Raw genomic sequence first — 56281 nt, forward strand, 5'->3', positions numbered from 1 at the left:
AACCGAGTGGGGCATGAATTCCGTGAGCGTGTTCGAGCAGGGAGGAATTGACTCGTTTGTGGGCGGGGGTCATGACAAGGCAAGCAAGAGGGGGCAGTCCCATCCAGTTCGGGACGTCTTCGCCGATAGCAAGGGACGGGCCGATCGACGACAAGCCGGTGGAGCTCCATAGGGCTCAACTCCGGCGCAGATTGGGGAGATCCGACCTGCGGGCGGTCCCTGAGGTCAGGGGCGCACTGCGCGAACTGCTCCGGACCTGGGGGAGGCCCGGAAGATCCGAGGTGGCCGAGCTGCTGACCAGCGAGCTCGTCACGAACGCACTGGTGCACACCGATCGCGACGCCATTCTGACGGCGACCGTGCGGCCCGGCAGGCTGCGCGTCGAGGTCAGGGACTTCGTGGGGCGCCGCCCCAAGCTCTGCGTGCCGGATGCCGACGACGGCACGCACGGCCGGGGCCTGATGCTCGTGCAGTCCCTCGCCGACGCGTGGGGAGTGCGTGCCCACGGGGTCGGGAAGGTGGTGTGGTTCGAGCTGGACGGCGGCCCGGCATGAGCCGGGCCGCCGGTCAACTCCCGTCCTGCGCCGCTGACATCAGCCGAACTGCTGCTCCAGATCCTTGAGCTTGCGCTCAAGGGAGTCGAGCCGCGGCAGCGCCTGGGTGTCGTCCTCGGCCGTGAGGTCGACGGTGACGGGTTCAGTGCCGTTCCTCACGGCCTGGAGAGCGGGACGGGAGCGCAGCGGCAACTGGTCCTGTTCCTGTTCCTGCGGCGCTATGGCAGGGTCCGCGCCGGCCTGCGCGGACCCGGTCGCCGACGTGACCGCCGGCAGATCGACCTGACGCCCGCCGCCGCGGCCCGGCAGGCTGCGATGGCCCCTGCTGATCGCCTTGAGCTGCGCACGTTCCAGCTTCTCCCGGTCCCGCCTGCGGGTCCGGGTGCGCTCCTTCTCGCGCCGGTCCTCGCGGACCTCCTCGACCGCCTCGTCCAGGCTGCGCACGCCTTCGAGGAGCATCAGCGACCAGGCACCGAAGGTCTCCCGCGGTGCGCGCAGCCACCGCACGATCCGGATCTGCGGCAACGGCCTCGGCACCAGGCCCTGTTCGCGCAGGGCCGCGCGGCGGGTCTGCTTCAGCGCGCGGTCGAAGAGCACCGCCGCCGACAGTGACATCCCGGCGAAGAACTGCGGGGCGCCCGCGTGGCCGAGGCCCCTGGGCGCGTGCACCCAGTTGAACCAGGCGGCCGCGCCCGCGAACGTCCACACCAGGAGTCGCGAGCCGAGCGCCGCGTCACCATGGCTGGCCTCACGCACGGCGAGCACGGAACAGAACATCGCCGCGCCGTCGAGCCCGAACGGGACCAGGTACTCCCAGCCGCCGGTGAGGTTGAGGTTCTGCCGGCCGAAGCCGACGAGGCCGTGGAAGGAGAGTGCGGCGGCGACCGCCGCACAGCAGAACAGCAGGACGTACGAGGCCGTTCCATAGATTGCTTCCTTGCGCCTGCGGCGCTCCTCGCTGCGTTCCCAGGAGTCGTCGCCGGAGGCTCCGGCTGCCGCCTTTTGGCCGGCGCGCTTGCCGCGTGCGAGTACCGCCACCGCCACCAGCATGCCCAGGAGCAGGACGCCACCCGGAAGCAGCCAGTCCAGCGATATGTCGGTCAGTCTCATCTGGGGTCCCTTGCGTCGCGGTAGGGCGTTCGGGCGCCATAGTGGCCCAATCCCGATGACCCCCAGAGGGGTTTTTGGGCAAGAAGACGCCAAGGGGGGTGCAAAGGGGTGCGGCGCGCGCCGTTTTGCTCGAACTGGGGCCCCGGCGTGGGAAGTTGAGTTCGATTAAACGAACACGAACGGGTGGTTCAAGGGGGAGGGTGCGCGGTTCCGGCTCGCAGCGAGGCTCGGATCGGGCGGTCAGGCGGTCAGGCGGGTCGGGCGGTCAGGTGCTCAAGCGGCCGGGCAGTCAGACGGTCACGCGGCCGCGGCGGCGCTGAGGCGCGTGACGCGCTCCGCGTCGCAGGTGCGCGGACAGGTCACACAGGTGTCCTCGGGGCGCAGCGTGTAGAACATGCAGCAGCTCGCGCGGTCCCGCGTCGGCAGGGACTCGCCGTTCGGCCCCCGCAGCTCACGGAACCCCGCCGTGCCCACGTACGGCTTGGTGGCGCCGGGGAGCAGCCGCTCGAGCTCGGTCGTGGCGCGCTGTTCCTCGCCGAGCAGATGGGCGATGTACCAGAGGCCCTCGACGATCTCGTCCGTGGCGACGCTCCACAGGGCGCGCGAGCGGCGCCGCATCCGGGGCCCGAAGGCGTCGAGGAGCGGTCCGAGGTGCTCGGCGACGGCGGCCCGCACCTCCGCGCGCAGGGCCTCCTCGTCCGGCACGACGCGGGCCCCCGGGAGCGAGGCGGCGGGGTCGCCGGGCAGGCAGGCGAAGTCCGCGCTGCGTACGGCGAGGCGGCCGAGCGTGCGCTGGAAGGACACGTTCTGCACGGGGTAGCGCGGCACACGGCGGTGCAGGAACCACGGCAGGGTGATGAGGAGGGTGGCGGGCCAGGCGTAGCGGTGCAGCGCGAAGCTGGCGATGACGTCGGGGCGCCCCGCCTGTCCGTAGTCCCTCAGTACCTGCGCCTCGTCCCACGCCATGAACGCGTCGAGGTCGGCCCCGCCCTCCGCGAGCCGGGCGGCGGTGACCCAGCCGTCGCCCTGTGGGGCCTGCTCGTGTTCGCCGAGCTCGGTCACGAGCAGGCCGGGGAACACCTCGGTGAGGCGGGCGTAGGCGTCCGCGAGGGCGCTCGGGGCGCGCTTCGCCAAGGCGGGTACGGACATGCGAGGACCACCGAATCACGATCGATTGCAGGTAAGCCTAACCTTACCCAGAATGATCGAGGTTTCAACTGCGGGGCTGTCCGCCTATGGTGCCTCTCGTACCTTTCGGCCGAGCGGACTTTGGGGTGGACCTCGTGGAGCAGGCCAGAGCGCATGACGCGTACCGCCTCGCCGTCCGTGTGCCGGAGCAGGTGCGGGCCGCGACGGCCCGCGACACGGCCCCGGTGATGCCCCCCGCCGCCGCCCGCGGTGAGCACACGCACGGGGAAGCGGCCGTACGGGTGCCGGTCCCCGCGCCCCGCAAGACGGTGCAGCGGAACTCGGTGCGCGGCCAGATCCTCGACGCCCTGCGGGACGCGCTCGTCGGGGGCGACCTCGCGCCCGGCGAGGTGTACTCGGCGCCCGTGCTCGGCGAGCGCTTCGGGGTCTCGGCGACTCCGGTGCGCGAGGCGATGCAGCAGCTCGCGATCGAGGGGGCGGTGGAGGTCGTGCCGAACCGCGGCTTCCGGGTCACCGAGCGGAGCGCGCGGGAGCTGGGGGAGCTGGCGGAGGTACGGGCGCTGATCGAGGTGCCGGTGATGTTGCGGCTCGCCCGTACGGTGCCTGCCGCGCGGTGGTGTGAGCTTCGGCCTCTCGCGGAGGCGAGTGCGGTGGCTGCGGCGGGGGGTGATCTTGCGCGGTACGCGGAGTCGGACCGCGCCTTTCACGGAGCGGTCCTTGCCCTTTCGGGGAACCAGCAGCTGGTGCAGGTCGCGGACGATTTGCACCGGCGGTCCCAGTGGCCCCTCGTGAGCGGCCCCGTCCACCGGCGGCGCGCGGATCTTGTCGCTGACGCGGCGGAGCATATGGCTTTGCTGGAGGCGCTGGCGGCACAGGACTTGGCGGTCGTCCAGACCCTGGTGCGGGAGCACTTCGCGGGGGCGGGCGGCTGAGGTTCGGGGTTGCCCCGGCGGGATGTTTCCCCAACCCCGCCCCTTCCCGAGAACCCGCTCGGCGCGGGGGCCCTGTGCCTCGTGCGTAACGTCATCACCGGCTCCGCCGAGTTCGTCCCCAATCGCCGGACGGGCTGAAATTTTCCAGCCCGTCCGGCGATTGGGGACATCTTGTACGGGGTCTGGGGCGGAGCCCCAGTTTCGGGAAGGGGCGGGATTGGGGAAAGCCCCGCAGGGAACGCCCGAACCTCAAGCCGCCGGCGCCGGCGGCGACAAATGCTGCGCCAGCCACGACGGCACCCCGCCCATCAGGCGGAAGAGGCGCGCCGCCTCGGCCCGGAGGCGCCCCGCCTCCGGCTCGGGCTCCGTGTCGGCCAGCGCGGCGAGCGCGGGCGCGGTGCCCACCAGATACCCCAGCTCCTCCCGGATCCGCAGCGACTCCGCGAACCCGTGCCGCGCCTCTGCCAACTCCCCCTCCCGCAGGGCGAGTCCGGCCAGGTGACGCCACGTGAAGGAGAGCAGCAGAGGATCGGAATGCGCCGTCGCCCCCGCGTGCGCCCGCCGGTAGGCGGCCCGCGCCGCCTGCGGCGAGTCCGAGATGTGCTCGGCGATCAGGCCCCGGCGGAAGTCGAGAAGAGGCCGCCCAGAAGCAGTCGGGGCGAGCAGCGCCGCCGCCCGCCCCAGCGCCGTACGCGCCTCGTCGGCCCGGTCCCGTACGGCGAGCACCGTGGAGGCGTACGCGAGCTGGCCGCGCTCGCAGGCCGCCGCCCCGCGGTCCTCGTCCTCCACGGCCAGCGCCTCGGCGGTCCGCAGCCCGTCCTCCGCCTCCGCCCAGCCCTCTCCCGTGAACAGGCACCGCTCCACCAGGAGTGAGGTTCTCTGCAGGGCGGGCCCCGGTCCCTCCCGCGAGGCGAGCAGTGCGGCCGCGTCGGTCCAACAGCCGCGCGAGCGCAGCCGCCATACCGCGGTCTGGAGTGGATCGTCCCCTGCAGTCGTTCCGGAACCAGACATGGCGGTATGCGCCACGTTGCCCTCCCCGAGCACGCCATTGAGCTGTTGAGTCGTGGGCGCATCTCAGCATGGATCGGCGCACCCGGCCAAGGGGCTGGGTGAAAGATTTCACAAAGGGCGGGCCATGAAAGGTGTTTGCCGCAGGTCGCCCGTGTCAGCTCATGCGCAGTGCCAGGAAGAAATCGAGCTTGTCCTCCAGGCGTGAGAGGTCACGACTCGTCAACTGCTCGATACGGCCCACTCGGTAGCGCAACGTGTTGACGTGCAGGTGCAGCCGCGCCGCGCACCGCGTCCAGGAACCGTCGCAGTCGAGGAACGCCTCCAGGGTCGGGATGAGCTCCGCCCGGTGGCGCCGGTCGTAGTCCCGCAGCGGGTCCAGGAGGCGGGCCGTGAACGCGCGGCGCACGTCGTCGGGGACGAAGGGCAGCAGCAGGACGTGCGAGGCCAGCTCCTGATGGCCCGCGGCACAGACCCGTCCCGGACGCGCCGCCGCGACCCGGCGGGCGTGCCGGGCCTCCTCCAGGGCGCCGCGCAGGCCCTCCGCCGAGTGGACGGAGGCGCTGACGCCGAGCGTGAGGCGGCCGTCGCCGTCGAGGCCCGCCGACAGGGGGTCACGGACGGACTCCAGGAGGGAGTCGGCGAGCAGACCTGTCTCCGAGCCGTCGTGCTCCGTGGAGACCGCGGGCAGCGGCACGAGCGCGATCGCCTCGTCACCCGTGTGGGCCACCGCGATGCGGTCGGACGGTTCGGGGCCCGCCGAAAGGGGGTCCACGAGGATCTCCTCCAGGAGGGACTGGGCCACCGGGCCGCCCTCGATCTCACCCCCGTCCCACTCCACGCGGGCCACCACGACCTGCCAGTGCGGTGCCGCGCCCAGGCCGGGAAGGAGCACGGGGGCCGCGACCCGCAGGCGGGCCGCGATCTCCGCCGGTGCCGCGCCCGTCTGGACCAGTTCGAGGACCTCCTGGGCCAGCCTGCGCCGTACGGTGCGGGCGGCGTCGCGCCGGTCCCGCTCCACCGCGATCAGCTGGGTGACGCCCTGCAGCAGGTCGAGCCGCTCCTCGGGCCAGTCGCCGGCGTCCGCCTCGACCGCGAGGAGCCAGTCCGAGAGGACCGTCTCGCGTACGTCGCGCAGCGCCGCCGTGCTCGCCGCGGTGGCCGCGGAACCCGTACCGCGCCCACTGCTCCGGATGGGGAACAGGGAGTACGTCGAGCCGTCCACCTGGACCCGGTGGGGGCCCCGGCGCCCCGTGCGGGCCGCGGCCAGGTGTTCGCCCGCCAGACGCGCGCAGACGGCCGCCGGGAGGGCGGGGCCCGCCGCGCTCGACCCCGCGATGGCGCGGCCCGCGGGGGACAGGACCCAGGCCCGCAGGTCCAGGTCGGAGCCCAGCAGGTCGAGGACGACGTCGGGGCCGCCGCCGGTGGGGCCGGAGGTCATCAGGCGGCGGTGCCGGTCGACGACGGCCGCCAGGTCACCGGCCCGCTCGCCGGACACCTGGCGTACGACGTGCTCGGTGATCGTCGCGAAGGCGACCGACTCGTTCACGGCGAACAGCGGCAGGCGGTGCCGGGCGCAGGCGTCCACGATGTCGTCCGGGACCGGGCCCAGCTCGGCCTCGCCCGCCGCGAGGGCCGCCACTCCGGCGCTCGCGAGGGTCCGTACGAAGGGTTCGGTGTCCGCGGCGTCGCGGCGCCAGGCGAGACCGGTCAGGACCAGCTCGCCGCCCGCGAGGTACCGGCTGGGGTCGCGGAGGTCGGTGGTCATCACACCGCGCACGGTGCGGTCGAGCTCGTCCTCACCGCCGAGCAGCCGCAGGCCCAGCGCGTCGGTGTCAAGGAGTGCGCGCAGCCGCATGGTCGTCGCCGCCGATCTTGTCTCGAATGGGATGTACAGACAGTCCGTGTCTGTCGACTCTGTGTGGACGGGAGCCCCCGTGTCCTGGGGTGCCTCCGGTTTCCAGGGGGAAGCCGCGAGGTTACTGAGGCCCGTTCTTCATACGAATCTACAAGACGCGCGCCTTGGCCAGCCAACTCCTTCATGGTTTCGGTGACTGACCCCATGGGACGGCGGGGCGGTGTACTTGCCCCACTCCGCGTTAACAGCACATGAACGAGCAGTCGAGGGACGAATGGCACCAGTGGCCGGAACGAAGTCCCTTGAAGCGAACGACCCACGATACGAAGAAGAGAGCCTCATGGACTTCCTTCGCCCCGCCAGCTGGGAGGAGGCGCTCGCCGCCAAGGCCGAGCACCCGACAGCTGTGCCGATTGCGGGTGGCACCGACGTGATGGTCGAGATCAACTTCGACCACCGTCGTCCCGAGTACCTGCTTGACCTCAACCGCATCGCCGAGCTGCGCGAGTGGTCGGTGGGCGAGGAGACGGTCCAGCTGGGCGCCTCGGTTCCCTACACCACGATCATGGAGGAGCTGCGCACCGAGCTCCCCGGTCTCGCCCTGGCCTCGCACACGGTCGCATCGCCGCAGATCCGCAACCGCGGTGGCGTCGGCGGCAACCTCGGCACGGCGTCCCCGGCCGGTGACGCCCACCCGGCGCTGCTCGCCGCCGACTGCGAGGTCGAGGTGGAGTCCGTACGCGGCTCGCGCCTCATCCCGATCGACGAGTTCTACACCGGCGTGAAGCGCAACGCCCTCGCCCAGGACGAGCTGATCAAGTCCGTCCACATCAAGAAGGCGGACGGCCCGCAGCAGTACTCGAAGGTCGGCACCCGCAACGCGATGGTCATCGCCGTGTGCGCCTTCGGCATCGCCCTGCACCCCGAGACCCGGACCGTACGGACCGGCATCGGCTCCGCGGCCCCGACCCCCATTCGGGCGAAGGCGGCCGAGGAATTCCTGAACGCGGCGCTCGAAGAGGGCGGCTTCTGGGACAGCAAGAAGATCATCACCCCCTCGATCGCCAAGCAGTTCGCGGAGCTCGCCTCCGGTGCCGCCAACCCGATCGACGACGTCCGCGGCACGGCGAACTACCGCCGTCACGCCGTCGGCATCATGGCCCGCCGCACGCTCGGCTGGACCTGGGAGTCGTACCGCGGCAACGGCCGCAGCACTGAGGGAGTCGCATAATGCGCGTGAACTTCACGGTCAACGGCCGTCAGCAGGAAGCCGACGACGTCTGGGAGGGCGAGTCCCTCCTCTACGTCCTGCGTGAACGCATGGGCCTTCCCGGTTCGAAGAACGCCTGCGAGCAGGGCGAGTGCGGTTCCTGCACCGTCCGCCTGGACGGCGTACCGGTGTGTTCGTGTCTGGTCGCCGCCGGACAGGTCCAGGACCGAGAGGTCGTCACCGTCGAGGGCCTGGCGGACTACGCCAAGCACCGCGACGACGCCCACCCGGGCGGCGCCTGCGGCTCAGTCTGCGGCGGCACCAGCCTCCAGGAAGCCCGCCAGTGGCAGGCGAAAGGCACCGACGGCCAGACCGGCGAGGGCGGCGAACTCTCCCAGATCCAGCAGGCGTTCATCGACGCCGGCGCCGTCCAGTGCGGCTTCTGCACCCCCGGTCTCCTCGTCGCGGCCGACGAGCTCCTTGAGCGCAACGCATCGCCGTCGGACGCCGACATCCGCGAGGCGCTCTCCGGCAACCTCTGCCGCTGCACCGGTTACGAGAAGATCCTGGACGCGGTCCGCCTGGCGGCCGCCCGTCAGGAAGAGACGGTCTGATCATGGCTGGAACCAAGACCACCACGGGCGCGCCCACCGAGGTCACCCAGAAGCACAACAAGGGTGGCATCGGCGAGTCCACACTCCGCCCTGACGGCACCCTCAAGGTCACCGGCGAGTTCGCCTACTCCTCGGACATGTGGCACGAGGACATGCTCTGGGGCCAGACGCTGCGCAGCACCGTCGCGCACGCCGAGATCGTCTCGATCGACACCGTCGAGGCGCTCAAGACGCCCGGCGTGTATGCGGTGTTGACGTACGACGACCTGCCGGCCGAGATGAAGAACTACGGCCTGGAGCTCCAGGACACCCCGGTCCTCGCCCACGGCAAGGTCCGTCACCACGGTGAGCCGGTCGCCCTCGTGGCCGCCGACCACCCGGAGACCGCACGCCGTGCCGCCGCGAAGATCGTGGTCGAGTACAAGGAACTGCCCGTCATCACCGACGAGGCGTCGGCGACCGCTCCGGACGCCGTCCTCGTCCACGAGGGCCGCACCGACGAGTACATCAAGCACGTCCCGCACCCGAACATCGTGCACAACCAGCCGATCATCCGGGGCAACGCCGAAGAGGCCGCCAAGAAGGCCGACTTCATCGTCAAGGGCGAGTACACCTTCGGCATGCAGGACCAGGCCTTCCTCGGCCCGGAGTCCGGCCTCGCCGTACCGGCCGAGGACGGCGGCGTCGACCTGTACGTCGCCACCCAGTGGCTGCACTCGGACCTCGAACAGATCGCCCCCGTCCTCGGCCTGCCCGAGGAGAAGGTGCGCATGACGCTCTCCGGCGTCGGCGGCGCGTTCGGTGGTCGCGAGGACATCTCGATGCAGATCCACGCCTGCCTCCTGGCGCTGCGCACCGGCAAGCCGGTCAAGATCGTCTACAACCGCTTCGAGTCCTTCTTCGGCCACGTGCACCGCCACCCGGCGAAGCTCTACTACGAGCACGGCGCCACCAAGGACGGCAAGCTCACGCACATGAAGTGCAAGATCGTCCTGGACGGCGGCGCCTACGCGTCGGCCTCCCCGGCGGTCGTCGGCAACGCCTCGTCCCTCTCGGTCGGTCCGTACGTGATCGAGGACGTCGACATCGAGGCCATCGCCCTCTACTCGAACAACCCGCCCTGCGGCGCGATGCGCGGCTTCGGCGCCGTCCAGGCCTGCTTCGCCTACGAGGCCCAGATGGACAAGCTCGCCGACAAGGTGGGCATGGACCGGGTCGAGTTCCGCCAGCTCAACGCCATGTCGCAGGGCACGCTCCTGCCGACCGGGCAGCCGGTCGACTCGCCGGCCCCGGTCGCCGAGATCCTGCGCCGCGTCAAGGCCCGCCCGCTGCCGCCCGAGCGCCAGTGGGAGTCCAGCGAGGGCGCGGACGTCCGCGCGCTGCCCGGCGGTCTCTCCAACACCACGCACGGCGAAGGCGTCGTACGCGGCGTCGGCTACGCGGTCGGCATCAAGAACGTCGGCTTCTCCGAGGGCTTCGACGACTACTCCACCGCCAAGGTGCGCATGGAGGTCATCAACGGCGAGCCGGTCGCGACCGTGCACACCGCGATGGCGGAGGTCGGCCAGGGCGGCATCACCGTCCACGCGCAGATCGCCCGCACCGAGCTCGGCGTCCAGCAGGTGACCATCCACCCCGCCGACACCCAGGTGGGCAGCGCCGGTTCGACGTCCGCGTCCCGTCAGACGTACGTCACCGGTGGCGCGGTCAAGAACTCCTGCGAGCTCGTCCGCGAGAAGGTCCTGGAGATCGGCCGCCGCAAGTTCGGCTCGTACCACCCGGCGTGGGCCACCGCCGAACTCCTCCTGGAGGGCGGCAAGGTCGTCACCGACGGCGGCGAGGCCCTCGCGGACCTGGCCGAGCTGCTCGAAGGCGAGAGCGTCGAGGTCGAGGCCGAGTGGCGGCACCGTCCGACCGTGGCCTTCGACAAGAAGACCGGTCAGGGCAACGGCCACGTCCAGTACTCGTTCGCCGCGCACCGCGCGGTCGTCGAGGTGGACACCGAGCTCGGCCTGGTCAAGGTCATCGAGCTGGCCACCGCCCAGGACGTCGGCAAGGCGCTCAACCCGCTCTCCGTCGTCGGCCAGATCCAGGGTGGCACCACCCAGGGCCTGGGCGTCGCGGTGATGGAGGAGATCATCGTCGACCCGAAGACCGCGAAGGTGCGCAACCCCTCCTTCACGGACTACCTCATCCCGACCATCCTCGACACGCCGACCATCCCTGTCGACGTCCTCGAACTGGCCGACCCGAACGCGCCCTACGGCCTTCGCGGCATGGGCGAGGCCCCGACCCTCTCCTCGACCCCGGCCGTCCTCGCGGCGATCCGGAACGCGACGGGTCTGGAGCTGAACAGGACGCCGGTACGCCCGGAACACCTCACGGGTACCTGACCGACACCTGATCCCACGATCTCTCCGGGCGGCGCGCGCCTCCCTCGGAACGTCACACTTCCTGCTGCTCGTGCCGCCCGGAGAACCCCAGTACCGCACCGCTCGCGGTCATCGCAGCACCTGAGCAGGACTCAGCAGTACCTGAGTAGTACCTGAGCAGCACCCACGCAGCACCCACGCTCTTCGGAGCCCAGTTCGTCTCGGGCCGTCCCCCGGGTCGTGCGCCCAACGCACCATCCCAAATCCCGCAGTCTCCACAGGCCCAACCCTCTTGTGAACCGCCTGTTGCGGGTGCCCCTTTGAACCTTGGGAGTTAGGCACCATGACCCAGCAGTCAACGGAGCCGAAGACCACCGCAGAGGACGCGGGCAACGGCTCACGCGTCCCCGCCGGCAGGTCTTGGCTGGACCGGTATTTCCACATAACGCGCAGAGGATCGACCGTCGGCCGGGAGGTGCGTGGCGGCGTCACCACCTTCATGGCGATGGCCTACATCATCCTTCTGAACCCGGTGATCCTCTCGGTTCCCGACGCCACGGGGCACCGCCTCGACGGTGATCAGCTGACCACCGCCACCGTCTTCGCGGCGGCTGCCACCACCATCGTCATGGGCATCCTCGGCAATGTGCCGCTGGCCCTGGCGGCGGGACTCGGCGTCTCCGCCGTGATGGCCTTCCAGGTCGCCCCGGAGATGACCTGGGGCAACGCGATGGCGATGTGCATCATCTACGGCGTCATCATCATCCTGCTGGTCCTCACCGGCCTGCGGACCCTGATCATGGACGCGATTCCCCTGGCGCTGAAGCACGCCATCACCATGGGCATCGGCATGTTCGTCACGCTGATCGGCCTGGTCCAGGCGGGCTTCGTCACCTCCATGCCGTCCAAGCACGGCGACATGGGCGCGAAGCCGATCCAGATGGGCATCGACGACAAGCTCATCGGCTGGCCCGTCCTCTGCTTCGCCGTCACCGTCCTGCTGATCTTCCTGCTGCAGGTCCGCAAGGTCCCCGGCGCGATCCTCATCGGCATCGTCGGCGGCACCGTGTTCGCCGCGATCGTCCACCAGCTCGCGGGCATGACCGAGAAGGACTGGGGCCTGAACGCCCCGGAGCTGAGCGGTTCGATCGTCTCGAGCCCCGACTTCGGTCTCTTCGGCGAGGTCTCCTTCAACGGCATCGGCGACATCGGCGGCATCACCGTGGGTGTCATCGTCTTCACCCTGGTCCTCGCCGGCTTCTTCGACGCCATGGGCACCATCATCGGCATCGGCCAGCAGGCCAACCTCGCCGACAAGGACGGCAAGATGCCGGGCCTGAACAAGGCACTGGCGATCGACGGTGCCGGTGGCGTCGTCGGCGGTCTCGCCGGTGCGTCCGGCCAGACGGTCTTCGTCGAGTCCACCGCCGGCGTCGGCGACGGCGCGCGCACCGGCTTCGCGAGCGTGATCACCGGCCTCGCGTTCACGCTGTGCCTCTTCTTCACCCCGCTCGCGCAGCTCATCCCGACGCAGGTCGCGGCCGCCGCCCTGGTGGTCATCGGCGCGATGATGCTGAGCAACGCCCGGCACATCGACTGGACCGACCAGGCCACCGCCATCCCGGTGTTCCTGACCACGGTCCTGATGCCGTTCACGTACTCCATCACGGTGGGTATCGCGGCCGGTGTCATCGCCCACGTCCTGATCAAGGCCGCGCAGGGCAGGGTCCGGGAGATCGGCTGGCTGATGTGGGTGCTCGCGCTCGTGTTCCTGGCCTTCTTCGCGCTTCACCCGATCGAGAACTGGATGGGCGTCAAGTAGCCCGTCCAGGACCTCACACACCCGTTAGGAGACGGACATGCTGGACATCGCCGACGAGCTGAACCGGTGGGTCGAGCAGGGACGCGACTTCGCCGTCGCCACCGTGGTGGCGGTCGGCGGCAGCGCGCCCCGGCAGCCCGGTGCCGCCCTGGCCGTCGACTCCGACGGCACGGCCATCGGCTCCGTCTCCGGCGGGTGTGTGGAAGGCGCCGTCTACGAACTGTGCCAACAGGCCCTGCAAGACGGCGAAAGCGTCCTCGAACGCTTCGGATACAGCGACGAGGACGCCTTCGCCGTGGGCCTGACCTGCGGTGGCATCATCGACATCCTCGTCACTCCGGTCCGCGCCGACTCACTCGCGCGAGTCACCGTCGCCGCCGCGCTCGCGGCGGCGGCATCGGGCGAGGCCGCGGCCGTCGCCCGCATCACTTCCGGCCCCGCGGAACTCGTGGGCCGCGCCCTTCTCGTACGGTCGGACGCCGACGCCCCTCACGAGGGCGGGCTCGGCGGACATCCCGAGCTGGACCGCACCGCGGCGGGCGAGGCCCGCGCCATGCTGGACGCGGGGCGCACGGGCACGGTGGAGATCGGCGAGGACGGCTCGCGCTGCGGGCAGCCCCTCACCCTCCTCGTGGAGTCGAGCGTCCCGCCGCCCCGCATGATCGTGTTCGGCGCGATCGACTTCGCCTCGGCGCTCGTCAGGATCGGCAAGTTCCTCGGCTACCGCGTGACCGTCTGCGACGCGCGGCCCGTCTTCGCCACGGCGGCGCGGTTCCCGGACGCGGACGAGATCGTCGTCGAGTGGCCGCACGAGTACCTGAAGCGCACGGAGACCGACGCCCGCACCGTCCTGTGCGTGCTGACGCACGACGCCAAGTTCGACGTGCCGCTGCTCGAACTGGCCCTGCGCCTTCCGGTCGCCTACGTAGGGGCGATGGGTTCGCGCCGCACGCACGAGGACCGCAACGAGCGGCTGCGCGAAGTCGGCGTGAGCGAACTGGAACTGGCCAGGCTGCGCTCGCCCATCGGCCTGGACCTCGGCGCGCGCACCCCGGAGGAGACGGCCCTCTCCATCGCCGCGGAGATCGTCGCGAACCGGCGGGGCGGCAGTGGCGTCTCGCTGACGGGCGCGCACACGCCGATCCACCACGACGGCTCCCGGCGGCCCGCCGGGCGGATCGGTTCCGTGGCCTGAGGTGCCCATGCTGCTACCTTGCGTCACGAATTGATCACTTTGTGACGCAATAGGAGCATCTGTGAAGGTCGCCTGCGTCGGTGGCGGGCCCGCCGCCCTGTACCTCTCGATTCTGCTCAAGCGGCAGGACCCGTCCCACGACATCACCGTCCACGAGCGCAATCCGGCAGGGTCGACGTACGGCTGGGGGGTCACCTACTGGGGCGGGCTGCTCGACAAGCTCCGGGCCGGCGACCCCGAGTCCGCGCGCGCCATCAGCGAGCACTCGGTCCGCTGGAGCGACGGCGTCGCGCACGTCGGCGACCGCACGACGGTCCACCACGGCGACGAGGGCCACGGCATCGGCCGCCACCGGCTCCTCGACATCCTCACGAGCCGGGCCAGGTCCCTCGGCGTACGCGTCGAGTTCGAGCGCGAGATCACCGACGCGGCCCAGCTGCCCGACGCCGATCTGGTCGTCGCGGGCGACGGCGTCCGGAGCGCCCTGCGCGAGCGCCACACGGACCACTTCGGCGCCGAGGTCACGCTCGGCCGCAACAAGTACATCTGGCTCGGCACCACCAAGGTCTTCGACTCCTTCACCTTCGCCTTCGTGGAGACCGCGCACGGCTGGATCTGGTGCTACGGCTACCGCTTCAGCGACGAGCAGAGCACCTGCGTCATCGAGTGCTCCCCGGAGACCTGGACGGGCCTTCGCCTGCACGAGACGAGCGAGGCCGAAGGGCTCGCCCTCCTGGAGCGGCTCTTCGCCGGTCCCCTGGACGGGCACTGCCTGATCGGCCGCGCGCAGGCCGACGGCAGCGCGCAGTGGCTCAACTTCCGGACGCTGACCAACCGGACGTGGCACCGCGGCAACGTGGTCCTGCTCGGCGACGCCGCGCACACCACGCACTACTCGATCGGCGCGGGCACGACGCTCGCCCTGGAGGACGCGATCGCCCTGGCGGACGCCCTGCGGGCAGGCACCGACCTCAGCGCCGCCCTCGCCGGCTACGAACGGGAGCGGCGCTCCGCCCTTCTCTCCGTCCAGAGCGCGGCCCGCTACAGCGCCCAGTGGTACGAGAACCTGCCGCGCTACATCGGCCTGGAACCGGCCCAGATGTTCGCGCTCCTCGGCCAGCGCCACTCACCGCTGCTGCCGCACATCCCACCGCAGCTCTACTACCGGATCGACCGCGCCGCAGAGCAGTTGGAGCCCCTGCGCCGGATGAAGCGGTGGCTGGGCCCGAGGGTGGCGCGGACGCTGCACGGGCGGGTGCGGGACGCGCGGGGCTGAAAGCGGGACCCGGGCGCCTTACGTGAAGGGGCGAGGCGGAGGAGCGGAGAGCAGCCCGTCCACCGCCCGCCCGAACATCCGTCGCCCGGCGGCCGTGAGCACCCTGTCGAAGGCCGCCGGCAGCCACCGCACGCGCAGTTCCTCCCGCCAGACGACCGTCGAACCGGCCGTCCCGGCCCGGGTTCCGGCCCGGGGGGACACCTCGATCTCCGCCCACCCCGTCACGAACGACCCCCGCTTCTCGAGCCGGCACAGGCCGCCGCCCCCCTCGGCCGGGCGCCACGTCACGACCTCCATCACGTCGTCGAAGCCGACGGGGCCGAGCCCGCTGCGGGCGACGAAGACCGTTCCCTCTCCGTGCGGCGGCGGTGTCCGCACGACGACCCGCGTCAGCGGGACCACGTCGGCATGCCGTTCCCAGGTGGTGAGCCTGCGCCAGACGTCGTCGGCGGGCAGGGATGATTCCCGGTCGATACGGAAGAGAGCCACACGGCGATCCTGCCAGGCCCCGGCGGCGAAACGCGCCTTCTACGGGGCCCACGGGCACGCGTCCTAGGGGCGGTAGACCTTGCCCGGCTCGGCCTTCCCCGGCGCGAGCAGCTGCGGAACCGTCACGAAGACGTAGCCGCGCTTCTTCAACTCGTCGATGATGCCCGGCACCGCGGGCACCGTCCCCTTGTAGATGTCGTGCAGCAGGATGATGCCGTCCCGCTCGGTCTGGTCGATGACGCGCTTCTCGATCAGTGCGGAGTCGTTGGTCGTGTAGTCCTTGGCGGTCACGCTCCACAGGACCTCCGCGAGGCCTTCCTCGCGCGAGATCTTGTTGACGTCCGGGTTGGTGCGGCCCTGCGGCGGGCGCATCAGCGTCGGCTTGCGGCCGATCAGCTTCTCTATCGCCTCGTTGGTCCTGCGCAGTTCCCCGTGCGCCTCGTCCGGCGTGATGTCGGTGAGGATCTTGTGCGACCAGGTGTGGCTCGCCACCTCGTGCCCTTCGGCGTCCATGCGCTTCACGAGCTCGGGGTGCTCGGCTATGTGGTTCTTGCCGAGCAGGAAGAAGGTGGCGGGCACCTTCTCCTCCTCGAGGATGTCGAGCAGCCGCGCCGAGTTCTCGCTCGGCCCCGCGTCGAACGTCAGGGCCACGCACTTGGCGCTGCGGCAGTCGACCGTCCCGACCTTCGCCCGGCCCTTCACGCCCACCGATGCCGCGTCCTTGCGCACGGAGCTGGGGGACGTGGTGTCCACCTTGGTGCAACCCGTCAGGGCGACGGCCATGACCGCGGCGGTCATGGCCGTCATGAAGGCGGCTCGACGGAACCCTGGGGCGGATCTCTTCATCTTGCTTTTCGCAGCGGACATGCGAGCACTATACACAGCGTGTATATATCGAGTGTATAGAGGGGGCCGGAGGGGCCGGTGCGCCCCGGCTGCGCTGCTCTAGCGGCCGCTCACCAGGCCGTTCATCCAGGCCTCGACCGCAGCGGAGTCGCGCGGCAGACCGGCCGACAGGTTCTCGTTGCCGTCGGCCGTGACGAGGATGTCGTCCTCGATGCGGACCCCGATGCCCCGGTACTCCTCGGGCACGGTCAGGTCGTCCGGCTGGAAGTACAGGCCCGGTTCGACGGTGAGCACCATTCCCTCCTCCAGAGCCCCGCCGACGTACTCCTCGGTGCGGGCCTGGGCGCAGTCGTGGACGTCGAGGCCGAGCATGTGGCCCGTGCCCGCCATGGTGAAGCGGCGTTGCAGCGCGAGCTCGAAGACCCGCTCCGGGTCGCCGTCGAGAAGGCCCCACTCGACGAGCTTGTACGCGAGGTGCCGCTGCGCCGCGTCATGGAAGTCGCGGTAGGCGGCGCCCGGCTTCACGGCGGCGATGCCCGCCTCCTGCGCCTCGAACACCGCGTCGTAGATCTTGCGCTGGAGCGGGGTGAAGGTGCCGTCGATCGGGAGCGTGCGGGTGACGTCGGCGGTGTAGAGGGTGTGGGTCTCCACGCCCGCGTCCAGGAGCAGGAGTTCGCCGGGGCGCACCGGACCGTCGTTGTCCTGCCAGTGCATGATCGTGGCGTGCTCGCCCGCCGCGCAGATCGAGCCGTACCCGATGTGGTTGCCCTCCAGGCGGGCGCGGCGGAAGAAGGTCCCCTCGATCCAGCGCTCCGATGTGGCGACGGCGGTCGCCAACTCCCGGACGACATCGGTGAATCCGCGGACCGTGGAGTCGACCGCCTTGCGCAGCTCGCCGACCTCCCAGTCGTCCTTGACCAGTCGCAGGCCCGAGAGCGCCTCGTCCAGTGCGGCGTCGCGCTCCTCGTCGGTCGTCACCGCCGCCTCCAGCTCCGGGTCGTGCCCGCGCACGATGCGGGTCGGCACGCCGGGCGACGCGGCCAGTTCGGCAGGGGCGTCACGGACGTCGCGGCAGGGCAGGCCGAGGAGCAGCTCGGACTCGGCGAGGCTGCGCCTGCGGCCCATCCACAGTTCGGCCGTCATCCCGGTCCAGAACTCGTCGCTGTCCCTGCCGTCGCGGGGGAGTTGGTAGAGGTGCGCGTCGTGGCCCTCGCCCCCGGCGCGGGGTTCGAGGACCAAGGCGCAGTCGCGTGCCTGGTCGCCGGTCATGTGGACGTAGCCGGAGTACGGGCGGAAGGGGTAATGGCTGTCGTTCGAACGGATCTTGAGCTTGCCCGAGGGGATCACCAGGCGCTCGCCCGGGAACAGCGCCGACAGGGCGGCTCGGCGGCGCGCCGCGTGCGGAGTCTGTTCCCTCGGGCGCAGGTCACGCTGCTCGGTGTCGGCCCAGCCCGTCCGCATCAGGGCGGAGAGCTCGTCGGAGATCTCGGGATACAGGCCGTTCTTGCGTACGTCGGACACCTTCGGCTTGGCCATGGGGTTCACCTTCTCTTCCCCGTTCCGGGGCTCGTGGCGGGAGTGCTCTGGGGCGGTTCCGCCAGCGTAGAGACCCTTGGCCCGTAAGGGAACATGTGACATAGTACTGGCGTGACAAAGCGGCTGACCTGCGATGTTGTGGTGGTCGGCGCCGGGATGGTGGGCGCCGCCTGTGCCCTGTACGCGGCGCGCGCCGGGCTCTCCGTCGTCCTGGTGGACCGCGGTCCGGTGGCCGGCGGCACGACCGGATCCGGCGAGGGCAACATCCTCGTCTCCGACAAGGAACCCGGCCCCGAGCTCGAACTCGCCCTCCTTTCGGGGCGCTTGTGGACGGAGCTTGCCGCGGAGCCGGGCGTGGGCGCGAGCATCGAGTTCGAGGCCAAGGGTGGCGTGGTCGTCGCCTCCTCCGACCAAGACATCGCTGCCCTAAGGGAGTTCGCAGCCGGGCAGCGACAAGCCGGGGTCGAGGCACGGGCGCTGGAGCCCGACGAGCTGTACGACCTGGAACCGCACCTCGCTCCCGGGACCGCGGGCGGAGTCCACTACCCACAGGACGCCCAGGTGATGCCGTCACTGGCCGCGGCCCAACTGGTGCGCCTGGCACGGAGATCGGGCGCCGAACTCCGCACGGGATGGGCGGTCACCGCCGTGCTGCGCACCGCGGGCGGCGAGGTACGCGGGGTCCGCACCGACCGGGGCGAGATCCACGCCCCGTACGTCGTGAACGCCGCGGGCACCTGGGGCGGCGAACTCGCCGCCCTCGCCGGAGTCGCCCTGCCCGTGCTGCCGCGGCGCGGGTTCGTCCTGGTCACCGAGCCGCTGCCGCGCATGGTCCGGCACAAGGTGTACGCCGCCGACTATGTGGCGGACGTGGCCAGCGGGTCCGCCGCGCTGCAGACGTCGCCGGTGGTCGAGGGCACGGCGGCGGGGCCGATCCTGATCGGCGCCAGCCGCGAGCGGGTCGGCTTCGACCGGAGCTTCTCGCTGCCGGTCATGCGGGCCCTGGCGGCGGGTGCGACGCGGCTCTTCCCGTTCCTCGCCGACATCCGGGCCATGCGCGCGTACGTCGGCTTCCGCCCCTACCTGCCGGACCACCTCCCCGCCATCGGGCCCGATGCCCGGGTGCCGGGGCTGATCCACGCCTGCGGGCACGAGGGCGCGGGGATCGGACTCGCCGCGGGCACGGGCCACTTGATCGCCCAGATGCTCCGGGGAGCGACCCCGGACCTGGACCTCACCCCGTTCCTCCCCGACCGTTTCGCCCAACGCCCGCCCGAGGAGGCGTCATGAGCAAGCGCACCCCCCTGAACCTGGTCCGCGCCCGCCCGGGCCCACCGCACACCGTCACGTTCGACGGCCGCGAGATCCCGGCCCTGCCGGGCCAGACGGTGGCCGCGGCGCTCTGGTCGGCGGGCATCAAGGCGTGGCGCACGACGCGGGGAGCGAGTGAGCCGAGGGGCGTCTTCTGCGGGATCGGCGTCTGCTTCGACTGCCTGGTGGAGATCAACGGGCGTGCGGGTCAACGGGCTTGTCTGGTACCGGCGGCGCCCGGAGATGTGATCAGGAGTGGAGATGAGGACGTTGCGTGACGGCGGTGGTGCTGCGGGACCGGTCCGCGGGGCTGTTGCGGCCCACGTCCCCTCGCGTCCGCTGCGGGGCAATCGGGCGGGTGGGCGGGAGAGCTTGTTCGTACAGGGTGGGATGCGGGGTCACGGGTGGGTGGGCGCGAGAGGTCCGTTGGGCGAGGGTCTGATGCCGGGGGCCCGGCGGTGATGCCGGAGGCGGAGCCGCCCCGCACGCTGGCGGTGGTCGGCGCGGGCCCCGCGGGCCTCGCCGCAGCGCTGGCCGCCGCGCAGCGAAACGTGCGGGTCACGGTGATCGACTCCGCCCCGCAGGCAGGCGGACAGTTCTACCGCCGGCCCGCAGCCGCGCTCGGCGCACGCCGCCCGCAGGCGTTGCATCACCAGTGGCGCACGTGGGAGCGCCTGCGGGACGGGCTCGCGCGACAGATCGCGGCGGGCCGCGTCACCCACCTGACGGAGCATCATGTCTGGTTCGTGGAGCGCGTCGAGACAGGCGGCGGCTTCGCCGTGCAGGCCCTCCTCGGGCCCGAGCAGCGGGAGTCCGTAACCCTGCGCGCCGACGCCGTGCTCCTCGCGACCGGGGGGTACGAGAAGGTTTTGCCGTTCCCCGGCTGGACCTTGCCCGGCGTGATCACCGCCGGTGGCGCGCAGGCCATGCTCAAGGGCGGGCTCGTCCTTCCGGGGCGTACCGTCGTGGTGGCCGGGACCGGACCTCTGCTCATGCCCGTCGCCGTCGGCCTGGCGGCTGCCGGCGCCGGAGTGGCCGCCCTGGTCGAGTCCGCGGGGCCCAAGGCCTTCGCGCGGCACGCGGCCACCCTCGCCGCGCACCCGGACAAGCTTGCCGAGGGTGCGCGATACGCCGCCCAACTCCTGCGCCACCGTGTCTCGTTGGCCACCGGTCACACCGTCGTCGAAGCGCATGGCAAGAACGCGCTGGAGGCGGTGACCATCGCCGCCCTCGACGCGGCGGGGCGGGTGAGGCCCGGCACCGAGCGGCGCATCGCCTGCGACACCCTCGCCGTCGGCCACGGCATGCTGCCGCACACCGACCTCGCCGAAGGGCTCGGCTGCCGTATCGACGGCGTGAGCGTCGCCGTCGACGCCGAGCAGCGCACCGATGTCCCCGGCGTCTGGGCGGCAGGCGAGGCGACGGGGATCGGCGGCGCGGCTCTCTCCCTCGCCGAGGGGCACATCGCCGGACGCTCGGCCGCCGCCCGGCTCCGGGGGAGCGTGCCCGACCCGCGCGCATGGGCAGCGGCGGACACGGCACGCACGAAGGCGCGTGCGTTCGCCACCGCGATCAACGCCGTGTACGAGCCGCCCGCGCGCTGGACGGAACGGCTCCGCGACGACACCCTCGTCTGCCGCTGCGAGGAGGTCCCCGCGTCGGCGGTCCGCGAGGCCGTCGGGGAACTCGGGGCCACCGACGCGCGGACGGTGAAACTCCTGACCCGGGCCGGCATGGGCTGGTGCCAGGGCCGCATGTGCTCGGCGGCCGTCGCCGGGCTCGCGGGCTGCGAGGAGAGTTCCGCGCGGCGGCCGTTCGCCCGCCCGGTGCCACTCGGCGTGCTGGCGCGGACGCCCGCCGAAGACGAGCGGCCCCCCTCCTCCTGACCTTCTCCTGCCCCGTCCTCCCGACCCGCACCGAAGGGACCCCGCCCATGACCACGCCCATGACCACACCCCCGGCCCGCACCCGCCCCTGGCACGGCGTTCTCGTCGCCACCGCCCTGCCCCTGAACGACGACCTCTCCGTCGACTACGGCAGCTACGCCGAACACTGCGCCTGGCTCGTCGAGAACGGCTGCGACGGCGTCGTGCCCAACGGATCGCTCGGCGAGTACCAGGTGCTCACCCCCGAGGAGCGCGCCAAGGTCGTGGAGACCGCCGTCGCGGCGGTCGGCGGCACGCGCGTGATGCCCGGCGTCGCCGCCTACGGCTCCGCCGAGGCCCGCCGCTGGGCCGACCAGGCCAAGGACGCGGGCTGCGCCTCGGTGATGCTGCTCCCGCCGAACGCCTACCGCGCCGACGAGCGCTCCGTGCTCGCCCACTACGCGGAGGTCGCGAAGGCGGGCCTCCCCGTCGTCGCGTACAACAACCCCATCGACACCAAGGTCGACCTGGAGCCCGAACTGCTCGCGAAACTGCACGGCGAGGGGTACATCCACGCCGTCAAGGAGTTCTCCGGCGACGTACGCCGCGCCTATCGCATCGCCGAACTCGCCCCGGAACTCGACCTGTTGATCGGTGCCGACGACGTCCTGCTCGAACTCGCCCTCGCGGGCGCCAAGGGCTGGGTCGCGGGCTACCCGAACGCGCTGCCCGCCGCCTGCGTCGAGCTCTACCGTGCCGCGGTGACCGGAGAGCTGACCACGGCGAAGGAGCTGTACCGGGAACTGCACCCCCTGCTGCGCTGGGACTCCAGGCCCGAGTTCGTACAAGCCATCAAGTTGTCCATGGACATCGTCGGGCGGCACGGCGGCCCCTGCCGTCCGCCGCGGGTGCCGCTGCTGCCCGAGCAGGAGAAGGCGGTACGCACCGCCACCGAGCAGGCCATCGCCGCCGGCCTCGCCTAGCGCCCCACGCCGCCCGCCCCGCCCCCGTACGAAAGGCACCGCACATGCGCAGCAAACTCGTCCTGCACGCGGTCGACTCGCACACCGAAGGCATGCCGACGCGGGTGATCACCGGCGGCATCGGCACCGTCCCCGGCGCGACGATGAACGAGCGCAGGCTCCACTTCCGCGAGTACCGCGACGACATCAAGCAGCTCCTGATGAACGAACCGCGCGGCCACGCCGCCATGAGCGGCGCGATCCTCCAGCCGCCGACCCGGCCCGACTGCGACTACGGCGTGATCTACATCGAGGTCTCGGGCTATCTGCCGATGTGCGGGCACGGCACCATCGGCGTGGCCACCGTCCTCGTGGAGACCGGCATGGTCGAGGTCGTCGAGCCGGTCACCACGATCCGCCTGGACACCCCGGCCGGTCTCGTGGTCGCCGAGGTCGCCGTCGAGGACGGCGCCGCGAAGGCCGTCACGCTCCAGAACGTGCCGTCCTTCGCCGTCGGCCTCGACCGAAAGATCACCCTGCCCGACGGCCGCTCGGTGACGTACGACCTGGCCTACGGCGGCAACTTCTACGCGATCCTGCCCCTGGACCAGTTCGGCCTGCCCTTCGAGCGCGGACGCAAGGACGAGATCCTCGCGGCGGGCCTCTCGCTGATGGAGGCGATCAACGCCGAGGACGAGCCGGTGCACCCCGAGGACCCGTCCATCCGCGGCTGCCACCACGTCCACCTCCACGCGCCCGGCGCCACCGCCCGGTACTCCCGGCACGCGATGGCCATCCACCCCGGCTGGTTCGACCGCTCGCCGTGCGGCACCGGGACCAGTGCGCGCATGGCCCAGCTGCACGCACGCGGAGAGCTCCCGCTGGAGACGGAGTTCGTCAACGAGTCCTTCATCGGGACGCGGTTCAGTGGGCGGCTCCTGGGGACCACCGAGGTCGCGGGCATCCCCGCCGTCCTGCCCAGCTTCACCGGACGCGCCTGGGTGACCGGCACCGCGCAGTATCTTCTGGACCCCGACGACCCCTTCCCCGCGGGCTTCGTGCTCTAGGACCCTCCTGCCGGCCGGGATAATGGCCGCACTCGTAGCACGTGACATTGCACCCAGGAGGAACCGTCCCCATGGCCGCCCGGCGCAACCCCGCCCCGTCCGCCGCCCCCGCCGCCCTGCCCAGCCTGGGCGGCACGCGCAGCAGCTACCGCGAACGGGTCGCGGACGCGCTGCGCGCCGCGCTCATCGCGGGGGAGCTGCGCGCGGGCGAGGTCTACTCGGCGCCCACCCTGGCCGTGCGCTTCGGCGTCTCGGCGACCCCGGTCCGCGAGGCCATGCTCGACCTCGCCAAGGAGGGGCTCGTCGACACGGTGCCGAACAAGGGCTTCCGGGTCACCGCGGTCTCCGAGAAGCAGCTCGACGAGTACAAGCACATCCGAGCGCTGATCGAGATCCCCACCACGGCGGAGCTCGCGACATCGGCGGACCCCGCCGACCTCGAGGCACTGCGGCCCACCGCGCGGGCGATCGTCACCGCGGCGGCGGACGGCGACCTCATCGCGTACGTCGAGGCCGACATCCGCTTCCACCTGGGTCTGCTCGCGCTCTGCGGCAACGACCACCTCGTCGAGGTGGTCGGCGACCTGCGCAAGCGTTCCCGCCTGTACGGACTCCAGGCGCTGGTCGACGCGGGCCGGCTCGAGGCGTCGGCCGAGGAGCACTTGGAGATCCTCGACGCGCTGCTCGCCTGCGACGAGGAAGCCGTACGCGCGGTGATGACCCGCCACCTCGGTCATGTGCGCGGAATGTGGGCGGCCCAATAGCTCAGGGGTGGTGGTTGGGGATCAGGAACAGGTGGATCGACTGGTCCTTCGCGCGGTACCGCTCGGTCGCCGCACCCTTCTTGGCCCGGTCGGACACGATCACCACGTAGTCGGCCGAGACCCAGGAGACGCCCTCCGGATTGCCGTAGACCGTCCGGCCCTTGGCGTCGGTGGGAAGGCGGTGGACCGTGCCCTCGTCGACCTCCCACTTCTTGGTGGAGAGGCGGCCCACCCACAGTGCCGACGACGCCTGCGAAAGGACGGCGATCCGCCCGTCGCGCACGGACACGCTGCTGTAGTCCTCGAAGGGCAGCGACTCGGGCAGCCGGATCGTGGCCGTGTGGATCCAGCGCTTGCCGCCCTGCCGGAAGACCTGGATGCGCCCGCCGCCCGGCGTCCTGCCCTTCTTGCCGCCCGCGCACCGGTTGCCCTCGCACAAAGCCAGCAGGTGCGCCGAACCCGAGCGCTCCACCCACTCGAGGCCCTCCATGCCCTTGTTGGCGTCCGCCACGTCGAAGTCGAGCAGCGTCGAGCCGCACGGACGCAGCTTCTCGTCGAACTCGTGGACGCGGGCGCGGAAGCCCTTGGGCTTGACCGGCTCGGCCTCGCTCAGCGTGAAGTAGCGGTCGCGCCTCTCGTCGTGGGCGAGATCCTCGTACCCCTCGTTCGCCCCGGACTTGCCGGACTTCTTCGCCTTGGCGGGCTTGAGCACACCGTTCTCCGGCGCCTTGGGCGACAGTTCGCTGCTGACCCGGATGAGGGAGGGCAGGTTGTCGCAGACGATCAGGAAGGCGCCGTCCCGGTAGATGACGCCGCTCGCCTCCAGGCGGGAGCCCGCGCCGTCCCCGATCAGATCCTGGATCTTGGCCTCCTTCACGAGCCGCAGCTCGTGCGCGGGATCGGACTTGGCCGACTTCTTCGTCGCGGTCATGAGGGCAGTACCTCCATCGCGCCGGGGAACGTCGCCCCGCTGGCGCCGTTGGGATAGGTCTTGCGCAGCTCGGCGAGCTGTTGTCGTGCGTGGTCGTAGCGCATGCGCGTGTAGTGGAAGATCCCGTACGTGAACTGCGAGCCCCGGCTCAGCTCCCACTGCCGGAATCCGGCGCGGTACACCTCGTCGTTGGTGAACTGGCGCCCGGTGAACGGCTGTCCGTGCGGGCTCGTGGACTCGCCGTACGCGGCGGACGAGATGAGCTGCCACAATCCGTCGGTCCGCCCGGATCCCTCCGCGCCCAGCAGCGCCGCGACCCGCTCGGGGCCGAACTCCGTGTCCAGGAGGTATTCGAGGTGGTCGAGGTAGTACTGGCAGAAGTCGTGGTGGCGCAGCAGGTTGGTGAACAGCGGCAGCCGTGACTCCTCGTGCGGCGCGTGCGTGATCCGGCAGTAGTCGCGGCTCATCGCCGGCCAGTCGAGCAGGTCCGTGTACTGCCACTGCGTCGAGAAGAAGTCGATGCCCGAGCTGTTGTCGTAGTCCCAGGGGATGAACGTGAAGTACGGGCGGACCATGAAGCCCGTCGGGTCGCCGAGCCGGCCCGCGTTGTAGAGGTAGTAGTTCGACGGCGTCGCGAAGTAGTTGTCCCAGCTGCCGAGCAGGACGTTGGCCCCCGCCCAGCGCAGGAAGGCCGGGACGTTCAGTATCTGCTCGACCGCGTCACGGAAGGCGTCGGTGGCGAACTTGTCCTCGCCGCCCGCGAGTTGAACGCCGTTGATGGTCCGCACGAGCGCCGCGAGGTCGTCGTAGGTGTTGGTGGAGGGGTCGTCCTCGTTGGTCTTCAGACGGTACGTGCGGTCGTCCTCCCGGCTCCCCGCGGTGAAGTACTGCCGACCGCCGTCGGCGCCGCCCGTGCCGGGACGGTGCTCCAGGGTCGCGCAGCCGACGTCGCCGCAGTACGCCTTGTAGAGGTTGCCCTCCGCGTTCTTGCCGAAGTGGTCCTTCAGGAACTTCTTGTCGACCTGCTCGATGACCGAGTACAGACCCATGTAGCGGTCGTTGAGGTGGAACGTCGCGTACGTGTGCTGCGCCGCCGGGATGCCCGCGCGCTCCAGGAGCTGCCAGGCGACGGCCTCGCGCATCTGTGACGGGTCGTTGTACATCGCCTTGAGATTGATGCGCTCCATGCCGTAGAGCCGGTCCTCGCTCTCCCCGACCTCGAAGTTGATCTTCCAGGAGCGCTTGGGGGCGTGAGCGGTCATGTTGCCGCTGTTGACCATGGAGAACGCCGGTGTCGCGAGCAGCGTGTCGTCCGGAGTGTCGCTCCTGGCCAGGGCCAGCCGGGCGCCCTGCGGAGCCTCCATCACCTCGTCGGCCGTCAGGACGCCGGGCGGCCAGCCGGTGACCTTGACCTGATACATGTCCTGAGCGAAGAACTCCGCTTTGTTCTCCGCCGAGTCGAGGAACTCGTCGACGATCCGCCCGATCGCGGTGAGCTGTCCGTCCGAGTCGAGAAGCAGCAGGCTGCCGTCGGCCGAGGCGCCGGCCAGGTCGCCCTGCTCGGCGAGCAGCAGGTCGTACAACGCGCTGAACTCGGCCTTCGTCCGCAGCGAGGCATCGGCCGGGCCCGCTGCCGCGTTGGCCCGCTCGGCGAGCCGGCGTCCGGTGCCCGCGGGCAGTGCGGAGACCGCGACGACCTGGTTCTTGAACGCGTCCCGGAACGTGCCCTTGCCGATGGTCCTGTCCACGACGGCCTCCCTGGGATCCCTGGCGTGAACCTTCCTCTCTACGCCCGGTGCCACATGACCGCCAGACCGATATCCGGCCTGGCGGTCACGTCTCCGGCCGCGTCAGTCGTCGACGGCGTCGAGCACCTTGCCGAGGTCCACGAACTTGAAGCCGGTGGAGGGCCGTTCGGCGTCGCCGGGCGTGTCATGGCCGTCCTGCACGACGAGAAGGCCGTGCGGGAACGCGGCGCCGAGCGGCTTGTTGAGGACCGCGGCTCCGTCGCATTCCTCGGAGCCGTCGAGCGCGGCGGAGGCGGCGGTGACGCGGAAACCGCCCTCGTACTCGTTGCGGTCCGACACCTCACGGTCGTAGGCGGCGAAGGTGTTGTCGCCCTGGCTGGAAGCCAGCAGATAGCCGTCGCCGTCGCCTTCGTCGAGCAGCGTCAGACCCTCGACGTCGGCCTTGAGGCGCTTGCCGCCGTAACCGGGGTCGGCGCCCGCGGTGCACTCCTCGGTCGCGGGGTCGTACGTCCCGGGGACGCCGTACTCACGCACCTTGTCGACCAGTTGGGGCTTGCCCGTCAGGTCGGCGCGCAGCCGCCAGATGCCGACATCCTCCTGGCCCGCGTAGAGCGTGCCGTCGGCCGGGTCCACGACCATGCCCTCCACCTGCGGCAGTTCGCCCGGCTCGCCGCAGGGCGTCCATGAAGTGCCGTTCGGCAGGCGGAAGTCGGCGGGCAGGTCGAGGGTGCGGACCTTGCGGTAGCCGACCGTGCCGTCGCTCTTCGGGGTCAGTTCGAGGAGCGCGAGACGGGTCCGCTCCCGCTGGCTGACCAGTGCGTACGACCGGCTCGTGGCGGGGTCGGTCCAGGTCGCCAGGCCGTACGCGGTGCGCTGCTCGTTTATCTCCTCCTGCGAGGCGGAGAAGACGGGCGGCGCCGAGGGGTCGGTGACGTCGGTGAGCGGGCCGCCGGGGCGTTCGCGGTCGATGCGGTAGACGCGCAGCCGGTCGTTGCCGCGGTCGCTCGTCACGGCGAGGTCCGCGCGGCCCGAGGGCAGGCGCAGTCCGTTCACCAGGTCGACGTTGTTGAAGCGGCCGGGCGCGTCATCGGGGCCGGGCGCCGCGGGCGCCGGAACCGACTGGACCTCGCGCGCGGAGAGGTCGTACACGCGAAGACCGCCCTGCTTGGCCGTGGCGATGACCAGGCTGCGGCCCGGGGCGGCGGGGTTGCGCCAGATCGCCGGGTCGTCTGCGTCGGCGTTGCCGCCCGCGTCGTCGTCGTGCAGGGCGGCGGTCTCGGCGCGCGGCTCGACGGCGGGCAGTGCCGTGGCCGCGCGGGCGCCCGGGCCCAGGGGCGCGGTCGCCGCCACCGCCGCGAGGGCCGCGACGAGAGCGACGCGGGTCAGGGCGGGGCGGGTGAGGGCGGGGAGTGCGAAGGAGGGGCGGGGTCTGTGGGGCTTGGCCATGAAGGGATCCCTTTCTGTCATGGGTACCGCATGACGAATCCACTCTGTGATCTTGCCGTGAAGCCTTGCCGTCAGATGGTGCGTCGCGTGCCGGTCCACGAAGTGAACGGAGTGTGTCGCCGGACACGTACGTGTTCGTAGAATGTGCGACCTCTAACGGCAGGTGGTAAACCGGCTGTTCGAGGTGACGAACGTCTCGGAGCAACGCGGGCCGGCCGAGGCATCGGTACGGCGCTGTCCACGGCCCGGTGAAGGAGTCCTGCGTGTGAGCCCCGACGCACCATCCGACTGGCCCCGCGAGAACGGGCGCTCGCGGCCGCTGCCGGCCGCCTCGTCGTTCCCGGTTGCTTCGTCTGTGCCGCCCACGGCGTCGGCGGCGCGCGGACACGTGCGGTGTGTCCTGCGCCACCGCGCGGACCGAGGCGAGGGCACGGTCCGCGATCGTGCCCTGACCGACATCCTCCTCGTGGTCTCGGAGTTGTTCACCAACGCGCTGCGGCACGGCGGCGGCGTCACCCGGTTCGAGGTGAACGTGGCGGGCGACGTGCTGCGGGTGACCGTGGGTGACCGCTCGACGGACCTGCCCCAGCAGCGGCCCACCGCCGATCCGCGGACGAGCACGGGCGGTTCGGGCGGATACGGGTGGCCTCTCATCCGCGAACTGGCCACGGAGATCACCCTTGTCCTGGAGGACTGCGGCAAACGCGTCACCGTGACGCTGCCCCTGAACTGAGCCGCTCTCAACTGATTCCCTGTTCCCGGTTTGGTCGGACGTACGCGTGGTACCCGTGCGCCCCGCGGGTCAACTGCCGCGAATCGTCGTCTATGGGGTGGAATCCCCGCGGAAGGGGGGTGGGGTTCGCATCGCGTGCCCATCGTCATGAACGCACCGGAACAGCTGGAAACGAAGCCGCGCATCGCTCCGACGGTCCTGGCCGACGCCTGGGTCACCGCGCCGCACCCCGTGGTCGTCGCCGACGGCGCGGGCCGGGTCGTGGCCATGAACGAGGCCGTGCGGCTTCTCCTGCCGACCGCCGCGAACGGTTCGGCCCTTCGCGAGGCCGCACCGCGCTGGCTTGCCGATGCGCACACCCGGCTGACCGCACAGGACCCCAAAACGGCCGACGACGGTGAGCCGGATGTCGTACGCGGCGAGATCGGCGAGCGGAGCTTCGAGGCACGCCCCGCACGGCTGGACGACGCGCACTGGGCGTGGTGGCTTGCGGAGGACACGCACCGGCGCACGGCGGAGGACGACCTGCGCGCCGAACGAAGACGCACGGCCCTTCTCGCCGACGCCTCCCACCAGTTGCTGGCGTCCCTCAACGTCGAGCGGTGCATGGAGGTGACGGCCACCCTGGCGGCGGGATATCTCTGCGACGCGGCGACGGTGATCGCGCCGGGCCGCGGCAACGTGCACCCCATGACCTGCACCGGACCGGCGGATGAGGTCACCCACTCCACCGTGGAGGTCGACCTGGCTGAGGTGCCGGGCCTCAGTGAGGCGATGCAGGGCTTCCCGCCGGTGCCCTCGCGGTGGATCGACCCCGCGATGCTTCCGGAGTGGGCCGTGCCCGCTCATTTCACCGGCCCGGTGTGCTCGGTGCTGATCACCCCGCTGCCCGGCCACGGCGTGCCGGCGGGCGTCCTGATGCTGCTGAGGTCCACCGAGCGCAGTGCGTTCAGCGAGGCCGAGGAGGTCTTCGCCCGGGTCTTCGCCGCCCGCGCCGGCGCGGCGGTCTCCGCGGCGCGGCTCTACGCCGAACAGAGCGCCATCTCCCGCACGCTCATGCGTGACCTGCTGCCGCCCGAGCTGCGTTCCGTGCACGGCGTGGAGTTCGCCGGGGGGTACATCGCCGCGGGCGCGGGAGAGCACATCGGCGGCGACTTCTACGACGTGCACCCCGGGCAGACCCCCGAGGACGAGACGCTCGTCGTCCTCGGTGACGTCTGCGGCAAGGGCCTGGAAGCGGCGGCTCTCACCGGCAAGATCCGCAACACGGTGCAGGCGCTGCGGCCCATGGGGCACGACCACCAGCAGCTGCTCGGCCTGCTCAACGAATCGCTGCTGCGGACCGAGCACACCCGGTTCGCCACGCTGGCGCTGGCCTCCGTGTCCCGCCGCGGGAACTCCGTGGACCTGCGCGTCACCAGCGCCGGCCACCCCCCGCCGCTGATCGCCCGCGCGGACGGCAGCGTCGACGAGGCCGACACCAGGGGCACCCTGATCGGCGCGCTGCCGCGGGTCACGTCCAGCACCGCGCATGTCCGGCTCAAGCCGGGGGAGGTGTGCCTCCTGTTCAGTGACGGGATCGTCGAGGCCAAGGGAGGGCCGTTGGGCACGGAGCTGTTCGGTGAGGAGCGGCTGTCGCGGGCGCTGTCGGAGTGCTTCGGCATGGTGGCCGAAGCCGTCGTGGAGCGGGTGCAGATGCTGGCCTCGCAGTGGGTGGGTCGCGGACCGCACGACGACATGGCCGTGGTCGCGATAGCCGCACCGCGCCACCAGCACCTCAGCGCCGTGGACGGACACACCCGAGGCAGGTACACCGGATGATCGCTCCCACCCCTGACCTGACCGAAGGTCTTGATCCGCACGCGGTGTCCGATCCGCACGCGGTGTCCGATCCGCACGCGACGTCCGACCCGCTCGAATCGGCCCGTGCGCAGCTGTGGGACGACGTGCGCGAGGGCGACGAGATGGGGGCCACCCGCACGGTGCGGGCCGCGGTCGAGGCGGGCAGCGGCTTCGAGAGCGTTCTGCTCGACCTCATCGCCCCCGTACAGGCGCGGGTCGGCGTCGAATGGGCGGCGAACCGCATCAGCGTGGCCCAGGAACACGCCGCGACGGCCATCAACGACCGGGTCATCACCCTCACGGCGGATGCCGGTCTGCCGGTCCCGGACACCGCGCGGCGGCGCGGACGCGTCACCGTCGCCTGTGTGGACGGTGAGTGGCACGCCCTGCCCGCCAGGCTGCTTGCCGAGGTCCTTCGTCTGCGCGGATGGCAGGTCGATTTCCTCGGCGCCCACACCCCCACCCCACACCTGGTGCGCCACCTGCATCACCACGTGCCCGACGTGGTGGCGCTCTCCTCGTCCATCCCGACGAACCTCCCGGTCGCCCATGCCGCGCTCACCGCCTGCCAGGCCGTCGGCACCCCGGTGCTCGTGGGCGGCGCGGCCTTCGGGCCGGACGGACGGTATGCCAAGGCCCTCGGCGCCGACGCCTGGGCCGCCGACGCGCGGGACGCCGCGGATATGCTCGAGAAGGGCCTGACACGCCCGCAGGTGATGCCCCATCAGGCCGTGGACGACCTGCCGCACCTCAGTGACCAGGAGTACTCGATGGTCGCCCGCAGCCGGGGTGAGCTGGTCAGGGAGGTGCTCCGCGAACTGGAGGAACTCTTCCCCCCGATGGCCCGCTACACGGTGCAGCAGCGGCAGCACACCGCGGAGGACATCGCGCACATCGTGGACTACCTGGCCACGGCGCTCTACCTGGACGACGACGGCCTGTTCACCCGGTTCCTCGACTGGACGGCGGACATACTCACCGCGCGGCACGTCCCCGCCCGCAGCCTCCTCATCGCCCTGGACGTCCTGGGCCGACGACTGGCCGATTTCCCGCGCGCCACGCGCGTTCTCGACGCTGCCCGCGATGCCCTCGGCGCTCGGCAGGCGTGCCCAAGGACCGGAGAAACCGTATGACCCGCCCGGTGTCCCGCCTCGACCTGCGCACCGAGTTCCAGCAGGACGTCGTGACCGTCCACGTCGGCGGCAGCCTGGAGTACGGGGTGACCGACAGCCTCGTCGCCACCGTCACCGAACAACTCGACCTGGCCCGCGCGGGCGGCCGCGCGGTGCGCCGACTCGACCTCGAACTGGCGGAGTTGACGTTCGTCGACTCCATGGGCCTGGCATCCCTGCTGATGGCCCGGCGCGTCACGGACGCCCGTGGTGTCACCCTCCGGCTCAACCGCCGCCCCGACTGCCTGGACCGCCTGCTGCGGCTCACCTGCACCTTCGACCACCTCACGGCTTCCGCCGCGCCCGGAAGCGCCTCGGCGCCCGACCGGGCAGCGGGCGGGTCAGGTACGCCCGACGTGCGGGGCGAGTGACGGCCCCAGCAGCCGCGTCATGGCCTCGGCGGCGCGCACGGCGGCGTCCGCACAGCAGTTGTTGAACAGCACGTGGACGTGCTCGGTCCGCTCGGCGAGCGTGCGCAACCGGGGCACCCACTCGGCGAGTTCGTCGTCGGCGTACGCGTACCGGAAGCGGTCCTCCTTGCTGCCCCGCCCCCATGCCGTGCTGCGGCCGTGGAAGCGTACGACGGACAGCCGGGACGAGGTCACCGGTGCGCCGGGAGGCAGCGAGGAAGGCAGCGTCCGGTTCATGTCGACGCCGACCGCCGCCATGCCGTGGCCGGCCAGCAGGCTCCTGGTGGCCTCGGCCTGTTCCGCACGCCACCAGTCGGGGTGCCTGAACTCGACGGCCACCGGCCACCCTTGAGCCCGCCGGGCGGTCCGGGCGAGGACCTCCGAGGCCCGATCCCCGGGCCGCAGCCACGGCGGGAACTGGAACAGCACGCTGCCCAGACGGCCTGCCTGCCGCAGCGGCTCGATCCCGGCCGCGAACCGCCTCCACACCTCGTCGAGCAGCCCCGGGTCCCGGGCATCGGCCGGCACACCCTCCCTCGGGCGCGGTCCTTCCCGCAGATCGCCGGGGAGTGCGGCAGGGCGGGTGGGGTGCCCGGTGAGCAGCGAGAAGGCCTTCACGTCGAACGTGAAACCGTCCGGCGTGCGTTCCACCCACAAACGGCTGTTGCGTTCGCCGGGCAGCGCGTAGTACGTCGAGTCCACCTCGACGACGGGAAACCGCTCGGCGTAGTACCGCAGCCGCCCTTCCGCGTCGCGCCGCCCCTTCGGATACCACCCGCTGCGCACCAGCGCCGGATCGGTCCACGAGCACGTCCCCACAAGAATGTCGCCCATGAGAGCCCGGTACCCCCGAGGGGCGCGAGCCGGGCATGGCATTTCTCACGTGACCGCCACCGCCCGCCCGAGTAGGGTCGGGGGCTGCGTGTGACCGCGCAGGACATACGTGGCTTCCCCGGCCCCACCCGGGAGACCACGGGCAGTACGGCGGGCCCCCGGGCCCGGACCCCCACACACAAAGAGTCGCGCGTGCGCGGCCGCAGATCAGGAGCAGCAGTGCAGGGCACCCCCCACATAGCCAGCACACCGCACGACGGGCGATTGCCGTCCGTGTCGCCGTACCCGCCGGGCGCCGCCGCGCCGAGCGCACGGCGTCCCCCGGCCGCCGCCCCGCAACTCCCGGTGTTCATCGACCAGTCCGGGTGGCGCAGACGCACCCTGCAGGGCCTCGGGCTGCTCGTGGGCTGCGCCTGCGTCGGCTATCTGCTGTTCGCGGGCACGCTGATCAGCGGCCTCTGGCAGCCCGTCGGCACGCACCCGCCCAGGACGGACGCACCGGCGGACTCCGGCGCGGGCACCTCGGCGGGCCTCTCCAGAACCGCCCCGCCGGCCGGAGGCCCCAAGCAGTGAGCCGGGGCGCCGCCGATGTCCGCCGCCCGCCACGCGGACACTGGCTCGTGCTCCTGCTCGTCCTCCTGGTGGTCGCCGTCGCCCTCCTCTTCGAGGGCTGGACGACGCACCAGGTCGACGCCGCGCGCACCAAACCGCCGTGCACCCGGCCGATCCCGCGCGCTGCGGACGACGGGAAACCACTGCTGCGGTTCGGCCCGCGGGGGGTCACCACCGAGGCCATGCCGCCGGGCACCGTCGCCCTCACCTTCGACGGCGGGCCCGACCCGGTGTGGACGCCGCGCCTGCTCGCCCTGCTGCGCGAACACCGTGCGCCGGCGACCTTCTTCGTCCACGGCAAGGACGCGGCCCGGCACCCCCAACTGATGCGGCGGATCCTGCGCGAGGGCCACGAGGTCGGTTCGTACACCTACAGCGGGGGCGACCTGGGTGTCGCCTCGCCGCTGCGCGCCCGCCTCGAACTGTCCCTCACCCAGACCGCTCTCGCGGGCGCGGCCGGCGTCAACACCACCCTGCTGCGGCTGCCGCACACGACGGCGGCGGACACGCTCTGCGGCCCCCAGTGGCCGGCCGCGAGGCGGGCCGCCGAACAGGGGTACCTGGTGGTCGCCTCGGACCGCAAGGACCGCGAGCCCTGGAAAGGCGTGGTGACGCAGCACAGCCAGACCGACCTCGGCTTCCGAGAGGCCGAGGAGTTGCTGCGGGACCGCCGGGTGAAGTCGTTCACCACCGTCAGCGGCGGCCTTGACCGGCCCTCCTTCGCCGAAGGGGTCCCGGTCGCGAAGGAGATCGAGGGCCAAGGTCTGATCTGGTCGCAGCGGCTCGGCAAGGCCTTCCTCACCGTGATGGTGTGGACGCTGACTCTCGCGGGCGTACTCGGCGTCCTGCGGATGCTCCTGTTCGCGCTGTTCGCCCGGCTGCACGTGCGCAGGCTGCACCGGTTCAGGCCCGGCGCGCCACGGCTGCGCGAGGTGCGGGACCCGGTGACGGTCCTGGTGCCCGCGTACAACGAGGAGGCCGGCATCGCCTCCACCGTGTACTCGCTGCTCGCCTCCACGCATCCGCACTTCCAGGTCATCGTGATCGACGACGGCTCGACCGACGCCACCGCCGACATCGCCGAGGACATCGACGACCCCAGGGTGACGGTGATCCGGCAGCCCAACGGCGGCAAGCCGAGCGCCCTCAACACCGGCCTCGCGCACGCCCGGCACGACATCGTCGTGATGGTCGACGCGGACACCATCTTCGAACCCGAGGCGCTCGCCCGGCTCGTCCAGCCGCTCGCCCACCCCGCGGTCGGCGCGGTCAGCGGCAACACCAAGGTCGGCAACAGGCGCCGCCTGCTCGGCAAATGGCAGCACCTGGAGTACGTGCTCGGCTTCAACCTCGACCGGCGGATGTTCGAGGTCCTGGAGTGCATGCCGACGGTGCCGGGGGCGATCGGGGCGTACCGCAGGGACGCGCTGATGGGCGTCGGCGGTGTCAGCGACGAGACCCTGGCCGAGGACACCGACCTGACGATGGCGCTCTGGCGGGCCGGCTGGCGCGTCGTCTACGAGCAGTCGGCCGTCGCCTGGACCGAAGTGCCAAGCAGCGTGCGGCAGTTGTGGCGTCAGCGCTACCGCTGGTGCTACGGCACCCTCCAGGCGATGTGGAAGCACCGGCACGCCGCGGTGGAGGTCGGCCCCGCCGGACGCTTCGGCCGCCGGGTCATGCTCTACGTAACGCTGTTCCAGATCGTGCTGCCGCTGTGCGCGCCGGTGGTGGACATGTTCGCCCTGTTCGGGGCGCTGTTCCGCGACCCCGTGGAGGCGGCCCTCGTCTGGTTCGGCTTCCTCGCCGTGCAGTTGGTGACCGCCGCGTACGCGCTGCGGCTCGACCGCGAACGGCTGCGCGTGCTGTGGGTGCTGCCCCTCCAGCAGTTCGTGTACCGGCAGTTGATGTACCTGGTGGTCATCCACTCCGTCAGCACGGCGCTGCTCGGCACCCGCCTGAAGTGGCACAGCATGAAGCGGACCGGCACCGCCGACCCGTACCTGGTGGAAGCGCCGCCGGAAGAGACGCGGCAGAGTCTGCAAGGGAGCGGACGATGACAGACACCCTCCGTTTCGCCGAGCGCCCCAGCTCACACTACGGACCCCGACGCGCCCACGCCCGGCAGCCGAAGAGGCGCAGGAGGCTGCGGCGTGCGGTGCTCGTCCTGCTGACCGGCGTCATCGTCGCGGCGGGCGGCACGTACGGCTGGGCCGAGACGAGCCTCAAGCGCGAGGTCGACCTCGGCGCGTACGGGAACCGCCCGGCACCCGGCGCCGGCACCAACTACCTCATCGTGGGCTCGGACAGCCGCGACGGGCTCTCGGAGGACGCCGTGCAGGACCTGCGCGCCGGCGGGGGCGGCGGGCGGCGCACCGACTCGATGATGCTGCTGCACACCGGCGCCAACGGAACCAGCATGGTCAGCCTGCCGCGCGACTCCTGGGTCACCGTGCCGGGCCGCCTCGACACGACGACGGGCAAGACGAAGCGCCCCGAGGGGGACAAGCTGAACGCCGCCTTCGCCTACGGCGGCCCCGAACTCCTCGTGCACACCGTCGAGCGGAACACCGGGCTGCGCATCGACCACTACGCGGAGATCGGCTTCGCCGGGTTCGTGAACATCGTCGACGCCATCGGCGGTGTCCGCATGTGCCTGGACCGCGACATCAAGGACAAGAAGTCGGGCGCCGACCTGCGCAAGGGCTGCCACACCCTGGACGGCGAACAGGCCCTGGCCTTCGTCCGCCAGCGCCACCAGGAGAGGGAGGGCGACCTGGGCCGGTCGAAGAACCAGCAGAAGTTCCTGTCGACCCTCGCCCACCAGGCCGCCCGGCCCGGCACCCTCTTCGACCCGACGGAGATCGGTCCGGCGATGCGGGCCGGGCTCGACACGCTCATCGTCGACGAGGACATGAGCCTGCGGGACCTCGGCGAGATGTTCCGCGCCGTGCAGAGCGTCTCCGGCGGCAAGGGCACGCGGCTCAACGTGCCCGTGTCCGGCTTCGGCGTCCCCACCTCGAAGGGCAACGTACTGAAGTGGGACGCCGAGGAATCGGCACGCCTCTTCGCCGACCTGCGGCAGGACCGGCCGCTGACCTGACTCACACCACTGCGGGACTCACACCATTTCGGGCTGCGGGTCCGCCGGCCGGAGCGCCGGTGCGGGCTTCGGCTCCCATGCCCCGGTGGTCCGTACATAGCAGTAGATCACCGAGAGCATCGACAGGATGACGAGAGGGCCGAACACCCACGGGTGGGCGGCCATCTCCATCGGCAGCCAGCGGTAGGCCACCAGGAGCGCGGCGAAGACAGCCGTGCCGTGGGCGACCAGCTGGACGCCCGACCGGTGCCAGCCGCGGTCGTACGTGCGCAGCCCCGCCTCGACGGTGAGCGCGAACACCACACCGGCGACGAGGTCCACGCCGTAGTGGTAGCCGAAGCCCAGCGTCGCGCCGAGCGTGCAGACCAGCCAGAACGTTCCCGCGTACCGCAGCAGGCGCGGGCCCTTGCGGGAGTGGATGAAAATCGCGGTGGCCCACGCCGTGTGCAGGCTCGGCATGCAGTTGCGCGGGGTGATCCCGTCGTACGTCACGGGGTGCGGGAGGCTGATCGGCGGCAGGGTGTGCGGCCACAGGTCGGCCACCGCCCACTGCACACCGCCGGTGCCGGAGGTGCCGGGGCCGTAGGCGAAGATCGGCCCGACCACCGGGAAGATCATGTAGAAGGCGGGCCCGAGGAGACCGATCAGCAGGAAGGTGCGCACGAGATGGTGGCGCGGGAAGGCGCGCTCGGTGGCCACGTTGCGCAATTGGTAGAGGGCCACGGCGACCGCCGCCACCGCGAGCTGGGCGTAGACCAGGTCGAGCACATAGGTGCTGACCGGACCGGAGGCCTCCAGCAGCCGGCCCGCGAGCCAGGACGGGTTGCCGAGCGCGTGATCGGCCATCGCCACATAGGGGTCGAGCACGGTCGGGCGGGTCTTCGAGGTGATGAGCAGCCAGGTGTCACCGGTCTTACGCCCGGCCACGAGCAGCAGCCCGAGCCCGACGCCCTTGAGCAGCAGCACACGTTCCTCGCCGGTACGGCGCGTGATCGCGAAGACAGCGCACCCCAGCATCGCCCACAACGCGCCGTTGCCGAAGAACTGCCCCTCGGGCACATCGGCGTCCACCGCCCACCGCACCGCCACGAAGACGACGTCGACGCCGACCGCGAACCCGGCGGCGATGAACCGCTGCCGCCAGGTGAGCACCACCATCATCAGCGCGAGCCCGCCGTACAGCGGCCCGGGCTTCGGCGGAAAGATCACCTCGCGCACCTGATTGGTGATCGGCCCCGGCACACCGCCGTAGCGACGCGCGGCGATCTCCAGCGCGACGAGGAACCCCAGGGCCACCGTGGCGGCGGTGGCCCACAGGATGGTTCTGCGGCTTATTCGCGGAGATGTCCGCGAAGATATAGGTATCAATTGTCCGGCCGATGTGGTCGAGGCTGTGGAGTGAGTCGAGGGCGCTGGTCGCGAGGCCGATCATGCCATTGGGCGGACCGGCGGCTACAACCAGTCCCGGCGCTTGAAGATGAAGTACAGGCTGACGCAGACCACGGCCATCAGGCCGATCGCGAAGGGGTAGCCGAACATCCAGTGCAGTTCGGGCATCTCGTCGAAGTTCATGCCGTAGATCGTTCCGACGAGCGTCGGGGCGAAGAGGATCGCGGCCCATGAGGAGATCTTCTTGATCTCCTCGTTCTGCTCGAAGCCCGCCTCCGCGAGCGCCCGCATCTCCGCGTTCTGCTGCTGTGTGACGAGCGTGGAGTTGACCGTGAGGATGTCGGTGAGGGCTTGGCGGAAGCCGTCGACGCGTTCGCTGGTGTGCGTGACGTGGTCGGCGACGTCCCGCAGATAGCGCTGCAGTTCCTCGTCGGTGCGGTACTTCGCGAAGCCCGCCATCAAGGAGTGCAGCATGGCCACCAGGGGGCGGGTCGCCCGCTGGAACTCGACCATCTCGCGGGAGAGCTCGTAGATGCGGCGCGAGACCTCCGGGTCGCCGCTGAAGACCTCGGTCTCGATCTCGTCGATGTCGTTCTGGACTCCGGCCACCACCGGGGCGTACCCGTCGACCACCGCGTCCAGGATCGCGTACAGGACCGCCTCGGGGCCGAGCTTGAGGAGGTCCGGGCTCTCCTCCATGCGGCGGCGTACGGCGGTCAGGTCCGGGGCGGCGCCGTGGCGCACCGTGATGACGAAGTCGGGGCCCACGAACACGTGCAGCTCGCCGAAGTCGACCTCCTCCGGGGCGTCCAGGTAGCGGGCCGCGCGCAGGACGACGAAGAGGGTCTCGCCGTAGCGTTCGAGCTTCGGCCGCTGGTGGGCCTCCATCGCGTCCTCGACGGCGAGCTCGTGCAGGTCGAACTCGGCGGCCAGGGAGAGGAGTTCACCCTCCGTCGGGCGCGCGAGGCCGATCCACGCCATGCCGTCCTGCTGCTCGCGCAGCTCCCGGAAGGTGTCGGCGAGGCTTGCGGGTGTCGCGACGCGGACCCCGTCACGGTAGAGCGCGGCCTGTACGACGCTTGCGGGTTCCGGTGGTGAGGGGGGCGCGGGCTCGGCCTCGGGGGTTCCGGGGCCCCCGTTGCCCGCGGCCGAGGAAGCCTTGGCCGGGCCGGTCCACCGCCAGCCGTGCCTCTTCGCGATCGGTGCGGGCCGGGGCCGGCGCTCCGCCATGCTGGCTGCCTCCGATGTCGAACGTGTGTCTAGATGGCTCCGAAGCAGGATATACGTCCCAAAAGTCGCGAGCTCGGCGCCATCTCGGCGTGCGCCCTATCCCTCATCCGGCATGCTTGCGGACAGTGGATGTCCGCAAGCCCCGCTAGCGTGCGGTGCATGACGAACACGCCGAGTACCCAGTCGAAGGCAGCCGCCGCCAAGGCCCCCGCCCCCCTTCTCGGCACGCGCGCCCTCAACCGCGCCACCCTCGACCGTCAACTCCTCCTGCGCCGCTCGGCCGGTCTCTCCGTCGAGGGCGCCGTCACGCACCTCCTCGGCCTCCAGGCGCAGAACGTGAAGCCGCCCTACTTCGCCCTCGCCGCCCGCATCGAGGGGTTCGACCCCGAGGACCTGTCCGGGCTCCTCGCCTCGCGCGATCTCGTCCGCATCGTCACCATGCGCTCCACCATCCACCTGCACACCGCCGACGACGCCCTCACCCTGCGCCCGCTGGTGCAGGGCGCGCGCGACCGCGAGCTGCACGCCTTCCGCAAGGGCCTGGTCGGCGTCGACCTGGCGGAGCTGGCCTCGCTCGCCCGTGCCGCCGTCGAGGAGGAGCCCCGGACGATGAAGCAGCTGCGGGAGATCCTGCTGCCCCGCTGGCCCGACGCCGACCCGCAGTCGCTCGCCGTCGCCGCCCGCTGCTCGCTGCCGCTGGTCCAGGTCACCCCGCGCGGGCTGTGGCGGCGCAGCGGGCAGGTCGCGCTCACCACCGCCGAGCACTGGCTCGGCCGCCCGAGCGAACCGGTTCCCACGCCCGACGCCACCGTTCTGCGCTACCTCGCCGCCTTCGGACCCGCCTCGGTCAAGGACATGCAGACCTGGGCGGGTCTGACGCGGCTGCGGGAGGCCTTCGAGCGGCTGCGGCCCCAACTGCGTACGTTCCGCGACGAGAACGGCGTCGAACTCTTCGACCTCCCGGACGCGCCGCGCCCCGACGCGGACACCCCGGCCCCGGTGCGTTTCCTGCCGGAGTTCGACAATCTCCTCCTGTCCCACGCGGACCGCGCCCGGATCGTGCCGGCCGAGTACAAGGGCCGCACCTGGAAGGGCAACTTCGCCTACAACGTCTTCCTGGTCGACGGCTTCCTGGCGGGCGTGTGGCGCGTCGAGGAGGGCGCGGGGAAGGACGCGAAAGGGGCGAAGGGCTCGGGCGTCCTCACCATCGAGCCGTTCGGTTCGCTGACCAAGACGCAACGGCACGAACTGACCGAAGAGGCCGAGCGACTGCTGAGCGGGCCGATGTACCAGGCGGCGACGACGACCACGTACGACATCCGCTTCGGCACGGTCGTCGAGCGGTGAGACGCGGCGCGGCTCGGTGAAGCGCCGTGCGGTGCGCTGAACGGCGAAGCCGTCAGTCCGCGCGGCCCGTCGCCGCGACGCTCACGCCGAGCCCGATCATCGTGACGCCGCCGGCCCCGCCGATCATCGAAAGCCGCCGCTCCGAACGCGCGAACCAGGAGCGGGCCGCGGACGCCGTGAGCCCCCACAGCGTGTCCGTGACCAGCCCGATGCAGATCGGCGCAAGACCGAGGAGCAGCATCTGCGCGGGCAGCCCGCCCGCCGAGTGGTCGACGAACTGGGGCAGCACCGCCGCGAAGAACACGATGCCCTTCGGGTTCGTCACGCCGACGAGCGCGCCGTCCAGGACCGTGCGCACATCGGTGCGCGCCTCGCCGGGGGCCGCGGCCCCCATGGACTCGGCCCGCATCTCCTTGCGGTGCCGGAAGGCCTGCACGCCGAGGAAGACCAGATAGGCGGCCCCTGCCAGCTTCACCGCCATGAACACCGCCGCCGACCGCTCGACGAGCGATCCGACGCCGAAGGCGACCGCGACGACCAGGACGTACGACCCGAGCAGGTTGCCGAGCGCCGTCGCCACGGCGGTGCGCCTGCCGTGGGCCAGGGCCCGGCCGATCACGAACAGGACGCTCGGCCCCGGGATCACGATCACCAGCAACGACATGGCCGCGAACGCGAGAAACCGATCCGTGGACACCATGCCCACCACCCCCTCCAGAGCCCATTCAACCCCGACGGCCGTGGAACCCGCCCTCGGTGTCACCCTGCGATCCGCTCACGGCAACAACCCCACCCTCCGAGCCGCCACCACCGCCTCCCACCGCGTATGCGCCCCCAACTTCCTCATGGCGGAGCGCAGATAGCCCTTGACGGTCTCCGGGCGCAGGCCCAGTCGCTCCGCCGTCGCCGCGTTCGTCGCGCCCCTGGCCACGCAGGCGAGGACGTCCACCTCGCGCGGCGCCAGACACACCGCACGTTCCCGGCCGGGCGGCACCGTCGCGGCCGAGGCCAACTGCCCGCACACCGCCAGAATGTCCGCCCGCAGGGCCACGTCGGCGATGCGCGGGGCCAGTTCCCGCAGGGCGCCGTGCGCCTCGCGGACCTGTTCCCAGGCGGCCCCGGCGCCCGCCCGCGGCTCCCGCGCCGCCGCGATGAGCGCGTGCACCTCGTCGCGTACGACAAGGGCCTGCTCCACGTCCCGCGCGGCCGCCACCGCCGCCGACAGCGTCCGGTCGCCCAGCGGCTGGGCCGAGCGCAGGGCCCCGTACAGCACGCCCCGCACCCTGCGCCGCACCACCACCGGCACCGCGAGCACCGAGCGCAGTCCCTCCGCGGCCACGGCACTGTCGTACTCATGGCTGATGTGCCGCGAGTCGTGGTAATCCGTGACCGCGCAGGGACGCGAGAGCGCGACCGCCTTGCCGCCGAGCCCGTTCCCGGAGGACACCGCGAGGCCGCACAGCGCACGCGTCCCCGTGCCCGTCAGCTCCCCGATCCGCACGTGGCGCTGCCCTTCGACCAGGCCGCCGAAGGCCACCGGAAGCCCCGTGCCGCGCCGCAGCCGCAGCAGCGCGGACCGCATCTCGACCGCCTCGCCTCCGTCAGCCGTCACGCGTCAGCCCTTTCGCTCCGGGACACCCCCGTCCGGGGGTGGTGAGACCCGCATCACGAATTACACGATGTTACGTAGCGTCCGGCAATGACCCCGGCGACGAGGAGAGCACGATGACGACGACGGACACGGCAGGCACCAGTGGGGCCAGTGGCACGGAACAGTTCCGCACGGCTCGGGACTTCCTGCTGCGGCACCGGGAGGACTACGAGGCCGCGTACGAGGGTTTCGCCTGGCCGCGGCCCGAGCGGTTCAACTGGGCGCTCGACTGGTTCGACGTCATCGCCCGGGGCAACGAGAGGACCGCTCTGCACATCGTCGAGGAGGACGGCCCGGCCACTCGCGTCTCCTTCGCGCACATGTCCGTACGCTCGGACAAGGTCGCCAACTGGCTGCGCGCACAAGGCGTCCGTGCCGGGGACCGCGTCGTCGTGATGCTCGGCAACCAGGTCGAGCTCTGGGAGATCGCCCTCGCCGCGATGAAGCTGCGCGCCGTCGTCATCCCGGCGACGCCCCTGCTCGGCCCCGTCGACCTGCGGGACCGCATCGGCCGCGGGCGGGCCAAGCACGTCGTCGTGCGTCCCGAGGACACGTCGAAGTTCGACGACGTGCCCGGCGACTACACCCGCGTCGTGGTGGGCGGCGAAGTGCCGGGCTGGATCGCGTACCAGGGTGCGGACGACGCCCCGGAGGCCTTCGAGCCGGACGGAGTCACCCGCGCCGACGACCCCCTGATGCTGTACTTCACCTCGGGCACGACAGCCCGCCCGAAGCTGGTCGAGCACACCCATGTGTCGTACCCGGTGGGCCACTTGGCGACGATGTACTGGATCGGACTCAAGCCCGGCGACGTCCACCTGAACATCTCGTCACCGGGCTGGGCCAAGCACGCCTGGTCGAACCTCTTCGCGCCCTGGAACGCGGAGGCGACGGTCTTCATCCACAACTACACGCGCTTCGACGCGGGCCGTCTGATGGCCGAGATGGACCGCGCGGGCGTCACCAGCTTCTGCGCGCCCCCCACGGTGTGGCGGATGCTCATCCAGGCCGACCTGACCCAGCTGCGGACTCCGCCGCGCGAGGTCGTCGCCGCGGGCGAGCCGCTCAACCCCGAGGTCATCGACCAGGTGCGGCGCGACTGGGGCGTCACGATCAGGGACGGCTTCGGCCAGACCGAGACCGCCGTGCAGGTCGCCAACTCGCCCGGACAGGAACTCAAGCCGGGCTCGATGGGCCGTCCCACGCCCGGCTTCGTCGTGGAACTGCTCGACCCTGTGTCGGGCGAGCCGGGAGCCGCCGAGGGCGAGATCTCCCTCGACCTCGCCACGAACCCGGTGGGCCTGATGGCCGGCTACCACGGCGACCCGGAACGCACCGCGGAGTCGATGGCAGGCGGCTACTACCGCACCGGCGACATCGGCTCCAAGGACGCCGACGGCTACATCACCTACGTGGGCCGCTCCGACGACGTCTTCAAGGCATCCGACTACAAGATCTCTCCGTTCGAGCTGGAGAGCGCCCTCCTGGAGCACGAGGCGGTGGCGGAGGCGGCAGTCGTGCCCGCCCCCGACGCGCTGCGGCTCGCGGTGCCGAAGGCGTACGTCGTCCTCGCCGCCGGACACGAACCCGGACCCGACACGGCGAAACTGCTCTTCGAGCACTCCCGCGCGGTCCTCGCCCCCTACAAGCGACTGCGCCGCATCGAGTTCGGGCCGCTTCCCAAGACGGTCTCCGGCAAGATCCGCCGGATCGAGCTGCGCGAGGCGACGGCCGCGGGCTCCGACGCCGAGTACCGCGAGGAGGACTTCCGGTGAGCGGGACGGATGCGCCGATGAGCGAGCTGTCGTATGCCCACGGGTCGTATGCCCACGGCGTCAGTTCGACGCCGCTGCTCGGTGACACCATCGGGCGGAACCTCGACCGGGCCGTCGAGGCCTGGCCGGAGCGGGACGCGCTGGTGGACGTCGCGGCGGGGACGCGTTGGACGTACGCCGAATTCGGGGCAGCCGTCGCGCAGTTGGCGCGGGGGTTCATGGGGGTCGGCGTCGCCAAGGGTGATCGCGTCGGCATCTGGGCGGTGAACTGTGCCGAGTGGGTGCTCGTGCAGTACGCCACCGCGCGGATCGGCGCGATCATGGTGAACATCAACCCCGCCTACCGGGCCCACGAGTTGGAGTACGTGCTCAAGCAGGCCGGGGTCACGGTCCTGGTCGCGTCGCAGGCGCACAAGTCGAGCGACTACCGGGCGCTCGTGGACCAGGTACGGCCCGCCTGCCCCGAACTGAGATCCGTCCACTACATCCAGGACGGCTCGTGGGACGTGCTGCTCGACGCGGCGAAGGAGGTGAGCTCCGATGAACTCGCTTCCCGCGAGGCGGAGTTGAGCTGCGACGACGCCATCAATATCCAGTACACCTCCGGCACCACCGGCTTCCCCAAGGGGGCGACCCTCTCCCATCACAACATTCTCAACAACGGTTACTGGGTGGGCCGGACCATCGGCTACACGGAGCAGGACCGGGTGTGTCTGCCCGTGCCGTTCTACCACTGCTTCGGCATGGTCATGGGAAACCTGGGGGCCACCTCCCACGGCGCCTGCGTCGTCATCCCCGCGCCGTCCTTCGACCCCGTCGCCACGCTGCACGCGGTGGAGCGCGAGCGCTGTACGTCGCTGTACGGCGTACCGACGATGTTCATCGCCGAGCTGAACCTCTCCGACTTCGCGACGTACGACCTGAGTTCGCTGCGCACCGGCATCATGGCGGGCTCGCCCTGTCCGGTCGAGGTGATGAAGCGGGTGGTCGCCGAGATGCACATGGAGGAGGTCTCCATCTGCTACGGCATGACGGAGACCTCCCCGGTCTCGACGCAGACGCGCCGCACGGACGACCTGGAACGCCGGACCGGCACGGTGGGGCGGGTGCTGCCGCACATCGAGGTGAAGGTGGTCGACCCGGTCAGCGGCGTGACGCTCCCGCGGGGCGCGTCCGGCGAGTTGTGCACACGCGGCTACAGCGTGATGCTCGGCTACTGGAACGAGCCGTCGCGGACGGCGGAGGTGATCGACGCCGGGCGCTGGATGCACACCGGTGACCTGGCCGTCCTGCGGGAGGACGGGTACGTCCAGATCGTCGGCCGCATCAAGGACATGATCATCCGGGGCGGCGAGAACATCTACCCGCGCGAGATCGAGGAGTTCCTCTACGGCCACCCGAAGATCGCGGACGTCCAGGTGGTGGGCGTCCCGGACGAGCGCTACGGCGAGGTGCCGCTGGCCTGCGTGATCCCGCGGGACGCCGATGATCCGCTGACGCTGGAGGAACTGCGGGCCTTCTGCGCGGGGCAGCTGGCGCACTACAAGATCCCGGCCGGGCTGCGCATCCTGGAGAGCTTCCCCATGACGGTGTCCGGGAAGGTGCGCAAGATCGAACTCAGGGAGCGGTACGGGGCCGGGGCCCACCCGGGCTGAGCTCTCGGCGCATGGCGACGCGGGGCCAGCGGTCGAGGCCGAGCTCGGCCTCGTGGGCACGGATCTTCCGCAGCCCCGGGGTGAGTTCGGCCTCCGCGAGCACGCGGAACCCGATGCGGGCGTAGTACGGCGCGTTCCAGGGAACGTCCGCGTAGGTGGTCAGGGTCAGGGCTTTTCTGCCTGCCGCGCGGGCGCGGTCGGCCGCGTGCTCGATCAAAGCCTCGCCGATGCGCCGACGCGCCACCCGCGGGTGCACGGAGACCTGCTCGAGGTGCTCCGCACCATCCACCGGCTCACCGAGGAGGTACGCGACGGGGGTGCCGTCCGCCTCGGCGGCCACCCACGCCCGGCCCGCCCGGCGGAACTCCTCCAGGAGCGCGATGGCCGGGGGTTCGTGGTCGGCGATCACCGCCATGCCCAGGCCGCGGAAGGATTCGCCCGCGGCACGCTCGATGTCCTGGAGGGCGGGGAGATCGGCTGTCGTGGCGGGGCGGATGTACATCTGGTGAGTATGGCGGCCTTACGGGCGGCGGCCACGGGATTTTTCGGGAGCTCCGGCCGCCCGGTCACCCCGAGGCGATCAGTTCCGCTGCCGCGCTGTTCACGGGCTGTGGTGTTCCCGTGAGGTCGATGACGAACAAGGGGACGGACAGCGCGTCAGCCCGGGTGCGGGCCCTCTCCTCGTAACCCGCGAGGGAGAAGCAGACGCACGCGACGGAGTCGGACATCGCGCTGAGCCACAGGCACTCCACGTCACGCAGGGACGTCGGCTGCACGGACGGCTCGACCAGGGCGATCACTCCCCGCGCCGACACCCGCACACCGGAGGGCGCCCGCTTGACCGCTCCCCGGATCTCCGCGTATCCGAGCCACCGCAGATACAGCCCCGCGACCGTCACCGCGTCCCGCGCCGTGCGGACCGGCACCGGCCGGAAGGCGGGCCTGGGCGCCGGGGCCGTCCGGGGGAGCGGGATGTGCGCCGGGGGTGCCGGAGCCGCCGGAGTCGGTTCCGTCGCAGTCGTCGGGGACCCCGAAGGCGCCTGCACCGACCGCACCGGAATACGCAGTACGGCCCCGCACGCGCACCCCAGCTCCGGCTGCGGCCACTGGCCGCGGCGCCCGCACGTCCGGCACCGCACGGTCACCCACTCCTCCGCCCACGTCCGGTCCGTCACCGGCAGCACCGTCGCCCCGCGCGCCACCGGCGGCACCACGGGGGCGCCGCACGCGCAGGGGTAGGACGGCGGGGCGTACACATGATCGCGCCGGCAGACCGGGCACCGTACCGGGACGCCGCTCTCCGTCATCACCCTCACCCGTCACGTCAGTGCTCGCCGTCACCGCTCGACGGTTCGTGACGTCCATCGTCCACCAAGTGGGCTTGCCACGGCAGCCAGTTGGGGCAAGAACAGGGTGCCCGCCAGGGTCAGGGCGCGGCGGCGGCTGCCCGGCAGCGGAAGACCCGCCATGCGGGCGACGGTACGTGGGGCGGGCCTTGCCGTGGGGTGCCCGGCGAGGCAGGCGGTGACCAGCGGCAGCAGCTCTTCCGGTACGCCCGCCAGGTCCGGGTCGTCGCCTCCGGCGTCGAAGGGCCCGCGCCCCGCCGCCGCGAAGGCGAGGACCGCGCCGAGCGAGAAGACGTCCGCGGGCGGCTTGAACGCGCCGTGCGCCAGGAGCTCGGGTGCCGCGTACCCCGGCCTTCCCGTGTACCCGGCCCGTGCCGCAGTCCCGGCCATGCCGAAGTCGGCGACGCGGGCGCCGTCGGCGGTCAGGAGCACGTTCGAGGGCCGCAGGCCGCCGTGCACGAGCCCCGCCCGGTGGATGTCGTCCAGCGCCCCGGCGAGGGCGTTCGCCAGTGTCCGCAGTTCCGGCGTACGGAGTGGTCCGCCGAGGTCCCGTACCCGTGTGGCGAGCGTCGGGCCCCGGACATACTCCATGGCGAGCCAGGGCACCTCGGCGTGCGGGTCGGCGTCGACGAGTGCGGCGACGCGGGGTCCCCGAACCGCGGCGAGCGCGTGCACCTCGCGCCCGAAGCGCCTGCGGAACTCCCGGTCGCGGGCGAGGGAGGCGGGCACCACCCGCAGTGCGGCCGCGCGCCCCGTCCCGTCGTGCGCGAGGAAGACGCGCCCGAGCCCGCCCTGCCCGAGCAGGGGCCCCGCCCTCCAGCGGCCGTGGCTCCGCGTGCCCGGCCCGGCAGGGGACGCGTCCGGTGAACTGGCCACGAGCGACCCCCCGGTGGTGTGGCCCGAATTCAATGCTGAATTCAACGACTGGGACGCGTCCTCCGGGCAGCCCGGTTCCCGGACAACTCTTGACGGTCTCCACCGCACCCGCCTACATTGCTTCCATATAGCAGAACTAAATTTCCACAATGCGGAAACAGAAGCTCACCGCGGGGCGCGACGGGAGCCGGATCCGCCAGCCGAACACGCCGGCCGCGAGGTCGGCGCAGCTGTCGAAGCTGTTGTCGAAGCAGGAGAACCCCATGGCTCGTATGACCGCTGTCCGCGCGGCAGTTGAGATCCTCAAGCGCGAGGGCGTCACCAACGCGTTCGGTGTCCCCGGCGCCGCGATCAACCCCTTCTACAAGGCGCTCCAGGAGGGCGGTGGCATCGACCACACGCTCGCCAGGCACGTCGAGGGTGCCTCGCACATGGCCGAGGGCTACACCCGCGCCAACCCCGGCAACATCGGCGTCTGCATCGGTACGTCGGGCCCGGCGGGCACCGACATGATCACCGGTCTGTACTCCGCGATCGGCGACTCCATCCCGATCCTCTGCATCACGGGCCAGGCGCCGACGCACCTGCTCCACAAGGAGGACTTCCAGGCCGTCGACATCGCGACGATCGCCAAGCCGGTCACCAAGATGGCCGTCACGGTCCTGGAGGCCGCGCAGGTTCCCGGCATCTTCCAGCAGGCCTTCCACCTGATGCGCTCGGGCCGTCCGGGCCCGGTCCTCATCGACCTGCCGATCGACGTCCAGCAGACGGAGATCGAGTTCGACATCGACACGTACGAGCCGCTGCCGGTCTACAAGCCGACCGCGACCCGCGCGCAGATCGAGAAGGCCATCACGTACCTGGTCGAGTCCGAGCGTCCGCTGATCGTCGCCGGCGGCGGCATCATCAACGCCGACGCCTCCGACCTCCTGGTCGAGTTCGCCGAGATCACCAACACCCCGGTCGTGCCGACCCTGATGGGCTGGGGCACCATCCCCGACGACCACGACCTGAACGCGGGCATGGTCGGCCAGCAGACCGGCCACCGCTACGGCAACGCCACGTTCCTGGAGTCGGACTTCGTCCTCGGCATCGGCAACCGCTGGGCCAACCGCCACACCGGCTACAAGCTGGACGTGTACACCCAGGGCCGCAAGTTCGTGCACGTCGACATCGAGCCGACCCAGATCGGCAAGATCTTCGCGCCGGACTACGGGATCGCCTCCGACGCCAAGGTCGCCCTGGAGCTCTTCGTCGAGGTGGCCAAGGAGCTGAAGGCCGCGGGCAAGCTCCCCGACCGTTCCGCGTGGGTCGCCTCCCACCTGGAGCGCAAGGAGACCCTCCAGCGCCGCACGCACTTCGACAACATCCCCATGAAGCCGCAGCGCGTCTACGAGGAGATGAACAAGGCCTTCGGCCCGGACACGCGCTACGTCACCACCATCGGCCTCTCGCAGATCGCGGGCGCCCAGATGCTGCACGTCTACAAGCCGCGCCACTGGATCAACTGCGGCCAGGCGGGCCCCCTCGGCTGGACGATCCCGGCCGCCCTGGGCGTCGCCACCGCGGACCGCGACACCCCGGTCGTCGCGCTCTCCGGTGACTACGACTTCCAGTTCATGATCGAGGAACTGGCGGTCGGCGCGCAGCACCGCATCCCGTACGTCCACGTCCTGGTGAACAACGCCTACCTGGGCCTGATCCGCCAGGCGCAGATCGGTCTGGACATCAACTTCCAGGTCAACCTGGAATTTGAGAACCAGAACAGCCCCGAGCTCGGCGTCTACGGCGTCGACCACGTCAAGGTCGCCGAGGGCCTGGGCTGCAAGGCCATCCGCGTCACCGACCCGAACGAACTGGGCGCGGCCTTCGAGCAGGCCAAGAAGCTGGCCCAGGAGCACCAGGTCCCGGTCGTCGTCGAGGCCATCCTGGAGCGCATCACGAACATCTCCATGAGCCCCACGGCCGACATCAGCGCGGTCAAGGAGTTCGAGGAGCTCGCCACCGAGCCGGGCCACGCGCCCACGGCGATCAGGCCGCTGAAGGTCTGACACCAAGCCTGAAGGGGCGGTCCACCCGTGGGGGGTGGGCCGCCCCTTTAGTGTGTGCGCATGGACTCACTGGAGGGGTTGCAGGTCATGACCTGCGCGGACGCCACGGACCTCGACGCCTGGCTCACCGCGCACCACGACACCGCGCAGGGCCTGTGGCTGAAGGTCGCCAAGAAGGCCTCGGGCGTGCCGTCGGTGACGGCTGGGGAGATCATCGACGTGGCGCTGTGCCACGGCTGGATCGACGGCCAGCGCAGGTCGTTCGACGACACCTACTACCTGCAGAAGATCACCCGGCGCCGGCCGCGCGGCCTCTGGTCGAAGGTGAACGTGCAGAAGGTGGAGGCGCTGACCGCCGCGGGACGCATGCGCGAGGCGGGCCTGGCGGAGGTGGCGGCGGCAAAGGCGGACGGCCGCTGGGCAGCCGCCTACGAGTCCCAGCGCAACGCCACGGTGCCGGACGACCTGGCAGCGGCTCTGGCGGCCAGCCCGGAGGCCCGCAAGACGTTCGAGGCCCTGGGCAAGTCGGATCGGTACGTCGTCCTGCACCGCCTGATGACGGCGAAGACCCCTGCCACACGTGCCGCCCGGCTCGAACGGATGGTGGCGAAGCTGGCGACGGGCGAGCGGGTGCGCTGAGGCGGGTGCGCCCCGTCAGGGGCGCGGGGAACTGCGCGCTCAGCCAAGACGCAGTCGCAGACAACAAAGAACGCCGAGCACGGGACCGTCCGTACTCGGCGTTCTGGTTGTAGCCGTCCGACCGCGCGCGACTGGCGGAACATGCATACGCGCTGCCGGACGGAGTCATGGGGGCCCCAGGGCCACAGAGCCACGGGGTCGAGGCCCAGGGGCCAGAAAGCGGCTGGGACCGCGGCGGCCGCGAATGGACCGACGGGTTCCCTTCCCTCAGGTCGAGAAGGGAGCCGCCTGACCTTCACCACCGCACTGGCTCGCAGAGCCGCCGCGGTCCTCGTCCGGCCCGTGCACCACGGGACCACCCCTCATCCGGGTCCGTGATGCAGCGGGCGCAGCACCGGGAAACTGACCTCCCGTCAATTTCCCGGCGCAGTCCGGGAGTTCTAGTCCTCGCGCAGGGCGCGGACAGCCTCCTCCACGCGCTTGCCGTACTCGGGGTCGGCAGCGTGGAAGTGGGCCAGGTTCTTCTCGATGACGTCGTCACGGGAGACCTGCGAGAGGCCACCGGCGATGTTCGCCACCAGGCGCGCCTGCTCCTCGGCCGACATCAGGCGGTAGAGCTCACCCGCCTGGAAGAAGTGGTCGTCCTTGGTGTGCAGCGGCGCCTCGTGCGTGCCCGTGTGGCCGTTGACGGCGAGCGGGGCGGAGAGCGGCTGACCGGTCTCGGCCGGGCCGTCGTACGAGTTGGGCTCGTAGTTCTTGCGGTCGCGGCCGTAGGCGTTGGCCGCCATCAGACCGTCGCGGCCGTAGTTGTTCGCGGTGGTCGCCTTCGGGGCGTTCACCGGGAGCAGCGTGTGGTTGACGCCCAGGCGGTAGCGGTGCGCGTCCGCGTAGGCGAACAGGCGGCCCTGCAGCATCTTGTCGGGGGACGGACCGATGCCCGGAACGAAGTTGTTCGGGGAGAAGGCGGCCTGCTCGACCTCGGCGAAGACGTTGTCGGGGTTGCGGTCAAGGACCAGGCGGCCCACGCGCTGCAGCGGGTAGTCGCTGTGCGGCCACACCTTCGTCAGGTCGAAGGGGTTGAAGCGGTAGTCCGCCGCGTCCGCCGCCGGCATGATCTGCACGTGCAGCGTCCAGGACGGGTTCACGCCGCGCTCGATGGCCTGGAGAAGGTCCGTCTGGTGCGAGTTGGCGTCCTTGCCCGCGAGCTCGGCGGCCTGCTCCGACGACAGGCTGCGTACGCCCTGGTTCGTCTTGAAGTGGTACTTCACGAAGAAGGCCTCGCCCGCCGCGTTCGTCCACTGGTAGGTGTGCGAGCCGTAGCCGTTCATGTGGCGGTACGACGCGGGGATGCCGCGGTCGCCCATCAGCCACGTCACCTGGTGCGTCGCCTCGGGGGAGTGCGCCCAGAAGTCCCAGACGTTGTCCGGCTCCTGCTTGCCCGTGAAGGGGTCGCGCTTCTGGGAGTGGATGAAGTCGGGGAACTTGATCGGGTCCTTGATGAAGAACACCGGGGTGTTGTTGCCGACGAGGTCGTAGTTCCCCTCCTCGGTGTAGAACTTCAGCGCGAAGCCGCGCGGGTCACGGACCGCGTCCGCGCCGCCGAGGCTGTCCGCCACCGTGGAGAAGCGCAGGAAGGTCTCGGTGCGCTTGCCGACGGTGTTCAGGAAATCGGCCGAGGTGTACGCGGTGACGTCGTCGGTCACCTCGAAGTAGCCGTACGCACCGGAGCCACGCGCGTGCACCACTCGCTCCGGGATGCGCTCGCGGTTGAAGCGGGCGAGCTTCTCGAGGAGGTGCTGGTCCTGGAGGAGGATCGGGCCACCGACGCCGGCGGTGGCTGAGTTCTGGTTGTCGGCGACAGGGGCGCCGGACTCGGTCGTGAGCACACGCTTCGACATGGTGGCGGAGTTGACCTTCCGTACGGACTGCTGAAACTGCTGAGGTGACGTGAGCGTAAGTACGCCTGAACAGCTACGTCAACAGTTTGTTGAAGTTTTGGGTGGGGCTTGTTCGCTGGTTCGTGCTGAAGCTTTGAGTTCCGGACCGCGGCGACGCCTGGGCGCGACAGGACAGGTGTCAGCGCCGCCGCGGCCCGGAAGTTGAGGGAGCTCGTGCAGCCTCCGAAGGCTGTTTAGAGCTCGGCGCCCGAGAGGCGCTCCACGCCGCGAAGGAGCGCGGAGTGGTCGAGGCCGCCGTCACCCTGCGTGCGCAGCGAGGCGACGAGCTGGGCCACCACGGCGCCGACCGGGAGCGAGGCACCGACATTGCGGGCGGCGTCGGTGACGATGCCCATGTCCTTGTGGTGCAGGTCGATCCGGAAGCCGGGCTTGAAGTCGCGCTTGAGGAAGTTGTCCTTCTTGCGGGTCAGGACGGTCGAGCCCGCAAGCCCCCCGTTCAGGACGTCGAGGGCGGCGGTCAGGTCCACCCCGGACTTCTCCAGGAAGACGACGGCCTCGGCGCAGGCCTGGATGTTCACGGCGACGATGAGCTGGTTGGCGGCCTTCACGGTCTGACCCGAGCCGTGCGGACCGCACAGCACGATGGTCTTGCCGAGGGCGTCCAGGAGCGGCTTGGCCTCGTCGAAGTCGGCCTGCTCGCCGCCGACCATGATGGAGAGCACGGCCTCGATGGCACCGGCCTCGCCACCCGACACGGGGGCGTCCAGGACGCGGATGCCCTTGTCCTTGGCGGCCTTGGCCAGGTCCACGGAGGTCTGCGGGGTGATCGACGACATGTCGACGATCAGCGCGCCGGACCTCGCGTTCTCCAGGATGCCGTCCTCGCCGTACGCGATGGCCTCGACCTGCGGAGATGCGGGCACCATCGTGACGATGACGTCGGCGTCCTTGACGGCCTCGGCGATGGACTTGGCGACGGTGCCGCCGGCCGCGGCGAGGCGGTCCAGCTTGTCCTGCTCAAGGGTGAAGCCGGTGACGGAGTAACCAGCCTTGATCAGGTTCTCGGACATGGGGGACCCCATGATGCCGAGTCCGATCCACGCGATCTTGGGAAGGTTGCTCATGGTGAGAGCCTCTCTGAAAACTTGTCTGCTTCGACGAATCGGGCTGCGGGGTGCTCGGGTGGGTGGGCGGGAAAAGATCCGCCGCGAAGCGGCGGCCTAGTCCGCAGCCGGCAGCCAGCCGAAGGCCTCGGAGCTAGGACGGTCGCCCGCCTTGTACTCCAGCCCGACGTATCCCTCGTAACCGGCCTTACGGAGCTGATCCAGCAGCTCCTCCAGCGGAAGTGACCCGGTGCCAGGGGCCCCACGGCCAGGATCGTCGGCGATCTGCACGTGCGCGGTCTGAGCCACGTACCGGTCGATGACGGCCGGCAGGTCCTCGCCGTTCATGGACAGGTGGTACAGGTCCATCAGGAACTTCGCGTTGCCGAGCCCGGTGGCGGAGTTCACCTTGTCGACCACGGCGATCGCCGCGTCCGCGCTGACGATCGGGCAGCGCGGCGACTCGGGCTTGTTCAGGGCCTCGATCAGCAGCACGGCGCCCACGCGGTCGGCCTCACGGGCCGCCAACGCCAGGTTCTCCAGGGCGAGTTCGTCCTGGACCGCGGGGTCCACGCCCTCCACCCGGTTGCCGTACAGCGCGTTGAGCGCCTTGCAGCCGAGGGACTCGGCGAAGTCCGCTGCCACCGAGAGGTTCGCGCGGAACTTCTCGCTCTCCTCGCCCGGGATCGACAGGGCGCCGCGGTCCGGCCCGGGCAGCTGCCCGGCGTAGAAGTTCAGGCCCACCAGTTGTACGCCGGCGTCCGTGATCGCGGCCCGGAGGGCGTCGAGCTCGGACTGCTCGGGGGTGGGGGCGTCGACCCAGGGCCACCACAGCTCGACCGCCGTGAAGCCCGCCGCGGCGGCGGCCGCGGGGCGCTCCAGGAGCGGGAGTTCCGTGAAGAGGATCGACAGGTTCACATTGAAGCGCTGGTCGGAGTATCCCATGGGGCTTCCGCGCTCCTTCCGTATTGCGGAAGTTAATTTCTGTCTGATGGAAGATTGCCGTCGAGGATCGGCCCTTGTCAAGAGGGGGCTGCCGGAAAATCGCCGCGCGGCAGTAGGTTGTGCGCGTGCGATTGAGAGTGGAGTTCACGACCGAACCCTTCGACCTGGACGAGGCGCCCGCCCATGCGGTGGTCGCCCGTGACGTCATCCAGGGGGCCGAGCTCGACGCCGTGGACGTCGGCCCCTTCGGCAATACCGCTGAAGGCGGCGCGGACGAGGTTCTGACCGCCGTCGACGCGCTGCTGCGCAAGGCCCTGGAGGCGGGCGCGACCCGCGTCTCACTCCAGGTGAACGTGCTCGGAGAGTCGGGGGAGGCCGTCGAATGACCGGTGCCAGAGACGACCACGGCCCCTTCGTGGCCGCCGTCAAGCCGCTCGTGGACGCCATGGGCGGCGAAATGGTGCCCCCCGACGAGGCGGGCACCGACGACGTCGTCCTCGCCTGGCGGGGCGAGGACGTGGTCGCCGTACGCCTTCCGCAGCTCGCGGACTCCCTGGACCACATCCTGCTGGCCCTGGAGCGCAAGCGCGGCGTGCCCCTTTCGGAGCTGGACCGCAAGGCCAAGCAGGAGGTCGTACGGATACTTGAGGCGCGAGGCGCCTTCGCCGTGCGGCACGGGGTGGAGACGGTCGCCGGCGCGCTCGGCGTATCGCGCTTCACCGTCTACAACTACCTCAACCGTTCCACCTGACTCGCGAACCTCCCAGGTCAGAGCGCTTTGGAAGGCCGCCGTCCGTTAACCGGACGGCGGTTTTTGTTTCCCGAAGTTTTCAACAAAGTGTTGACGTGGTGTTTCGGCTGGCGTTAGCTATCCGCAGCCCGTCCAGCACAAGGCCCTATGGCCACGGAGGCACCCGTGACTTCGAGCTCGACGCCGGGCCTTGCCCGGTTCAACGCCTTGCCGGAGACTGCGGCCACCGCCGCTCTCCACGAGGCCTGCGCCTCATCGGCCTGGGGAAGCACACTGCTCTCCCAGCGCCCTTTCCCCACCGTCGAAGCCCTCTTCGCCGCCAGCGACGCCGCCATGGCCGAACTGACCGCCGAGGATCTGGCCGAGGCGATGGCCGGGCACCCGCCGATCGGACGCCCGAAGCCCGGGGACCCCACGTCGTCGCGTGAACAGCGCGGCATGGCGGGGGCCTCCGAAGAGCTCAAGGCGGAGATGCTCGAACTGAACCTGGCCTACCAGGAGAAGTTCGGCCATGTCTTCCTGATCTGCGCCACCGGCGCGACCGGTGAACAGATGCGCGATGCGGTGAAGACCCGGATCGGCAACTCCGCCGAGCAGGAGCGCGAGATCGTGCGCACCGAACTCGGGAAGATCAACCGAATCCGGCTGACCCGTCTCGTAGAAGAGGACAAGGACTGATGAGCACTGACACCACCGCCTCGGTGTCCACGCACATCCTGGACACCAGCGTCGGACGCCCCGCCGAGGGCGTCGCCATCTCGCTCACCGCCCGCAGCGGCCGTGACGCCGAGTGGGTGGCGCTCGGCGGCTCCGCGACCGACGCGGACGGGCGCTGCAAGGACCTCCCGGCGCTGCCG

At 71.0% G+C, this 56281-nt stretch carries 52 protein-coding genes (1 of these 52 only partly in view); 31 read left to right on the plus strand and 21 right to left on the minus strand.

The genetic code is table 11. The features are described 5' to 3' along the window. Nucleotides 1-71: 71 nt before the first annotated feature. The gene (locus tag ACWD02_RS18920) at nt 72-554 is read left to right on the plus strand and encodes an ATP-binding protein (RefSeq protein WP_451211639.1); all 483 of its coding nucleotides are present in this window, start codon (nt 72-74) and stop codon (nt 552-554) included. 39 nt (nt 555-593) lie between these two features. Here the strand turns inward: ACWD02_RS18920 and ACWD02_RS18925 are convergent, their stop codons facing one another. Then, nucleotides 594-1664: a DUF2637 domain-containing protein gene (locus tag ACWD02_RS18925; RefSeq protein WP_451211642.1), complete on the minus strand. Its 1071-nt coding sequence runs from the start codon at nt 1662-1664 to the stop codon at nt 594-596. A gap of 297 nt (nt 1665-1961) precedes the next feature. After that, entirely contained in the window at nt 1962-2813 is an 852-nt protein-coding gene (locus ACWD02_RS18930; RefSeq protein WP_451211645.1) for a (2Fe-2S)-binding protein, read from the minus strand. A 134-nt stretch (nt 2814-2947) separates the two neighbouring features. Here ACWD02_RS18930 and ACWD02_RS18935 point away from each other — a divergent pair, with 134 nt between their 5' ends. Beyond that, nucleotides 2948-3745, plus strand: a complete 798-nt coding sequence (locus tag ACWD02_RS18935) for a GntR family transcriptional regulator (RefSeq protein WP_451211648.1) — start codon at nt 2948-2950, stop codon at nt 3743-3745. 249 nt (nt 3746-3994) lie between these two features. Here the strand turns inward: ACWD02_RS18935 and ACWD02_RS18940 are convergent, their stop codons facing one another. Both ACWD02_RS18940 and ACWD02_RS18945 read right to left on the minus strand, forming a co-directional pair. Then, entirely contained in the window at nt 3995-4756 is a 762-nt protein-coding gene (locus ACWD02_RS18940; protein ID WP_451211651.1) for a hypothetical protein, read from the minus strand. 154 nt (nt 4757-4910) lie between these two features. Then, the gene (locus tag ACWD02_RS18945) at nt 4911-6611 is read right to left on the minus strand and encodes a PucR family transcriptional regulator (protein ID WP_451211654.1); all 1701 of its coding nucleotides are present in this window, start codon (nt 6609-6611) and stop codon (nt 4911-4913) included. A gap of 340 nt (nt 6612-6951) precedes the next feature. Between ACWD02_RS18945 and ACWD02_RS18950 the strand changes: the two genes are divergently transcribed. The 6 genes from ACWD02_RS18950 to ACWD02_RS18975 all read left to right on the plus strand — a co-directional run bounded on the left by ACWD02_RS18950 (nt 6952) and on the right by ACWD02_RS18975 (nt 15100). Then, nucleotides 6952-7842 carry an FAD binding domain-containing protein gene (locus tag ACWD02_RS18950; protein ID WP_451211657.1) on the plus strand — a complete coding sequence of 297 codons (891 nt, stop codon included), beginning with the start codon at nt 6952-6954 and terminating at the stop codon, nt 7840-7842. Continuing rightward, nucleotides 7842-8435 carry a (2Fe-2S)-binding protein gene (locus tag ACWD02_RS18955; protein WP_451211660.1) on the plus strand — a complete coding sequence of 198 codons (594 nt, stop codon included), beginning with the start codon at nt 7842-7844 and terminating at the stop codon, nt 8433-8435. The genes ACWD02_RS18950 and ACWD02_RS18955 overlap by 1 nt, the downstream gene beginning before the upstream one ends. Nucleotides 8436-8437: 2 nt before the next feature. Beyond that, entirely contained in the window at nt 8438-10828 is a 2391-nt protein-coding gene (locus ACWD02_RS18960) for a xanthine dehydrogenase family protein molybdopterin-binding subunit (RefSeq protein ID WP_451211663.1), read from the plus strand. Between the two features lie 322 nt (nt 10829-11150). Beyond that, complete coding sequence (locus ACWD02_RS18965) at nt 11151-12629, plus strand: NCS2 family permease (RefSeq protein ID WP_451211666.1); 1479 nt, start codon at nt 11151-11153, stop codon at nt 12627-12629. Between the two features lie 37 nt (nt 12630-12666). Next, on the plus strand, nt 12667-13824 hold the full coding sequence (locus ACWD02_RS18970) for an XdhC family protein (RefSeq protein WP_451211669.1): 1158 nt from the start codon (nt 12667-12669) through the stop codon (nt 13822-13824). 61 nt (nt 13825-13885) lie between these two features. Then, entirely contained in the window at nt 13886-15100 is a 1215-nt protein-coding gene (locus tag ACWD02_RS18975; RefSeq protein WP_451211672.1) for an FAD-dependent monooxygenase, read from the plus strand. Between the two features lie 18 nt (nt 15101-15118). Here ACWD02_RS18975 and ACWD02_RS18980 read toward each other — a convergent pair whose 3' ends face one another. From ACWD02_RS18980 to ACWD02_RS18990, 3 genes are all read right to left on the minus strand, one after another. Next, entirely contained in the window at nt 15119-15589 is a 471-nt protein-coding gene (locus ACWD02_RS18980) for an SRPBCC family protein (protein ID WP_451211674.1), read from the minus strand. Between the two features lie 63 nt (nt 15590-15652). Continuing rightward, nucleotides 15653-16456: a polysaccharide deacetylase family protein gene (locus ACWD02_RS18985; RefSeq protein ID WP_451211676.1), complete on the minus strand. Its 804-nt coding sequence runs from the start codon at nt 16454-16456 to the stop codon at nt 15653-15655. A 78-nt stretch (nt 16457-16534) separates the two neighbouring features. Beyond that, nucleotides 16535-17971, minus strand: a complete 1437-nt coding sequence (locus ACWD02_RS18990; protein WP_451211678.1) for an aminopeptidase P family protein — start codon at nt 17969-17971, stop codon at nt 16535-16537. Nucleotides 17972-18082: 111 nt separating this feature from the next. On the opposite strand from ACWD02_RS18990, the gene ACWD02_RS18995 reads away from it, so the two are divergent. From ACWD02_RS18995 to ACWD02_RS19020, 6 genes are all read left to right on the plus strand, one after another. After that, nucleotides 18083-19261, plus strand: a complete 1179-nt coding sequence (locus ACWD02_RS18995) for an NAD(P)/FAD-dependent oxidoreductase (protein WP_451211681.1) — start codon at nt 18083-18085, stop codon at nt 19259-19261. Next, complete coding sequence (locus ACWD02_RS19000) at nt 19258-19560, plus strand: (2Fe-2S)-binding protein (RefSeq protein ID WP_451211683.1); 303 nt, start codon at nt 19258-19260, stop codon at nt 19558-19560. Before ACWD02_RS18995 ends, ACWD02_RS19000 begins: the two co-directional genes overlap by 4 nt. Nucleotides 19561-19743: 183 nt before the next feature. Further along, nucleotides 19744-21168 (plus strand): FAD-dependent oxidoreductase, encoded by a 1425-nt coding sequence (locus ACWD02_RS19005; RefSeq protein WP_451211686.1) that lies wholly within the window; start codon nt 19744-19746, stop codon nt 21166-21168. A gap of 59 nt (nt 21169-21227) precedes the next feature. Continuing rightward, entirely contained in the window at nt 21228-22130 is a 903-nt protein-coding gene (locus ACWD02_RS19010; RefSeq protein ID WP_451212074.1) for a dihydrodipicolinate synthase family protein, read from the plus strand. Between the two features lie 44 nt (nt 22131-22174). Next, nucleotides 22175-23176, plus strand: coding sequence for a proline racemase family protein (locus tag ACWD02_RS19015; protein WP_451211689.1), 1002 nt, complete (start codon nt 22175-22177; stop codon nt 23174-23176). A gap of 71 nt (nt 23177-23247) precedes the next feature. Beyond that, nucleotides 23248-23940, plus strand: coding sequence for a GntR family transcriptional regulator (locus ACWD02_RS19020; RefSeq protein ID WP_451211692.1), 693 nt, complete (start codon nt 23248-23250; stop codon nt 23938-23940). Nucleotide 23941: 1 nt separating this feature from the next. Here ACWD02_RS19020 and ACWD02_RS19025 read toward each other — a convergent pair whose 3' ends face one another. From ACWD02_RS19025 to ACWD02_RS19035, 3 genes are all read right to left on the minus strand, one after another. Further along, nucleotides 23942-24871, minus strand: coding sequence for a hypothetical protein (locus ACWD02_RS19025; protein WP_451211695.1), 930 nt, complete (start codon nt 24869-24871; stop codon nt 23942-23944). Then, a complete protein-coding gene (locus ACWD02_RS19030) occupies nt 24868-26619 on the minus strand; it encodes a CotH kinase family protein (RefSeq protein WP_451211698.1) in 1752 nt (583 codons plus the stop codon). Before ACWD02_RS19030 ends, ACWD02_RS19025 begins: the two co-directional genes overlap by 4 nt. A gap of 102 nt (nt 26620-26721) precedes the next feature. Further along, nucleotides 26722-28065 carry a phytase gene (locus tag ACWD02_RS19035; protein ID WP_451211700.1) on the minus strand — a complete coding sequence of 448 codons (1344 nt, stop codon included), beginning with the start codon at nt 28063-28065 and terminating at the stop codon, nt 26722-26724. 265 nt (nt 28066-28330) lie between these two features. Between ACWD02_RS19035 and ACWD02_RS19040 the strand changes: the two genes are divergently transcribed. The 4 genes from ACWD02_RS19040 (at nt 28331) to ACWD02_RS19055 (ending at nt 32183) form a co-directional block, all read left to right on the plus strand. Beyond that, entirely contained in the window at nt 28331-28798 is a 468-nt protein-coding gene (locus ACWD02_RS19040) for an ATP-binding protein (RefSeq protein WP_451211702.1), read from the plus strand. A 147-nt stretch (nt 28799-28945) separates the two neighbouring features. Next, nucleotides 28946-30619, plus strand: coding sequence for a PP2C family protein-serine/threonine phosphatase (locus tag ACWD02_RS19045; protein WP_451212077.1), 1674 nt, complete (start codon nt 28946-28948; stop codon nt 30617-30619). Then, nucleotides 30616-31773 carry a cobalamin B12-binding domain-containing protein gene (locus ACWD02_RS19050; RefSeq protein WP_451211705.1) on the plus strand — a complete coding sequence of 386 codons (1158 nt, stop codon included), beginning with the start codon at nt 30616-30618 and terminating at the stop codon, nt 31771-31773. The genes ACWD02_RS19045 and ACWD02_RS19050 overlap by 4 nt, the downstream gene beginning before the upstream one ends. Then, nucleotides 31770-32183 (plus strand): STAS domain-containing protein, encoded by a 414-nt coding sequence (locus tag ACWD02_RS19055; RefSeq protein ID WP_451211707.1) that lies wholly within the window; start codon nt 31770-31772, stop codon nt 32181-32183. Before ACWD02_RS19050 ends, ACWD02_RS19055 begins: the two co-directional genes overlap by 4 nt. Here the strand turns inward: ACWD02_RS19055 and ACWD02_RS19060 are convergent. After that, entirely contained in the window at nt 32154-33056 is a 903-nt protein-coding gene (locus ACWD02_RS19060; protein WP_451211710.1) for a DUF72 domain-containing protein, read from the minus strand. The genes ACWD02_RS19055 and ACWD02_RS19060 overlap by 30 nt on opposite strands. A 219-nt stretch (nt 33057-33275) precedes the next feature. Between ACWD02_RS19060 and ACWD02_RS19065 the strand changes: the two genes are divergently transcribed. The 3 genes from ACWD02_RS19065 to ACWD02_RS19075 are packed head-to-tail and all read left to right on the plus strand — an operon-like array spanning nt 33276 to nt 36768. Further along, nucleotides 33276-33629 (plus strand): hypothetical protein, encoded by a 354-nt coding sequence (locus tag ACWD02_RS19065; protein WP_451211712.1) that lies wholly within the window; start codon nt 33276-33278, stop codon nt 33627-33629. Continuing rightward, nucleotides 33626-35725: a bifunctional polysaccharide deacetylase/glycosyltransferase family 2 protein gene (locus ACWD02_RS19070; RefSeq protein WP_451211714.1), complete on the plus strand. Its 2100-nt coding sequence runs from the start codon at nt 33626-33628 to the stop codon at nt 35723-35725. The genes ACWD02_RS19065 and ACWD02_RS19070 overlap by 4 nt, the downstream gene beginning before the upstream one ends. Beyond that, complete coding sequence (locus tag ACWD02_RS19075) at nt 35722-36768, plus strand: LCP family protein (RefSeq protein ID WP_451211717.1); 1047 nt, start codon at nt 35722-35724, stop codon at nt 36766-36768. Before ACWD02_RS19070 ends, ACWD02_RS19075 begins: the two co-directional genes overlap by 4 nt. An 18-nt stretch (nt 36769-36786) precedes the next feature. Here the strand turns inward: ACWD02_RS19075 and ACWD02_RS19080 are convergent, their stop codons facing one another. Both ACWD02_RS19080 and ACWD02_RS19085 read right to left on the minus strand, forming a co-directional pair. Next, nucleotides 36787-38088 carry a phosphatase PAP2 family protein gene (locus ACWD02_RS19080; protein WP_451212080.1) on the minus strand — a complete coding sequence of 434 codons (1302 nt, stop codon included), beginning with the start codon at nt 38086-38088 and terminating at the stop codon, nt 36787-36789. Between the two features lie 132 nt (nt 38089-38220). Further along, nucleotides 38221-39387: a magnesium and cobalt transport protein CorA gene (locus ACWD02_RS19085; RefSeq protein WP_451211720.1), complete on the minus strand. Its 1167-nt coding sequence runs from the start codon at nt 39385-39387 to the stop codon at nt 38221-38223. 159 nt (nt 39388-39546) lie between these two features. Here ACWD02_RS19085 and ACWD02_RS19090 point away from each other — a divergent pair, with 159 nt between their 5' ends. Continuing rightward, nucleotides 39547-40734 (plus strand): winged helix DNA-binding domain-containing protein, encoded by a 1188-nt coding sequence (locus tag ACWD02_RS19090; protein WP_451211723.1) that lies wholly within the window; start codon nt 39547-39549, stop codon nt 40732-40734. Nucleotides 40735-40786: 52 nt separating this feature from the next. Here the strand turns inward: ACWD02_RS19090 and ACWD02_RS19095 are convergent, their stop codons facing one another. Together ACWD02_RS19095 and ACWD02_RS19100 are read right to left on the minus strand one after the other, a co-directional pair. Then, entirely contained in the window at nt 40787-41434 is a 648-nt protein-coding gene (locus tag ACWD02_RS19095) for a LysE family translocator (RefSeq protein WP_451211726.1), read from the minus strand. Nucleotides 41435-41509: 75 nt separating this feature from the next. Continuing rightward, nucleotides 41510-42346 (minus strand): response regulator transcription factor, encoded by an 837-nt coding sequence (locus ACWD02_RS19100; RefSeq protein ID WP_451211728.1) that lies wholly within the window; start codon nt 42344-42346, stop codon nt 41510-41512. A 113-nt stretch (nt 42347-42459) separates the two neighbouring features. On the opposite strand from ACWD02_RS19100, the gene ACWD02_RS19105 reads away from it, so the two are divergent. Next, nucleotides 42460-44160: an AMP-binding protein gene (locus tag ACWD02_RS19105; RefSeq protein WP_451211731.1), complete on the plus strand. Its 1701-nt coding sequence runs from the start codon at nt 42460-42462 to the stop codon at nt 44158-44160. A 17-nt stretch (nt 44161-44177) separates the two neighbouring features. After that, on the plus strand, nt 44178-45815 hold the full coding sequence (locus tag ACWD02_RS19110; RefSeq protein WP_451212083.1) for an AMP-binding protein: 1638 nt from the start codon (nt 44178-44180) through the stop codon (nt 45813-45815). On the opposite strand, the gene ACWD02_RS19115 is transcribed toward ACWD02_RS19110, so the two are convergent. Both ACWD02_RS19115 and ACWD02_RS19120 read right to left on the minus strand, forming a co-directional pair. Continuing rightward, nucleotides 45778-46317 (minus strand): GNAT family N-acetyltransferase, encoded by a 540-nt coding sequence (locus ACWD02_RS19115; protein WP_451211734.1) that lies wholly within the window; start codon nt 46315-46317, stop codon nt 45778-45780. The genes ACWD02_RS19110 and ACWD02_RS19115 overlap by 38 nt on opposite strands. Before the next feature lie 64 nt (nt 46318-46381). After that, a complete protein-coding gene (locus tag ACWD02_RS19120; protein ID WP_451211736.1) occupies nt 46382-46741 on the minus strand; it encodes a hypothetical protein in 360 nt (119 codons plus the stop codon). On the opposite strand from ACWD02_RS19120, the gene ACWD02_RS19125 reads away from it, so the two are divergent. Continuing rightward, a complete protein-coding gene (locus ACWD02_RS19125) occupies nt 46728-47054 on the plus strand; it encodes a hypothetical protein (RefSeq protein ID WP_451211739.1) in 327 nt (108 codons plus the stop codon). The genes ACWD02_RS19120 and ACWD02_RS19125 overlap by 14 nt on opposite strands. 98 nt (nt 47055-47152) lie before the next feature. Here ACWD02_RS19125 and ACWD02_RS19130 read toward each other — a convergent pair whose 3' ends face one another. Further along, on the minus strand, nt 47153-48037 hold the full coding sequence (locus ACWD02_RS19130) for a serine/threonine-protein kinase (protein WP_451211742.1): 885 nt from the start codon (nt 48035-48037) through the stop codon (nt 47153-47155). Between the two features lie 263 nt (nt 48038-48300). On the opposite strand from ACWD02_RS19130, the gene gcl reads away from it, so the two are divergent. Beyond that, on the plus strand, nt 48301-50088 hold the full coding sequence (gcl, locus tag ACWD02_RS19135; protein ID WP_451212085.1) for a glyoxylate carboligase: 1788 nt from the start codon (nt 48301-48303) through the stop codon (nt 50086-50088). A gap of 60 nt (nt 50089-50148) precedes the next feature. Then, nucleotides 50149-50727, plus strand: coding sequence for a YdeI/OmpD-associated family protein (locus ACWD02_RS19140; protein WP_451211745.1), 579 nt, complete (start codon nt 50149-50151; stop codon nt 50725-50727). A 440-nt stretch (nt 50728-51167) separates the two neighbouring features. Here the strand turns inward: ACWD02_RS19140 and ACWD02_RS19145 are convergent, their stop codons facing one another. The 3 genes from ACWD02_RS19145 to ACWD02_RS19155 form a co-directional block, all read right to left on the minus strand. After that, nucleotides 51168-52625 (minus strand): catalase, encoded by a 1458-nt coding sequence (locus tag ACWD02_RS19145; protein ID WP_451211748.1) that lies wholly within the window; start codon nt 52623-52625, stop codon nt 51168-51170. A gap of 233 nt (nt 52626-52858) precedes the next feature. Continuing rightward, nucleotides 52859-53749: a 2-hydroxy-3-oxopropionate reductase gene (locus ACWD02_RS19150; RefSeq protein WP_451211750.1), complete on the minus strand. Its 891-nt coding sequence runs from the start codon at nt 53747-53749 to the stop codon at nt 52859-52861. Nucleotides 53750-53845: 96 nt separating this feature from the next. After that, the gene (locus ACWD02_RS19155) at nt 53846-54673 is read right to left on the minus strand and encodes a TIM barrel protein (RefSeq protein WP_451211753.1); all 828 of its coding nucleotides are present in this window, start codon (nt 54671-54673) and stop codon (nt 53846-53848) included. Nucleotides 54674-54798: 125 nt separating this feature from the next. Here ACWD02_RS19155 and ACWD02_RS19160 point away from each other — a divergent pair, with 125 nt between their 5' ends. From ACWD02_RS19160 to uraH, 4 genes are all read left to right on the plus strand, one after another. Next, a complete protein-coding gene (locus ACWD02_RS19160) occupies nt 54799-55059 on the plus strand; it encodes a hypothetical protein (protein ID WP_363209683.1) in 261 nt (86 codons plus the stop codon). Further along, nucleotides 55056-55424: a helix-turn-helix domain-containing protein gene (locus ACWD02_RS19165; RefSeq protein WP_365819022.1), complete on the plus strand. Its 369-nt coding sequence runs from the start codon at nt 55056-55058 to the stop codon at nt 55422-55424. Before ACWD02_RS19160 ends, ACWD02_RS19165 begins: the two co-directional genes overlap by 4 nt. Before the next feature lie 165 nt (nt 55425-55589). Next, entirely contained in the window at nt 55590-56102 is a 513-nt protein-coding gene (gene uraD / locus ACWD02_RS19170; protein WP_451211757.1) for a 2-oxo-4-hydroxy-4-carboxy-5-ureidoimidazoline decarboxylase, read from the plus strand. Then, a protein-coding gene (gene uraH / locus ACWD02_RS19175) for a hydroxyisourate hydrolase (protein WP_160507956.1) crosses the window boundary here: on the plus strand, nt 56102-56281 show its 5' portion. Its footprint extends 210 nt past the window's final position; the window shows 180 of its 390 coding nt (coding positions 1-180); its start codon is at nt 56102-56104; the stop codon falls past the right edge of the window. The genes uraD and uraH overlap by 1 nt, the downstream gene beginning before the upstream one ends.

It is taken from the genome of Streptomyces sp. NPDC002853, from assembly GCF_053591915.1.

Bases quoted from the DNA above. Each gene is read 5' to 3' on its own strand.
- ACWD02_RS18920 (WP_451211639.1), top strand. From the start codon at position 72: ATGACAAGGCAAGCAAGAGGGGGCAGTCCCATCCAGTTCGGGACGTCT.
- ACWD02_RS18925 (WP_451211642.1), bottom strand. From the start codon at position 1,664: ATGAGACTGACCGACATATCGCTGGACTGGCTGCTTCCGGGTGGCGTC.
- ACWD02_RS18930 (WP_451211645.1), bottom strand. From the start codon at position 2,813: ATGTCCGTACCCGCCTTGGCGAAGCGCGCCCCGAGCGCCCTCGCGGAC.
- ACWD02_RS18940 (WP_451211651.1), bottom strand. From the start codon at position 4,756: ATGTCTGGTTCCGGAACGACTGCAGGGGACGATCCACTCCAGACCGCG.
- ACWD02_RS18945 (WP_451211654.1), bottom strand. From the start codon at position 6,611: ATGCGGCTGCGCGCACTCCTTGACACCGACGCGCTGGGCCTGCGGCTG.
- ACWD02_RS18950 (WP_451211657.1), top strand. From the start codon at position 6,952: ATGGACTTCCTTCGCCCCGCCAGCTGGGAGGAGGCGCTCGCCGCCAAG.
- ACWD02_RS18955 (WP_451211660.1), top strand. From the start codon at position 7,842: ATGCGCGTGAACTTCACGGTCAACGGCCGTCAGCAGGAAGCCGACGAC.
- ACWD02_RS18960 (WP_451211663.1), top strand. From the start codon at position 8,438: ATGGCTGGAACCAAGACCACCACGGGCGCGCCCACCGAGGTCACCCAG.
- ACWD02_RS18965 (WP_451211666.1), top strand. From the start codon at position 11,151: ATGACCCAGCAGTCAACGGAGCCGAAGACCACCGCAGAGGACGCGGGC.
- ACWD02_RS18970 (WP_451211669.1), top strand. From the start codon at position 12,667: ATGCTGGACATCGCCGACGAGCTGAACCGGTGGGTCGAGCAGGGACGC.
- ACWD02_RS18985 (WP_451211676.1), bottom strand. From the start codon at position 16,456: ATGTCCGCTGCGAAAAGCAAGATGAAGAGATCCGCCCCAGGGTTCCGT.
- ACWD02_RS18990 (WP_451211678.1), bottom strand. From the start codon at position 17,971: ATGGCCAAGCCGAAGGTGTCCGACGTACGCAAGAACGGCCTGTATCCC.
- ACWD02_RS19000 (WP_451211683.1), top strand. From the start codon at position 19,258: ATGAGCAAGCGCACCCCCCTGAACCTGGTCCGCGCCCGCCCGGGCCCA.
- ACWD02_RS19005 (WP_451211686.1), top strand. From the start codon at position 19,744: ATGCCGGAGGCGGAGCCGCCCCGCACGCTGGCGGTGGTCGGCGCGGGC.
- ACWD02_RS19010 (WP_451212074.1), top strand. From the start codon at position 21,228: ATGACCACACCCCCGGCCCGCACCCGCCCCTGGCACGGCGTTCTCGTC.
- ACWD02_RS19015 (WP_451211689.1), top strand. From the start codon at position 22,175: ATGCGCAGCAAACTCGTCCTGCACGCGGTCGACTCGCACACCGAAGGC.
- ACWD02_RS19020 (WP_451211692.1), top strand. From the start codon at position 23,248: ATGGCCGCCCGGCGCAACCCCGCCCCGTCCGCCGCCCCCGCCGCCCTG.
- ACWD02_RS19025 (WP_451211695.1), bottom strand. From the start codon at position 24,871: ATGACCGCGACGAAGAAGTCGGCCAAGTCCGATCCCGCGCACGAGCTG.
- ACWD02_RS19035 (WP_451211700.1), bottom strand. From the start codon at position 28,065: ATGGCCAAGCCCCACAGACCCCGCCCCTCCTTCGCACTCCCCGCCCTC.
- ACWD02_RS19045 (WP_451212077.1), top strand. From the start codon at position 28,946: ATGAACGCACCGGAACAGCTGGAAACGAAGCCGCGCATCGCTCCGACG.
- ACWD02_RS19050 (WP_451211705.1), top strand. From the start codon at position 30,616: ATGATCGCTCCCACCCCTGACCTGACCGAAGGTCTTGATCCGCACGCG.
- ACWD02_RS19055 (WP_451211707.1), top strand. From the start codon at position 31,770: ATGACCCGCCCGGTGTCCCGCCTCGACCTGCGCACCGAGTTCCAGCAG.
- ACWD02_RS19060 (WP_451211710.1), bottom strand. From the start codon at position 33,056: ATGGGCGACATTCTTGTGGGGACGTGCTCGTGGACCGATCCGGCGCTG.
- ACWD02_RS19075 (WP_451211717.1), top strand. From the start codon at position 35,722: ATGACAGACACCCTCCGTTTCGCCGAGCGCCCCAGCTCACACTACGGA.
- ACWD02_RS19085 (WP_451211720.1), bottom strand. From the start codon at position 39,387: ATGGCGGAGCGCCGGCCCCGGCCCGCACCGATCGCGAAGAGGCACGGC.
- ACWD02_RS19090 (WP_451211723.1), top strand. From the start codon at position 39,547: ATGACGAACACGCCGAGTACCCAGTCGAAGGCAGCCGCCGCCAAGGCC.
- ACWD02_RS19095 (WP_451211726.1), bottom strand. From the start codon at position 41,434: ATGGTGTCCACGGATCGGTTTCTCGCGTTCGCGGCCATGTCGTTGCTG.
- ACWD02_RS19105 (WP_451211731.1), top strand. From the start codon at position 42,460: ATGACGACGACGGACACGGCAGGCACCAGTGGGGCCAGTGGCACGGAA.
- ACWD02_RS19110 (WP_451212083.1), top strand. From the start codon at position 44,178: ATGAGCGAGCTGTCGTATGCCCACGGGTCGTATGCCCACGGCGTCAGT.
- ACWD02_RS19115 (WP_451211734.1), bottom strand. From the start codon at position 46,317: ATGTACATCCGCCCCGCCACGACAGCCGATCTCCCCGCCCTCCAGGAC.
- gcl (WP_451212085.1), top strand. From the start codon at position 48,301: ATGGCTCGTATGACCGCTGTCCGCGCGGCAGTTGAGATCCTCAAGCGC.
- ACWD02_RS19140 (WP_451211745.1), top strand. From the start codon at position 50,149: ATGGACTCACTGGAGGGGTTGCAGGTCATGACCTGCGCGGACGCCACG.
- ACWD02_RS19145 (WP_451211748.1), bottom strand. From the start codon at position 52,625: ATGTCGAAGCGTGTGCTCACGACCGAGTCCGGCGCCCCTGTCGCCGAC.
- ACWD02_RS19150 (WP_451211750.1), bottom strand. From the start codon at position 53,749: ATGAGCAACCTTCCCAAGATCGCGTGGATCGGACTCGGCATCATGGGG.
- ACWD02_RS19155 (WP_451211753.1), bottom strand. From the start codon at position 54,673: ATGGGATACTCCGACCAGCGCTTCAATGTGAACCTGTCGATCCTCTTC.
- ACWD02_RS19165 (WP_365819022.1), top strand. From the start codon at position 55,056: ATGACCGGTGCCAGAGACGACCACGGCCCCTTCGTGGCCGCCGTCAAG.